Origin of the sequence: Aeromonas sp. BIGb0405 (assembly GCF_024807335.1) — a bacterium.
GTDB classification, from domain to species: Bacteria; Pseudomonadota; Gammaproteobacteria; order Enterobacterales; family Aeromonadaceae; genus Aeromonas; species Aeromonas rivuli.
This window is the reverse complement of sequence record NZ_JANUEP010000002.1, coordinates 633,743-691,413: the sequence shown is the minus strand read 5'-3', so window position 1 is coordinate 691,413 and position 57,671 is coordinate 633,743. Positions and strand designations below refer to the sequence as shown.

The following is a 57,671-nucleotide window of genomic DNA, read 5'->3' as shown; positions in this document are numbered from 1 at the left end:
TATGCGGCGCTGGGTGTCAGCTCCGCGGTACTTTGATGGCGCGCAGCATCAGCCACGCCGCGGCTCATCATGGCCTGGCAGTCACAACACCTTGGGAGCAGGATTTCAAGGAAGAGAGGGACGAGGCGTCATCGCAAACGCGAGCAGATGACGACAAGATACCGCAGCATGCATTTCCATCCACGACCGCCCATGACAAGGGGATGATGATGAGCCCAAGGGCCACTCGGTCGCCTGAATGGTCAAAATGCCTGCTGTTCTCCCTGATACCGGCACCTAACCGATATAACAGAAATCCAATCCCTGCAGTGTCTGTCGTGTCTGCATGCCTCGCCCTATAGGCGGTCGAACGCAAGGGGGATGGGCGGCCTCGCCTGCCCGGGGTTACCCCTTGGATCGGCGCGGAGTTTACACACTTCTGCGCCGGGCTGACAATAAAAAACCTTGTTAAATTTTCGCTTTTTTGGAGTGAGCCCAATCTCGCTGCCAGCCAAGCCAGCTCTGGGGTTGGCCTCTGTTGCCCTCCCCCCGTGGCCTGGGGCTTTTTCAACCCGCCACCCCAGGCACTTCTCCCCCTTTTTTTGCCGCCCCGCTCGCAGGCTGTGTCGCACGACAACCCCTGACCCCATTCTCGATGGTCAAGGGCCCGTGACGAGGTTAGTCGCCAAAAAACTGCGCTGACGCAAGGCGAGGCGCAAAGGGCCGGCAGACAATGGCGGCTCATCCCTTGTCGAGGCCGTCCGATGGACCAGCTGCTTTCCCGCTTTCTGCACTATCTGAGCTTTCATACCCGATCCAACCCCAACAACCCCCTCTGCCCGAGCAGCCCGGGCCAGCGCCAATTCGCCCAGGCCCTTCAGGGTGAGCTGCACGCCATGGGCCTGAGCCAGGTGATCCTGGATGACAATGGCTATCTCACCGCCTGCCTGCCCGGCAACCAACCCAGTGCCCCCGCCATCGGCCTTATCGCCCACCTGGACACCGCCGATTACGAGGCCGAGCGGGTCAATCCCCAGCTCATCGAACACTATCAGGGGGGCGATATCTGTCTCGGCAAGGGGGACGAGGTGTTGAGCATTCGCGAGCACCCCTGCCTCAGGCACTATCTGGGCCAGGATCTCATCACCACGGATGGCACTACCCTGCTGGGGGCCGATGACAAGGCCGGCATCGCCGAGATCATCACGGCGGTGGCCCGGTTGCAGGCCGAGCCCACGTTGCCCAGGAGCGATCTCTGGCTCGGATTCACCCCGGATGAAGAGATAGGCCGCGGCGCCGATCTGTTCCCCCTTGATCGCTTCCCGGCTCGCTGGGCCTATACCGTCGATGGCGGTGAACTGGGGGAGCTGGAGTATGAAAACTTCAACGCCGCCAGCGCCACTGTGCGCATCACAGGCAACAACGTGCACCCCGGCACCGCCAAGGGCAGCATGATCAACAGCCAGACCCTGGCCGCGCGCTTTCACGCCGCCATGCCCGCCGAGCAGACGCCGGAGGCCACCGACGGCTATCAGGGCTTCTTCCACCTGGCGCAGATGCAGGGCTCGGTGGAGCAGAGCGAATTGCACTATCTCATTCGCGACTTTGATGATGAGGGCTTTGCCGCTCGCAAGGCCCTGCTCGCCGAGCGGGTCGCCGCCCTGCAAGCCGATGCGGCGGGGGCGCGCATCGAACTCGCTATCCGGGACAGCTATCGCAACATGAAGCGGCAGATAGCCCCGCACATGCACATCATCGCGCTGGCCGAGGCGGCCATGGTGGCCGTGGGCGTCACCCCCAGGATAAAGCCCATTCGCGGTGGCACCGACGGCGCCCGCCTCTCCTTCATGGGCTTGCCCTGCCCCAATATTTTCACCGGTGGCCACAACTTCCACGGCAAGCATGAGTTCATCCCGCTGCAATCCATGGAGAAAGCGGTGCAGACCCTGGTCGCCCTGGTGCACCTGAGCGCCCAGTACCAGGAGTGACGCCGCCGGGGTGGCCTGGTGCCGGAGTCTACCCAGCCGCCAGGCTCTCCCGCCGCCCCTTGCCATCAAACTGTCACGGGGCTGCCACGGGGCGGGAACAGAACGGCGCCATGCTGGGGGAAGAGCCACAGCCGGAGCCGCCCCATGTTCAGCGTCGATGCCATTCTCAGCCAGCACTACCCCCATCTCAATCTGCCGGGTCCGGCCCGCCGCCTCCTCAGATGGTTATTGCGCGAGCGCGACTTCCAGCACTTCGCCGCCCAGTATCCCCATCTCAAGGGGCTGGATTTCGTCGAACAGGCGCTCTGCCAGCTCGATTTCGACTATCACGTCAGCGATGCCCAGCTCGAGAATATCCCGGCCGAGGGGCGGGTCATACTGGTGGCCAATCACCCCATCGGATCCCTCGATGGTCTGGCGCTGTTGCGCCTGCTCGGTCGCATTCGTCCCGATGTGAAGATTGTCGCCAATCGGCTGCTGGCCGGTCTCACCCCCCTGCAATCCCTGCTGCTGCCGGTGGACAACCTGGGAGGCAAGACGGAACGCAGGGCCATCGTCGCCATGGGGGAGCATCTGGCCAAGGGCGGCGCCATCATCATATTCCCGGCCGGCGAGGTGTCACGCCTCGGTCTCAGGGGCATCAAGGATGGCCCCTGGCAGGGGGGATTTCTGAAATTGGCCAAGCGTACCCAGACCCCGCTGGTGCCAATCCACCTGGGGGCACGCAATGGCCTTGGCTTCTACCTTGGCTCCTGGCTCAACAAGTCCTGGGCAGGCCTGCTGCTGGCCGCCCAGCTGTTTCGCCAACAAGGGGGGCGCATGACCATTACCATAGGGCAGCGCATCCCGCCCCATGCCTTGGAGGCGCTGCCAGCCAAGCCTGGGGCCAAGCTGGTGCGCGAACATCTCTATCGCATCGGCCAAGGCAAAAAGGGCCGCCTCCCGACCGAATCCCCCATCGCACTGCCGGGCGACAGGGCCCGGCTCAAACAGGCGATCGAGGCTTGCGAGCCTCTCGGCCAGACCCCGGATGGTCAGCGGATCTACCTCTATCGCCGTCATGAGCAGAGCCACTCCGAGATACTGCGCGAGCTGGGCCGATTGCGGGAGATTGCCTTTCGGGCCGTGGGGGAAGGGTCGGGGCGACGCCGGGATCTGGACAGTTTTGATGATGAGTACCATCACCTCATTCTCTGGGATCCGACCCGGCTCGACATCATAGGTGCCTATCGCTTCGCCCCGGTGCGCGAGATCCTGGTCAGCAAGGGGCTGAGCGGCCTCTACAGCCACACGCTGTTTGGCTTCGAACCGGCGTTGCTGCCTCAACTGGATCAGGCCATTGAACTGGGGCGCAGCTTCATTCAGCCCGCCTATTGGGGCAAACGCGGGCTGGATTATCTCTGGTTCGGCATCGGCGCCTACCTGGCCCGCTACCCGGATTACCGCTACCTGTTTGGCCCCGTCTCTCTGTCCGGCAGCCTGCCACCCCAGGCGCGGGATCTGCTGGTGAGTTTCTATCGTCAGCACTTCGCCCCCCAAGGGCCTGCCGGACAAGGATCCCCGGCCCCTTCTCGTCACCCCTATCCCGCCACGGACACCCACTTCGCGGGTCTGGACTATGGCGATGCCCTGATAGCGCTCAAATCCCGACTCGGCAACCTGGGCTGCGCCATCCCCACCCTCTACAAGCAGTACTCAGAGCTGTGCGAGCCGGGAGGCGTGCAGTTTATGGATTTCGGCATAGACTCGGACTTCAACCACTGCATCGATGGCCTGGTCTGGGTCGATGTCAGCCGCATCAAACCCCACAAGCGGGCACGCTATATCGACAGCCAGTCCCTTGAAACCCCCTCCATTGAATACTTGCGTGCCATGCCCGCCACCACCACAACCAGCCCCTGATCACCAGTGCCGCCTACGAAGAGGGAGGCCATGGCCTCCCTCTTCGTATGTGCCCGCTATCCTCATTCGCTGGCGGGTTTGCGATCCGAGTGACCGAGGTCGCGCTCAGGGGCAATGAGGTCACGCACCCGCTGCTTGATCTCCTTGGCCTCGGGGAAGCCCTCATCCGCCACTCTGTCCCACACCAGCACCCCATCGACCAGGATACGAAACTCCCCCTTGCTGGCGGGCACCAGGGCCACCTCCCCCAAGTCGCTGTCGAAGGTGGAGAGCAGCTCCTGGGCCAGCCAGGCGGCCCGCAGCATCCAGCGGCACAGGGTGCAGTAGCGGATCTCAATCCGTGGTTTGGGCAAAGAAGACGATAACTCTGTCATTGGGTCACTCCCTGAGAATCGGTTAGCCCGTCGCGGCCATGGATCAGGTCTGGCCGTTGTCCGCGCTTAAAAAGAGGCCTATTGGCTGACCCCATGAAAATCGGCCAGCCAGTGGCGAGCGATATTGCGCATCAGATCCGGCGGCAGATCCCGCAACCCCGCCACCATGGGAAACTCCGCCAACAGCCGCACCCCCTCCATGATCTCCGCCAACACCAGGTAGACATAGCCTCCGATCACGGCGCCATGGACGAAGTTGACCGCCTCACCGCGATTGAGCAAAAAGATGACGCTGCCATCGGGACGGGTCAGCGCCAGCACATGGGGGCACACCTCCTCGCTCGGCCAGGGCAGTTGTGCCAGGCAGAACGCGAACTCGTCATCGGCCGAGGTGACCGAGGCCAGCATGGCGCCGGGACGCAGCGCCTCGAGATCGGCCAGATCGAGGGAGCCATTACCGGTGGAGCAGACCACCAGCTCGGCCCGGGACAGGGCTTGCTGCTTGTCTACCAGCCGAAAACCGTGGGAGAGCGCCTCCACCTGGCGCAGCTCATCGGTCTCCACCACCTCCAGATGCAGATTACGGCAGCGCAGCTCCCGGGCTATGCTGCGCCCCACCTTGCCATAACCAAACAGGGCGGCCTGGCAGACATTGAAGGTGCGATTGAGGGTGCGGGCCAGGGATTCGGCGGAATAGACCACGCTCAGGCCAATCTGGATATCCTCGGCCTGCTTGAGGGGGCTGCGCGCCACCGAGAGCACGGGGGCCGACAGCGGCTCCAGCTCATAGCGCTGATGACCATTCTCCGTCATCTCCACCACCCCCAGAAAACGGGGGCCGAAAAACGCGGCGATCTGAGCCTGGGTGCGGGCGAAATAGCCACCGATATCCAGGATGATCAATCGCTCATGAGCCGCCACCAGGGGGGCGAGCTGAGTGATCACCTCTTGGGGGCAGTTGCTCCACTGGCGGTTGAGATCCCGCACGGGAAAGTGCTGGCGGGCCCATCCCAGGGTGGCTTCATGAACGGATTTGGGTTTGGGCAAGATGGCGCCAATACGGCCAATCTGGGCCAATGCCTGGATGAAGTGGGGTCGATCGGGCAGCAAATGAGTTACCAGCACGATGCAGAGTCCCTCGATGGGGCCCTGCCTGGTAAAATGGCGAAAAAACAGATGCTCAGATCCTTGACTGCGCAACTGTGGCCTCCTTAGCACGCCGCAAACTGCAGGCAAACAGAAACCCGGCCTTGCCGGGTTTCTGAAAGTGTCCAAATTAGATATGCAGCCTTTTTAGCCCAAACGCGATTGAGGCTCAATCTTTATCGGACAAAACTATGCGCCAGATGGCAATAAGGTTGTTAATTGTCTGTTTTACAAACATTAACTGCCATTCTTAATCGCCAGAACTCAGTAGAGGGATGCCTGTGGCCAGACGAACCACAGGCTGAGCCCGGTGCCCATGGCGGCCGATGCGATGAGCACGGCCCAGCGCACCGGCAGGGAACGCGTTCTCAGCAACCACTCGAACAGCGGCAACAACCAGACTGGCAACAGGGCCAGCAGGGGTACTTCCACATACTGCCAGGCCAGCATCTGCATGAAGGCCAGTGCCAGCCCCAAAGGAGCCACAGCCCCCTTGAAGCCGGTCAGCGTGGTCAGCAGGGCCCGCAGTCCGGCAAAGGCGGCCAGAGCACCGGCGAGCTGGGCGATGAGCAGACTGCCATCAATACCGATGACCAGGGCCAGCCAGATGAAAGCCAGGGTAAATCCCAGCCCTTCACGACTATCCCCATGGCGATGAGTCCAGCCAAGCCAGAGTACGGCGGCCAGCACTGCCAGCCAGAGCTCGGGGGTGCCCTGGATCAGGCTGGCAAAGCCCAGCCACCAGATGAGGGCGCCCTGCAGGGCGAACAGGCCCAGACCGAGCCAGCGGTTGGGCAGTTGGCTGACGAGGGCCACCGCCGCCAGGGTCAGCGGCAACCACTGCCAGGCCTTGACGGGCAAGAGATAGGTGCCGCCCACCAGAGTGCCCACCAGCCAGAGCGCCAGGGCGCCCCACAGGTAGTCGAGTCTGGGCCAGCGCCAGGATAACAAAGCGGCTCCCAGAGGAGCCGCCAGTGTCTGCAGCAGGAGTGCAGCGCCCATTAGCGACGCACGCCTTCGACGAACAGTTTGATCTTCATCTCGTCAGGGATGTTCGGCAGCATGTAGTTCACCCCGAAATCGCTGCGCTTGATGGTGGTCGCTGCGTTGAAACCGCTGCGATAGCCGCCCCAGGGATCCTTGCCTTCACCGATCTTGACCAGATCGAAGGCCACTTCCTTGCTGACGCCGTGCAGGGTCAGGGTGCCCTTGAGCACGCCTTTATCCTTGGTGCCTTCATAGGCGGAGCTGACAAAGCTCAGCTTGGGGTACTGTTTGACATCCAGGAAGTCCGGGCTGCGCAGGTGCTTGTCACGGGCCTCGTGGTTGGAGTCCACGCTGGCGGCATCCACCTCGAAGCTCGCCTTGGCGGCAGCCGGGTTGGCATCGTCCATGGCAAAAGTGCCGCTGAAGGTATTGAAACGGCCAACCAGCTCGGAGAAACCGAGGTGTCCCACCTCAAATTGCACCGTAGTGTGCGCCGCATCCACGTCATACTCGGCGGCCATCAGTGGCGTCGCCATCAGCAGGCTGGAGGCCAGCAACATCTTGGTCATCTTCATGTCTCGTTCCTTCATGGGTGGATTCATTAGCATTTGCCAGATACTAACTCACCGTGAGAGAGTGATAATCAGCGATTTATTAAAATAATTATTTACCGAGAGTTAACAATGGACCAGATAGCCGCCATGCGCACCTTCATCAAGGTGGTGGAGTGCCAGAGTTTTACCAAGGCCGCCGCCCAGCTCGGCATCTCGGTCGCCATGACCTCCAAGTTGATGCAGCAGCTCGAGGAGTCCCTCGCCACCCGGCTGCTGTCGCGCACCACCAGACAGGTCAATCCGACCGAGGCGGGCCAGTTCTACTACCAGCGATCCCAGGCGCTGCTGGCCGAGCTGGAAGAGACCCACAGCCAGTTGACCCACAACAACCAGCAGCCCCAGGGCACCCTCAAGCTGTCGGTGCCCATGGATTTTGGTTACCTGCATCTGGCCCCCGCCCTGCCGCGATTTCGTGAACGCTTCCCCGAGCTCAAGCTGGAGATAGAGTACAGCGACAGGCGGGTGGCGCTGGTCGAGGAAGGCTTCGATCTGGCCCTGCGCATCGGCACTCTGCCTGACTCCTCCCTGGTCGCCCGGCCCCTGGCAAACATGCGTCTCGAGGTGTGTGCAAGCCCCGGCTACCTGGCCAGACACGGCACGCCCCGGCACCCGGAGGATCTCAAGGAGCATGACTGCCTCATCTATACCCTGACCCAGCCGGACTGGGTGATGCATCGGGGGGAGGAGCGCCAGAGCGTGCGTCCTCAGGGGCCGCTCAGAGCCAACAATGGGGTGGCCCTGACCCGGGCAGCCTGTGATGATCAGGGCATCATATTGCAGCCGACCTTCATCGTCGGTGAGGCGCTGCGCGAGGGGAAACTGGTGTCACTGCTGCCCGAATGGGACAAGGGAGAGGTGGGATTGTATGCCCTCTATCCGCACCGGCGCTTCGTGTCGGCCAAGGTGCGTTGTTTCATCGAGTTCGTGCAGGAGCGCTATCTGGCCCCCCATTACTGGGATAATGTCACGCCCTGAGTCCCGCGGCACAGGGGGAGTGGCGACGGTCTTTGCCTGCGCTCAGACAACCTCAGCCGCCAACCTGGCCTGCAATTGCTCCCCGTCGCAGTCGATCTGCCAGCGCGGCAGTCGGGTGCGGATCTGGGCCAGCTGATCGGCCTTGAGCACATAGGGCAAGGCCACCGTCAGGGCGCGGCAATCATGGAGTGCCGCGATTTGCAGCAGCAGAATGAGGTTCGCCTCGTCACGGCGATTGCGGTTGATGCGCCGCGCGACCTCATCACGAAAGTGCTGCTCGGGATCCCCCGTCATCGCCTGCCAGCCGAATCCGAACATCGGCATGACGGCACTGATGATGCCAAGGGCGGTCAGGGGCCGCTTGGGCGGGTGATAGAGGCCATTGAGATCGAAGGCGACCGGCTCCTGCATGGGCACGCGATCCCGGGATAAAATATTATTACTCATTGGCCTGACCTCTTGGTTCCTCTAGACTCCCTGACATAGTCGAACTCCTATGCCAACGAGGTGCTGATGCTAAGCGATATCGAGATCTCCCGCCAGTCCCCCCGCCTGCCTGTGACCCTCCTCGCCGAACGCCTCGGCATCGATCCCGCCCATCTCTCGCCGCAGGGCCACCACATGGCCAAGCTGGACCCGGCCTTGCTGAGTCAGGGCCAGCCGCGTGCCGGCAAGCTGGTGCTGGTCAGCGCCATCACCCCGACCCCCCTTGGCGAGGGCAAGACGGTGACCACGGTCGGGCTCGCCATGGGACTCAACAAACTGGGCGAATCTTGCATCGCCACCCTGCGCCAGCCGAGCCTGGGCCCGGTATTCGGGGTCAAGGGGGGCGCCGCCGGAGGCGGTTTTGCACAGGTGGTGCCGATGGAGGCGATGAACCTGCACCTGACCGGCGACTTTCATGCCATCAGTGCCGCCCATAACCTGGCCGCCGCCGCCCTGGATGCCCGCCTGTTCCATGAGCGCAGACTCGGCGACCAGTTCACTGCCACGACGGGTCTGGCACGGCTCGAGATTGATCCGGCCAGGATCCTGTGGCCCCGCACCCTGGATATCAATGACAGGGCCCTGCGTCACATAGAGGTCGGCCTCGGCGGCGAACAGGATGGGGTGCCCCGCTCCGACAGCTTCGTCATTACCGCCGCCTCCGAGCTGATGGCCATCCTGGCCCTGGCTCGGGATTTGCGGGATCTGCGCGCCCGCATCGGCCGCATCCAGCTCGCCCTCAATGACCAGGGCCAGCCCATCACCGCCGAGCAACTCGAGGTGGCCGGGGCCATGACGGTGCTGCTCAAGGAGGCGCTCAAGCCCACCCTGATGCAGACCACTGAGCAGACCCCGGTACTGGTCCATGCCGGTCCCTTTGCCAATATCGCCCACGGCAACTCGTCAGTGATAGCCGACCGCCTCGCCCTGCATCTGGCCGACTATGTGGTGACCGAGGCCGGTTTTGGCTCCGACATGGGGTTGGAGAAGTTCTTCAACATCAAGTGCCGTCAATCCGGACTTGTTGCCGATGCCGTGGTGCTGGTCGCCACCGTCCGTGGCCTCAAGGCCAACAGTGGTGAGGTCAATCTCGTCCCGGGCCAGCCGCTGCCCGCCAGCTTGCAGCAAGAGGATCTGCCCACCTTGCAACTGGGTTGCGCCAACCTGGTCTGGCACATCCACAATGCTCGCCGCTACGGGGTGCCCGTGGTGGTGGCCCTCAACCGCTTCCCCAGCGACAGCGAGGCTGAACTCGAGATGGTGCTCGCCGCCGCCAGAGCCGCGGGGGCAGAGGCTGCCCTCTCCCAGGCTTTCACCCAGGGCGGCGCCGGGGCCACCGAGCTTGCCAGGGCCGTGGTGAACGCCTGCCATCAGACCAGGTTACCCACGAGCGAGTCCCAGCGCCTCTATCCTGACAGTCTGCCGCTGGCCGCCAAGCTCGCCACCCTGGTCGAGTGCGGCTATGGCGGACGCGGCATCCAACTGTCCGAACAGGCCAAGGCCCAGCTCGCGGCCCTGTCGGCGGCAGGCTGGGATCATCTGCCGGTCTGCATCGCCAAGACGCCGCTCTCCCTCAGCCATGACCCGGCCCTCAAGGGGGTGCCCACCGACTTCGAACTGCCCATCCGCTCGCTGACCCTGTGTGCGGGCGCCGGTTTCGTCTATGCCCTGGCGGGCCCGGTCATGACGATGCCGGGGCTCGGCACCTTGCCGGCCTATCGACACATAGATATCGATGAGAGGGGTGACATTGTGGGATTGAGTTGATGACGCAAGCCCCGGCCCCACTATCGACACATCGATATCGATGAGAGGGGTGACATTGTGGGATTGAGTTGATGACGCAAGCCCCGGCCCCACTATCGACACATCGACACATCGACAGCGTTGCAAAGGGTGACATCGTCGGATCAAGCGGATTACCCCCCACATGAAAGACCCCGCCAATGGGCGGGGTCTTTCACTGGCGTCAGGGCCATCCATCAGTAGTGGAAGCGCCCCAGCTTGGTCATCACCGCCTCGGTCAGGCCGTGCATCTGCCGACTCTGGGCGTCCTGCTCCCTGGCCACCTGGGCCCCGGCCGTCGCCACCTCATGAATGCTGCTGACATTGAGGCTTATCTCCTCGCTCACCTTGGACTGCTGCTCGGCGGCGCTGGCTATCTGGGCCGCCATGTCCTGGATCCGGTCCGCCGCCACCACTATGGTCGCCAGCTCCTGCACCGCCTGTTCGGCATCTTGCAAGGCCAGCGTGCTCAGATTACGCCCCTCGGCCATGGTGCCAACGGCCGCACTGGTGGTCTCCCGCAGGCTGTTGATCATCTGCTGGATCTCCTGGGTCGAGGCTTGCGTCCTGGATGCCAGACTGCGCACCTCGTCGGCCACCACCGCAAAGCCACGGCCTTGTTCACCGGCCCGGGCCGCTTCGATGGCCGCATTGAGCGCCAGCAGGTTGGTCTGCTCGGAGATGTTGCGGATCACATCCAAAATAGTGCCGATCTGTACCCCCTGTTGCTGCAAGGCGGTGATCTTCTCCGACACCTCCTCCACCTGCCCGCTCAGCTGACGAATGCCGTTGGCCGAGGCACTCACCACCTGCTGACCCTTGTGCACGGCCTGACGGGTCTCATCCACCGCCTGGGCCGTGATCTGGGCGCTGCTGGCGACCGAATCCGCCGTGGAGGACATCTCGTGGATGGCGGCAGCCACCCATTCCACCTGCTCCAGCTGATGATGACTGTTGCTCAGCCCCTGTTGAGCCTGGCGAGCCGAGCCCGCGGTCGCCTGTTGCAGCTCCCTCACGCTGGCGGCGGTATCGGTCACTATGCCTTGCACCGTGGCGACAAACTGGTTGATCCCCTTGGCCAGGGCCCCCGTCTCATCGGGCCGGTTCTGGCTCAGACGCTGGGTCAAGTCGCCCCCGGCGCTGGAGAGACGCGCCACCATGCGCGCCGTCTCCTGCACCGGCCGCGAGATGGAGCCCGCCGCGAAGGCGAGGCAGACTAATCCCGCCCCCGCCACCAGCATGCCTACCATCAGCTGGGTCCAGATCCCTTTGCCAAACGCCTGGGCTCGCGCCTGCGCCGTCAGTTCATACTCGGCATAAAGCGCGCTATTGGGCACCTCGATGGCAATCCCCCAGGCCTGTTTGACCTTGTTGAGACGGATGGGCGCGAAGACGCTCAACTGGTCATCACTCTCCTCGCTGCCTGCCTGGCCTCGTTGCTGCTGGGCCAGCAACAGGGGATCTTGCAGGCGGCGACCGATGCCGCTCTCGTCGCCAGAGTCCGCGGCAAGGATGCCCATGGGGCTGATGATGCGCACCCTCCCCTGACCATCGAATACCCGCTGGCTGATGTTGAGGGCGATCTGCTGCAGATAGTTGAGCGAGTAATCGACCCCCACCATGCCGAGGTATTGATCGCCATCGAGCACGGGGACCACGAAGGAGGTGAGCAGCGTCGGTTGACCATTGACCTGATAGACCGAGGGATCGACCGCGCAGGTCGCCTTGCTCTGCTGCGGGCACAGATACCATTCGGAGGCGCGGATCCCGGTCTCGCTCGGTGTCTGGCTATAGAAGTCACCGAGGGGCTTCAAGCTGAAACCGGCCGGGCCGCGGCTCCAGTAGGGCGCGAAGTTGCCCGATCCCTGGCTATGCTGGCCATTGCCGGTATGAGCCAGATCCTCGCCATCGAAGCTGTTGGCCTCCCAGCCGCTGTAGATGCTGAGAAAGTCCGGGTTGCGATCGCCGATGTCCCTGAGCAGGGCCGTAACCTCGTCCCGGTTCAGGGGCTCACGCTGATGGACATTGCCCGCCAGCAGCGCCGCCAGGGTCTCACCGGCATCGAGCGCCAGCTCGAAGGAGCGCGCCACTTCGCTCGCCTGACCATCCGCCAGGGTCAGTAGCCACTGCCTGGCCTGCTGCCGGGCACTGGCATGACTCTCCTGCTGGATCTTCTCCTGCAAGCTGGCCAGGGAGAGATAACCGTAACCCACCACGCTGAGGACGGTGGCCAGCAGGATGCAACCCGCAAAAAACATGACCTGGTATTTGATGGAACGAAACATAACGAACGTGGCGCCTCCTGGGCCAAAATTTCAGGGATCATAAGGGGTTGAGGCAGTAACAGGAACTGGGGCAGCTGAAATTAATCACCGTTTTGTGAGCGTATTCGAACATTTCCGACAATCCGCTGACAACGCTGCCGCCGTGGCCCCCCCCTTGCCGGGGAAACCCTGGGTATTTGCGCGTCCAACGCCCGATCAGGCTACCAGCCAGGCCAAGGGGAAGCGCTGCTTTCAAGCCCTCAGCAACGACCAGGCCCCGCCGATGGGCGGGGCCTGGTTATCCAGCAGATGCCCGCAATCAGAGGGTGAAGCGCTGGGTCATATGGTGCAAGGAGGTGGCCAGCTTGCTCAGCTCGACACAGGCCTGGGCGGTCTGCTGCGCCCCCTGGGCGTTCTCGTCGGCGGCATTGTGGATGTTCACTATGCTGCGGTTGAGCTCCTCGGTCACCGCATTTTGCTGCTCGGTCGCGGTGGCGATCAGGGTATTCATGTCGCTGATTTGGGTGACGGCGCCGTTGATGCTGTCGATGCTGCCCCCCGCTTCCCGTGCCAGCCCGACGCTCGACTGCATCTGATGACGGCTCAATTGCATGGCATTGCCCGCCTCGGCGGCGCGGCTCTGCAGCAGCTCGATCATCTTGCTTATCTCGGCGGTGGAGTCCTGGGTACGCTGGGCCAGGGAGCGCACTTCATCGGCCACCACCGCAAAGCCACGGCCCTGTTCACCGGCCCGGGCCGCCTCGATGGCCGCGTTGAGCGCCAGCAGATTGGTTTGACCGGCGATGTCGCGGATCACGTCCAGCACCATGCTGATGTTGGCGCTGTCCGCCTCCAGCTGCGCCACCACGGCGCCCGCCTGCTCTATCTGCACTGACACCTCTTCGATGCTGCCGATGGCGCTGCGCACCACCTGGTTGCCCTGGGTCGAGGTGCGGGAGGCATCCTTGGCCGCGCCCATGGCATCCGTGGTGTTGCGGGCCACTTCATTGACCGTGGACTGCATCTCGTTCATGGCGGTGGCGACCTGGGAGACTTCGCTCTGTTGGCGAGCCATGCCGCTGGCGGACTGCTCGGAGATGGCGCTCACCTCCTCCACCGCGCTGCTCAGCTGGCTCACCGAGCCGGATATCTCACTCACCAGGTCGGCCAGGGCCCCCTGCATCTTGTGGATGCCGGCACCAAGCTGACCCAGTTCATCCCGGTTGAAGCGATGCTCCTGGATCCAGCTCTGCAACTCGCCCTTGCCCAGATCGCCGCCCGCGATGCGCTGGGTCTGGCGGGCCAGCATGATGAGGGGATCGCGGATCTGGCGGGTCAGCACCACAGAGAGCGCGATCACCAGCGCCAGACCGACCAGCAGGGCCAGGGTGACGCTCAGTTTGGCGGAGTCATACGCCCCCACTACTACCTTGCGGGAGGCGTCGGCATAGCCATGGTTGATGCGTACCAGATCGCCAACCGACTTGGCCAGGTTGGTGTAGAGGGTGATCCCCTCCCCCATGAAGAGGTGCTGGGCCTCGGTCATCTGACCGGCGTCCTGCATCTGCCTGATGCGCTGGTGCAGGCCGAGGTATTTCTCCCAGTCCGCCTTGACGATGTCGAAGGTGCGGCGCTCCTCCACATCCTCCGCCCAGATGGTGGCATCGTGGGCCGCTATCTGCTGCCCGGCCTCCCTCAGGCTCTTCTCGCTCTCATTGCGGTAATGGGCCTGCTGCTGGGGATCGTCCGCCACCAGAAAGACATCCAGCTCATAGCGGCGCACCGCATTGATGGTCTCCCCCAGGGTGCTGGTGCGCACCACGGCGGGCAGTATGCTGTCGGTGAACCCGGTGGCGGCCCGGTTCATGGTGCTGAATTCAAACAGTGAAAAACCGCCGATAAAGGCCATCATCAGGCCGAGTACGGCAAAGCCGGCGGTGAGTTTCTTGCCTATCGTCATGGTGTTCATGGCATGTCCTGCATATGGGTCATCAAGTGGCATTCGTCGGCGCTGGCCCCAAAAGGCGCGAGCGCGCTAGCTGCCATCCATAGCAGTCATTCAAATCTCATCCGTATCGGCACGGACGAGGGGGCCAAACGGGTGTCAAACAGACCATCTCGCGGCACGGTGAGCTGTATCGGCGCACGCGGGCATCCCTTTAGGATTTTTTCAAAAAATAAACCGGGGTGGGCAGACGGGAGAGAAAAAAAAAAAAAGAAGAAGAAGAAGAAGAAGAAGAAGAAGAAGAAGAAGAAGTCGGGGCATGTCGGTGGGACATGCCCCAGGGTGACTAGCCTTTCAGGCCACCGAGAAACTCGGCGCGGGTATCGGGCTGGGTCTTGAAGACCCCGCCCAGGGAGGTGGTGGTGGTGTAGGAGGTCGAATCCATCACGCCACGGGCCTTCACGCAGTAGTGGGTAGCGGCGATGCTGATGGCCACATCCTTGGTACCGAGCAGGGTCTGCAACGCCAGCAATATTTGCTGGGTCAGCCGCTCTTGTACCTGAGGGCGGCGGGCGAAGAACTGGACGATACGGTTGATCTTCGACAGGCCGATCACCTTGCCACGGGGGATATAGGCCACGTGGGCCAGTCCGTCGATGGTGACGAAGTGATGCTCGCAGGTGCTGGTCAGGCTGATGTCCTTGACCATGATCATCTCGTCCACCTTCATCTTGTTCTCGATGACGGTCACCTTGGGGAAGCTGGCGTAGTCGAGGCCGGAGAAGATCTCGTTCACATACATCTTGGCGATGCGATGGGGAGTCTCGGCCAGGCTATCGTCGGCCAGATCCAGGCCGAGCGTCTCCATGATGGCACGCATGTGGCCCTCGATATTTTCCTTTTTTTGCTGGTTGTTCAGGGAATTGGAGACCAAGGGGGTCTCCAGTCCTTCGGCCTCGAGGGCCGCTCTGACCAGCAGGGCTTCCTGGCTTAAGCTCATCATCTTGTCTCTCTCCCACACAGAGGGAATATTATGGCCCACAGGGTTTGTGGCGGCATAGTAAACGGCGATTGGCCTCATAATTCAAGTCACCCGCACGCCCATGCCCTGACTTTATGTTAATACGAGGGGTTTTACTGCCCTAATCGCCTGCCCATTCGGGGGGGATTTTGGGATAATCCCCCCATAACCCAGTTTCCCTTACCAAGAGGTCATGACAATGGGATTTGATACCGCAGCCCTACTCCCCTTAAGCGATGCCCTGGCGAGCATGCTAAAACGACTCGATTGCAGCTGCGACGCCGAGTCCGTTGCCCTGCCCCAGGCGCTAGGTCGGATATTGGCCGACGACATTCTCTCTCCCCTGTCTGTGCCTCCCTTCGATAACGCCGCCATGGACGGCTACGCCGTGCGCCTGACCGATCTCGCCGCCGGCACCCCGCTCAAGGTGGCTGGCAAGGCGTTCGCCGGCCAACCCTATCAGGGCGAGTGGCCCGCGGGCCACTGTATCCGCATCATGACGGGGGCACCTGTCCCCTTGGGCACCGAGGCGGTGGTGATGCAGGAAGAGACCACGGCCGAGGGGGACAAGGTCCTCTTCCTGAGTCAGCCGGTTGTGGGCCAGAATGTTCGCCGCCGCGGCGAAGACATCCGCGAGGGCGCAAGCGTACTGGGGGCCGGCACCCGGCTCAGTCCACGGGAGTTGCCGCTGCTGGCCTCGCTGGGCATCGCCACCCTCAGGGTGCGCCGTCCGCTCAAGGTCGCCATCTTCAGCACCGGTGACGAACTCAAGCCGGTGGGCGCCCCCCTTGCCCATGGCGACATCTATGACTCCAACCGCTACGGGGTCAGGGCCATGCTGGCACGCATGGGGGTAGATTGCCTGGATCTGGGTATCATCCCCGATGACCCTGCCGCCTTGCGCGCCGCCTTCCTCAAGGCAGACAGTGAAGCCGATGCCCTGATCACCACCGGCGGCGTCTCGGTCGGCGAGGCGGATTTCACCAAGCAACTGCTGGAAGAGCTCGGCGAGATCGGTTTCTGGAAACTCGCCATCAAGCCGGGCAAGCCCTTTGCCTTCGGCCGCCTGCCCCATACCTGGTTCTTCGGCCTGCCGGGCAATCCGGTCTCCGCCATGGTCACCTTCGATCAGCTGGTGCAACCGGCACTGGCCAGGTTGGCCGGGCAGCGCTGGACCCCACCCCTGCGCATCGAAGCCATTGCCAGCGAGCCCCTGAAAAAATCACCGGGACGACTGGACTTCCAACGCGGCATCCTGAGCCAGGGCCCAGACGGCCTGACAGTGCGCAGCACCGGCTCCCAGGACTCCGGCGTGTTCAGTTCCCTGGCCAAGGCCAACTGCTACATAGTGCTGGAGCAGGCACGGGGCAAGGTTGCCACCGGGGAGACCGTCACCGTCGAGCCGTTCGGGAGCCTGCTGTCGTGAGCGAGATCCTCAGCGACGCCGAGCTGCTGCGCTATAACCGCCAGATAGTCCTCAAGGCCTTCGATTTCGAGGGACAGGAGGCGCTCAAACAGGCCAAGGTGCTGGTGATAGGCGCCGGGGGTCTGGGCTGCGCCGCCGCCCAGTATCTGGCGGTGGCCGGGGTGGGCCAGCTCACCCTGGTGGATTTTGACAAGGTGGAGCTCTCCAACCTGCAACGCCAGGTGCTGCACAACGACGCCCGCATCGGTCAGTACAAGGTCGCCTCGGCGGCGCTGAGCCTGCGCGCCCTCAACCCTTGGCTCAAGGTCGAGACCCATGCAGCCCTGGCCGACGAGGCACTGCTCGATGCCCTGCTGCCGAGCCACCAGCTGGTGCTCGATTGCACCGACAACGTCACCATCCGCAATCTGCTCAACCAGCGGGCCCGCCAGCATCGGGTGCCCCTGGTCTCCGGCGCCGCCATCCGACTGGAGGGGCAGGTGATCAGCTTCAGCTGGCAAACGGATGAGCCCTGCTACGCCTGCCTCAGCGGCCTGTTTGGCGAACAGTCGCTGACCTGCGTCGAGGCGGGGGTGCTGGCCCCCATGGTCGGCCTGGTGGGCAGCCTGCAGGCCCTCGAAGCCATCAAGCTGCTCGCCGGCATGGGCCAGAGCCTGAGCGGCCGCCTGCTGATGATCGATGGCCTGTCCGGTGGTTTTCGCGAGATGAAGCTGCCCAAGCGCCCCGACTGCCCGGTCTGCTCACTCCTGAGCACGGCATCCTCATCATCTCTGCGGTCACGCTCCCCATAAAAAATCCCGGCCAGGGCCGGGATCTTTTAGTTGCTATCTACAACAGGTTTACTTAGCGGCTCGCACTATGGCTGGCGGCGCCCAGCTGGCGTTCACCAGCTCAGGTTTGGGTCCATAGGCACGCAGCGTCATGGCAAACTCCCCTGCCGGGGCAGGTAACCAGTTGTCCAACTTGTCTGCGCTGGGCTGCTCATGCTGAACATAGAGGGTCAGGGAACCATCGGTATTGTACTTGAGCGACTTGTTCTTGGTCCCCGTCGAGTAACGTTTGAGGGCATTGGTGGCAAAGAAGTGGTACTTGTCATACATGGTCAGCGACCAGAAACCGGTCACCGGTGGCGTCTGCCCCTTGGCAAAGGTCAGGCTGTACTGATGGGCCCCGCTCAAGCGCTGACCCGCACCATCATGCTCGGCAAAAATGTAGCTGGTCTCATCGACGCCATTTTCGAAGATATTGGACTTGGCCACCGCCAAACGGGTCAGGTAATCCGTGCCCCACTTGGCGTTGTTGAGGGGGCGGGTCCAACCATGGGCCAGCCTGACCCCATTGTTGTTGAGCAAGAAGAGTGGATCCACTATCTGCTGCTCGGCCCGCTCAGCCACCTCGGCCAGGACCCTGGCGATGGCAGGATCCTGCTCGCCTGCCGCTATCAATGCCTTGAATTGGCCATACAGCGCCTCTTCCCCCGGCAAAGGCGGCACTTCCGCCAGCACCGCGTTCAAATCGCTGAAGAAACGCTTGGGCGTAACCCAGCTCAGTTCCCCCTTGCTATCCCCTTCTGTTTTGGGCAAGGGCAGCGCCTGTAACTTGCTCCAATCGGTGCGCTGCATGGTGCCATCGAAACGTGACAACGGGTACATCATCACCTCAGACAGCACCGGCTGAATGGCCGCCCTGTCCGTCGCAGTATCCGCCATGAAGGCTCTGGGGATCACCACGCCAGTGTGAGTCGGAGAGCGGAATACACCGCTGATCCCCTTGGGGGTCTCTCCTTGCCAGTTCGGCCCCACCAGCAAATAGAAACCGGGTTTGGTACCATGCACAGTACCTAACCTAGCGAAGCTGTCGGTGCGCTGATCCGCCACCTGATAGAGCCAGAAGCGATCGCCGAAGTCAGGCACCTGGATCACCACCGGCTCCTTGTCCAGCGCCAGGGCACCAAAGCCATAGACCACATCCTGATTGGGATGGGCCACTATCTTGACGTTGGGGTCGATATAGTCGTTGAGCATGGCAAGCTCATTGAGGGGCGCCACCGGCGTCGGGCCCAGCAACGCTATCTGGGGCACCTGGCTATACACGGCCCTGCGGTTGTGCATATTGACCAAGGGCCAGCCCCACGCATAGGCGAGCTGCCCTACCGCCTCGGCATAGCCTGGGGTCATCACAGTACCGGCCACAGGACCTGGCACTGTGGCCGCAGGCTGAATCGCCTCTGCCGACACAGTGACCGAGCAGAAGGACCCGCACACGGCCGCACCCAGCAAGATTCTGGAAATAGTAGCCATCTGGCCTCCTTAGAAGCGGTAGTCGTAGTTCACGGTCATGAAATAGAGCGCCATGTTCTGGTACTCCCCTGAGAGCCCCCCTCCCTGCACCTGGGCATTTCCCAGGTTGAGGTACTCAAGCGCAGTGCCCACACTCTGGTTTGCACTGAGCCGATAACGGGCCCCTGCGCCAAGGCGCCAGGCGCGATCGGATGGCAGGGTCAAAGAGGCATCGGACTGGCTCTGGTAAAAACTGGAGTCGTAGGCAATGCCCGTGCTGAGCAGCCACTCGGGCGAGAGTTGATACTGAGTGCCCAACGCCAGATGCCAGGTATCTTGTAATCGGTGCTTGCTCGGCACTTGATTACCAGCTGCCTCAATACTGCCATCATCAAATTCACTCCAGTTCTGCCAGCCAATATTGCCCAACAAGGCCCAGCGTGCGTCGAGGCGCTGATAACCGCTCAGCATCAACTGACTGGGGGAGGACGTGCTGGCATCGATGGGGATATTGAAGGTGAGCGTCTGGGGCGGCAGCGGCCCGGGCGGATCGATGGCCTTGCTGACCTGGGTCTCGATATCGTAATTGAAATGGGTGCGGCTGCTATACGCCAGACCAATGCGGCTGTTCTCGCTCCATTCATAAAGCAGACCCAATCTGGCATTCAAGGCCCAGTCATGGTCCTTGAGATCCTGCTCCCCGGTCTGGCTGTCTCGACTCAGGAAGAACATGCCGTAGTTGATGCCAAGCCCCCCACCGACGGAGAGTCGAGGTGAGAGCCGCACTGCCACCGTAGGTTGCAGTGTCAGTGCCATGAGAGAACTCTCTCGTACCAAGCCACTGCCTGCCCAATCCCCAAAGTCGAGACCCAGACCGAAGTTGCCATAAAAACCCACCCCAATCTTGACGTCCTGATTGATGCTATGGCTATAAAACAGACTCCCCTGAGGGGAGAACCCCACCACATTGCCCGGGCTCTTGCCAGGCCCATCCAGTTCATAGGAGGCATCGCCATAGAGCCCTTGCAGGCCGCCGCTGACCTGATCCCCGTCCAGTCTGGTCATACCCGCCGGGTTACCAAAGATGGTACTCGCATCCTGGGCCCTCGCCGCCATGCCAGCACCGGCCAGCCCAACATCATCGGTGGCTATCTCATAGAGGTAGAGGCCCCCGGCCAGACTCTGACCGGAATAAAATGCGGCCAACATGACCACTCCGAGCGGTAGATAGCGCATAGGATGTCCTCTCATTGTGGTGTCATGACCTCGACTTGGGGCAGTTCATATTCACCAGACAGCACACTCTCTTGCGGCTGATAGAGGCGCAGCAACAAATAGAAGGGGCCTGCGGGGGTGGGCAGCCAATTGGCCTGCTTGTCACCCTTGGGTACCTCGCGCTGCAGATAGAGATCGAATGAACCGTTTTCTGCCATTTTAAGCCCCTGGGTATCGCTGCCCAGCTTGTAACGTGCTATCTCGTTGTGCACCAACATTTTGTCCACGGCGTTATACACGGTCAACGACCAGAAGGCGTTGGTGGGCGGCGCCTTCTTGAAGTGCAGAACATAGGCTTTATCGCCGCTGAGTTGCTCACCTTTGGCGTCGGTGGAGCGCAGCGGATACATGGCTTCTTTCTCTCCCTGGCCACCCAGATAGGGGCCAGACACCAGGGCCCGCAGCGGATAATCGGTACCGAAATGATCCAGACCACTGGCCCAGGCCCAACCGTTTCGTTGCACGGCAGAGGTTGCCAGCGCCGAGACGGCCACCTTGGGGCCATCAGTCAGGGCCTTGAGCAACCCTTGACGCTGAGGCTCAACAAGTCGGCTGGCATCGAATCCTTGCTCCGTCAGCCCAAAGCGGCCGAACTGAGCGAATAGTGACGTATCACGCGCTGGCACCCCATTATCTTTGAGTACGGCGCCCAGTTGACGATAGAAGCCCAGGCCATCCTCCCCCATCTCGGGTAGCGCTGGCAGCACCTGGTCAGGGGCTGTGTATTGCTTGTTGTTCATCTGGGAGAGCGGCCGCAGTGTGAAGCCTTTTTGCAGCAGAGCCACAGGAGCCATATCCTCACCCTGTTTCACGCGAAGTCGCCCCCACAACCAGACTTTTCTGGTCGTCACGTCGAGTCGAGTGACCCCTGTAGGCAGAGTGCCCTGCCAGCCCGGCGGTACCAGGGCAAAATCTCCCGCTTTGGTGCCTGTGGTACGACGCCCGACATAGTGTTCAAGCTCCTGCCACATATTGAACACATCCACCACGTAGTAACGATCATGGGTGTCGGGCACGTGCAGTATGTAAGGCTCATCGAGCTTGACGATGGCGCTCAGATAAAGGGTGTCATTGTTGGCGGTGGGCATGTCTTTGGCATCAGGGGTCGCCAGCTCCCTTGCCCAGCCCAACTGATTGAGGGGGGCCCGGTAGCTGGTTGCAGCCTGGGAGGCGGACACCTGAGTGTATTCACGGGCAATACGCTCCATGCGCACCAGAGGATAACCCCAGACATAGGCATTGACGCCGTTGGCATAGGCATCTGCTGCGAGCCCTCCGGCGATGTTCTCTGTACTGGTGGGCATGGTCAGCAAGACATCCGTCTCTGTTTGCTGGGCATGGACGCCAGGCACCAGCAGTAGCGTCGTGCCCATGCCTGCCAGCAACAGGGCTCGACATATTGACGTCAATTTCATAGGAGAACCTCTAAATTGGATACGGCGGCACCATGGCGCCGCCGTCAAGGCTTCATCAATTGGCATGTTTTTTAGCACTTTCCAACTGATTCAGGGCCGATGCTACCCCGATGCCACTGGAGCCTTTTTGCGCAGGCGGATACTCTTTCATGCTCTGCATAAAGGCTTTCACCGGCGGCATGATCTTGGGCAGCAACCAACTCTTCTCTTTCATCCACAGTAAATGACCACCGGTCTCTGGGCTGCGCTCGTAAGGGTCCAGCTTGATATCGATCATCAAACCACCCGGGATCTTGCGCGTGTCGTCCAACCACTTCTCCTTCACCGCCAAGTGGATCTTCCACTGCTCGACACGGATGGCGTTGAGATGAGTCTCACCAAAGTAGAAGAACTCATGGCGTTGGGATTTGCCATCGGACTTGGTCAACATGTCTATCTGGTTGTAACCATCGAGATGGTTCTTGTAGACCTTGTCACCCACTTTCAGTCCCTTGAGCAGATCCTGTTTGACATCAGGTTCACCGACAGCCGCCATCAGAGTGGGGACCCAATCTTCCGAAGTCATGAAACCGCTATTCCAGGTGTTGGCCTTGATGTGACCTGGCCAGCGCACCAACATGGGCACCCGGAACCCCCCTTCCCAAGTCAGCCCTTTCTCTCCCCGGAAAGAGGCGCTACCGGCCATGGGCCAGTGAGCCAGATTGACCCCGTTATCCGAGGTAAACATGACGATGGTGTTCTCGCTCAGCCCCTCTTTGTCCAGGGTATCGAGCAGTTTGCCGACCAGATGGTCGAGCTGCAAAATCGCATCGGCGTACTCGGTATGGCCACTCTTGCCGAGCCACTCCGGACTGACGTGGATCTGCTGATGCATGCGCGACGGGTTGTACCAGAGGAAGAAGGGACTATCTGCCGCTTTCTGCTTCTTGACCCAATCGATGGAAAGATCGGTGAAAGTATCATCCACCGATTCCATCAGCTTGCTGGTCAAGGGCCCCTTGTCTTCAATGGTCTGTTTGCCTACCCGTCCCCAACGAGGATCCACGGTCGGATCATCCTTGTCGGACGCCAAGGCATGGATCATGTTGCGTGGACGGCCAACAAAATTGGGATCCTTGGGAAAATCCGGCTGCTCCGGCATCTCCATCATGTTCAGGTGGTAGAGAAAACCATAAAACTCATCGAAACCATGCAAGGTTGGCAGGTACTCATTGCGATCGCCGACGTGGGATTTGCCAAACTGAGCCGTGGCATAGCCCTTGTCTTTCAGCAGTTGCGCCAGAGTGACGTCACTGTCTTGCAGACCAATTTTATCTCCGGGTTGCCCAACGGCAGTCAACCCCGTGCGAATAGGATACTGGCCGGTGAGAAAGGCGGCGCGCCCCGCCGTCGAGCTTGGCTGGGCATAATAGTCGGAGATCATCATCCCCTCGGCTGCCAGGCGATCGATGTTGGGGGTATCGACGGCCCCAATCCCTCGGTGATAGGCAGAGATATCCATGGGCGCCATGTCATCGACCATGATCATCACTATGTTGGGTTTGCTAGTATCAGCTGCCATGGCAAGTGACAAAGGAGACGTCATCGCCCCCAGTACCAGACTGGCCAATAAGGTTTTTTTCATGGTTTTCATCCTTTTTTACTTGATGACCCCGGGACTTAAAACAAACCGAGACGGCGCAGCAGCGGCACCATGTCGCTATCTATGTGGCGATAGAACTGCATAAAACCGCCGCATAAGTAGTTGAGCCCCCTTTGTCCTTCCTGGGTGCGGAGCAATCTGTCTTTCGGACATCCCCCCCAGCACAGCGCCAGGTAATCACAACGACGGCACTGATCAGGCAGCGTCAGATGCTTGGCCTGTCCAAAGGCAATCTGTTGATTGCCAAAAGCGAGATCGCCCAAATGCTGCTCGGCTATGTTGCCTATCCGATGTTCCGGGTAGACGAAGTGATCGCAGCTATACACCTCCCCGTCGTGCTCAAGGGCAAGCGCCTTGCCACAGAAAGGAGCCTGGGTGCACATCTGGGCAGGCATGCCTGCCGATTGCACCACGGCGGTTTCGAACAGGTTGACATGAACTCGCCCCACCCCTTCAGCCAACCAGACATCCCAGACATCACAGAGGAATTGGCCGTAGTCGGCGGCGGCTACGCTCCAATCGGTAACGATGGACATGGGGTGGCCGGGCTCGGCCTCGGGACTGCCCTGCCATGGCAAGGCTTCGGTGGCTAGCGTCGTCACCGAGCCCTGGCGAAAGATCCTGGGCTCCACCACTGGGGTGAACTGGATACGGGTGCAACCTAGCTCCTCGGCGAGGAAGCGATAAACTCGCTCCCCTTGCTTGGCGTTATTGCGATTGACGACACAAAGCGCAGCAAACGGCACCTCTGCGCCGCGCAGCAACTCGACCGCTGTCATGACGCCATCGAAGGTCGGTCGGCCAGCCCGGTTCTTGCGGTGAATATCGTGCAGGTCACGGGGGCCATCAATGGAGAGGCCAACCAGAAAACCATGTCGTTTGAGAAAAGCGACCCAAGCCTCATTGAGCAAGATGCCATTGGTTTGCAGATCGTTCTCGATCCGCTGCCCGGCCTTGCGATACTTGGCCTGCAGTGCCACCACTTTTTCGAAGAAAGGCAACCCGAGCAGAGTTGGCTCCCCCCCTGCCAGGAGAAGACCACCTCATCCCCTGTCTGGGCTTCTATATATTGGCGGATATGCTGTTCGAGCAGTTCGTCCGAAAGCCGAGGGGCGGCATCATGTTGGAACAGATCCCCCTTATGCAGATAGAAGCAATAGTCACAATCGATATTGCAGCGGGATCCACCGGGTTTGACCATGGTATGGAAGCGGTAATGCTGCCCCTTCGGAAGAGGGGGTAAATGGCTGTGGGGTAAATGCAACGATAACACCTCTCAAATCCATTGAATGCAGATGCGACAGGCTCCCAGTCTCGGCGTTATTCTTGCTGATGCATAGGAAGCAGCTAACTATAGCTTTTGGCTGGCGTAGCCGGATATGTATGCCCATATTCAGCAAAATAATTTCTTGCGAAATAAAGTGACCTTGACGGTAGAATCAACAATCTACTATGGCTTTGCTTCAGACAAGTTAATCACCACCGAAAAAACCATCAAAAAAATAAATGTAATTAAATGATTTTAATGGAAAAAATAAAAAAACACGCCACACTCCTGTTTTCTTCGTCCCCGAATGTCGCCGGCCAGAAAGTACACCACCCAAATACGCAAGCAATTTCACATTAAATCAATGCAATCTTCTACCCACACAGACTCATAGCGAGAGTTCAATTCATAAAGCCGCCGATATATCACCAGAAATAGACAGATATAAAAAAACCGAACCCCAAGGGTTCGGCTTTTTTATTGGCGGATCGCTACATGAGCACCATGGGTCGGCCCTTAGAAGAGGCCCCTGGCTTTCACCTTCTTCATGTTGGCGACCTGGCTCGAGAGATCCTCGATCAATGGCTCGGCCGTCCGCTTATCCAGATGCACGGATCGGCCCGGCTGACTGGCCAGTCGCTGGATCAAGCTGTGTTGCTCGCGAATAAGCCGGGATTGCTCTTCCAGCTGACGGGAGAGCTGCAAGATGCTGCTGGCAAGGGGCGCCAGGTCCGGCTCGGCCGCCGCCGGCAGCCTGCCGGCGATGGCGTCTGCCAGCTGCTCAGGGTCCAGCGAACCCGGCAGCCCTTGCCGGATCTCGTCCCACCACTCGGTGGGTTGCTGCTCCCCGAGACGACTGACTATCTCATCGACCAGCTTGCCCTGATCCGGCATAGCCGCCTGCTGACCGAGACGATTGACTATCTCATCGACTAAATTACCCTGATCCGGCATAGCCGCCTGCTGGCCGAGGCGATTGACTATCTCATCGACTAAATAATCCTGATCCGGCGTAGCAGCTTGCTGACCGAGGCGATTGACTATCTCATCGACTAAATAATCCTGATCCGGCGTAGCGGCTTGCTGGCCGAGGCGATTGACTATCTCATCGACTAAATTACCCTGATCCGGCGTAGCAGCCTGCTGGCCGAGGCGATTGACTATCTCATCAACTAAATAATCCTGATCCGGCGTAGCGGCTTGCTGGCCGAGACGACTGACTATCTCATCGACCAGCGCCCCGCTGTTTCCCTGCCCCAACCGGGGGCCCAGCCGTGCCACTATCTGATCGACCATGGCATCGGCCGCAGAAGGGGACGCCTCGCTCCCCTCCCCCAGGGTGAAGCCACAACTGGCAAAGGCGTGACGCAAGGTCATCAGGCTGACTTGTTCGGGCCCGAGCGCGTTGGCAACGGCCTTGCACAGGTTCGGTGCCAGCACGTACATGAACATCCCCGACAGGTAGATGTCCTTGTGGAAACGGCTCTTGGAGAAGTCGAACTCCTCCGCCCCATCCTGGATCTTGCGAGCCCGCTGGTACCAGTTCTGCAACACTCCGACCGCGTAGCGATCAGACTCCAGCGCACCCGGATCCATGTAAATGGAGAAGGTCATGCGCTTGAGCTGACTACTCATCAGCCACCTCGGCCATCACGGCCGCTTCCCGGTACACTTCCTCTTCTTCCGTGGTGTAGAGGCAGATCTCCCGGGCCAGGGCAGACTGTGCATCGTCCAGCAATTCAACTCTGTCGCCCAGGGTAGGATAAGCCTGTTTGATCGCCTCGTGGATGAGGGGAGCACCACCACCGACCAGATAGACCCGGTTCGGGTTCTTGGCGAATTTCTTCGCCTCGTGGGCGACCTGGCTGCCCAGCTCGTCTATCTTGTTCTGCATTTTTTCCAGGATCTTGGGGATCTGGGCCTCGTCGTTGACCACGTCACGCACGAAGCTGGCGTCACCACGACGCTTGATAAACTCGTTGGCCACCAGATAGCTGGAGTCGCTGTCGGCGGCGGCCAGGGCCTTGCGTACCGCATCCGTCACCATGGAGACACCTATCTCGTTGTTGCCATAGACGTCGGACACATCGTCGAACTCGCCGACGATGATGCCCATATCCAGGGTGGTGCCACCGCAGTCGATCACCAGGGTCTTGGTGAACTCGTTGCAGCCCGAGCCAATCAGGCGGGAGAGGGCGGCAGGCAGGCTCTCCGGCATCACTTCCACACTGACGATATTGAACAGCTCCCCCTTGTTGAGCGAGATGGTACGAAGCAAGTTGCGCCGCTTCTTCTCAATTTTCTCTTCGTTGCGCTGGCAGTCATCCGGCTGGTAGAACTCCGTAATGGGCAGCGTCACTGTGATCGCCACATCGCACGGCGCCATGCCGGTCTGCAGCAGGGCGTGGTGCACGGAGAGCAGGTTCAGGTCGTCGTACTGATACTCCACATGGGTGGTGGCCAGTGACTTGTCCGAGGTGGCGTCATAGGTGTACTTGGTGTTGCCTATCTCGTAGTTGTAGATCTTCTTGTCTTTGCGCAATGCGGCGCTCTTCCAATCCTTGCGAAACGAGTTGGGGGAGATGATGGTCTTGAGCGCCTTGTTATCGATCCAGCTGACCTTGACGTTGGTCGAGCCATCATCGATGGCCATCTTCATTACTTCAGACATATGGGGAATACCTATGGGGGAGCAGACAACATGGTCCGATTGCCTTGCACTCTGGCAAGCCAAGGCGATCGAACCACTACATACACGGTTTATGAAGGCGACAAGTCTAATGTCTTTCTAAAATCCGTTGAAGCAAATGATTGAATCCGGAGGGATCTTCCGCAGGCCAGGCGTGGTGGCCACGGGGATTATGCACCGTTGCGTTGGGCAGGGCGGCAAACTGCTCCACCCGTTTGGCAAGCGGCAGGTAATCATGTGTCGTGGAGATGATGGCGACCGGCTGCCAGATGGCGCCGAGCCGGGCACGGGCCGACCAGCCGGGCAAGGCGTCCAGCAGGGCCTTGTAGACCTTCTTGCGATTACGGCAGAAGCGTTGCCGGAAGGTACGACGCATCTGGGCAAGTTCAGGGCCGGGAAAGAGCTCCCGACCCAGCCACCAGGCCAGCGGCCGCATGCCAAACCAGCGCAGCCACTTGAGGCGCTGGGCGTAACGCTCCTGCTCCCTGGGGTTCTCCAGCAGACACTCGCTCACCCCGTTGACCAGCACCAGACCGCGGATCTTGCCTGGCAGTTGCAAGGCCAGCTCCAGCGCAACCATGGCCCCCAGTGAGAGCCCCACCACCCAGGCAGGCTCTGGCTGTTCATCGAGCCAGCGCACCACGTCCGCCGCCAGGGTCCCGACATCGAAGGGCCCCTCTTGCAGGCTTTGGCCATGACCACGCAAGTCGATGGCCACCACCCGATAGTCGTCGGAAAAATGTTCGAGCTGGGCCTGCCAGTCCAGGCTGGATGACCCCAGGCCATGGAGCAGCAACAACAAGGGGCCCTCCCCGGCACTGCGCCAGGCCAGTCCCTGAGACTTCATGATTTGATTGCGACGCATCCATTTTCCTCAAACACGCGTGCCAGGCCCCCGAGCCCTCTGCCGATGGCAGAAGGCGTCGAGCAGCCCAAGGTCGCCATAGCGCAGCTCATTGCCTCGAACGGCAATCGAGGATCCGCCGCTCACCCTGCCACTCTCTAGCAAAACAGTGGAGGATAAGGGGTGATGGCAACGCCAGTGAGCGCTCCCGGGCGGTGGCCAGCACCATGGCGGCCCAAGCGCCCTTATCCCTCCCCGACCAGACTCACCGCCTTGACATAGGCATGAATCTGCTGACCCTCAGCCAGACCCAAGCGCAGGGCTGAACGGCTGGTGATCCGGGCCAGCAGTATCTGCTCACCCAGCGCCAACTGCAACAGCGTCTGACCCGGGCGCACCTCACGCATCGCCAGCAGGCGGGTACTGAGGCAGTTGGAGAGACTGGAGTGCGCGATGGGGGCGGTCGCTATCACCAGATCCCGCCCCGCCACCTTGATCTGCAAGGGGCCACTCTCGTCGGGGGCATGCTCCATGGTAACCATCAGGCTCTGATCCCCGAGTTGCAGGGTCGCCATCTGTTCGGTGGCCTCGTAATGGGTCAGGATCGCCGTCAGCATGACCCCCACATCATCCCGACTGGCGAGGGAGAGGTCGGTGCGGGCGAAGATCTCACTCGGCCTGCCTTGCGCCTCGACCTGCCCCTCGGCAAGCAATACCAGCTGATCGCACAGCAAGCTCACCTCCTCCATGGCGTGGCTGACGAAGACCATGGGAATGCCGCTCTCTTGCTGCAATCCCTTGAGCACATGGGCCTGATGGATGCGGCTGCGGCTGTCCAGCGCCGAGAAGGGTTCATCGAGCAGCAGCAGGTCGGGCTCCGCCAGCAGGGCCCGCCCCAGCGCCACCCGCTGGCGCTGGCCGCCGGAGAGCCCGTGGGCAGGCTGGCCGAGCAGATCGGCAAAGCCGAGCCGCATCGCCAACGCCTCGGGCTGCCAGCGCCCCCTGCCCTTGCGGGCCGCCAGCTGCAGGTTGGCCAGCACCGTCATGTGGGGGAAGAGGCGGGAGTCCTGGAACACCAGCCCGATGCGGCGCGCCTCCGGCAGCAGGGCCGCCAGATCCCGCCCCTGCCAGCGCAGGGCGTCCGAGGGGGCGCGGTCCAGCCCGGCGATGATGCGCAGCAGGGTGCTTTTGCCACAGCCTGAGGGGCCAAAGAGGCCGAGAATGCCGCCGAGGGGGAGAGTGAGATCGCAATCGAGCTCGAAGCCGCCAAACCGGCGGCTCGCCTTGAGGTGCAGGCTCATCCGAACAACCTCCGCTGCCGACGTTGTAGCACGCCATAGACTAGCACCAGCATGATGAGGGAGAAGCCCATCAGGCCGCCTGCCAGGTAGTGAGCATTCTGGTAATCCATGGTTTCCACGTGGTCGAACAGGGCGATGGAGAGCACCTGGGTCTCCCCCGGGATGTTGCCGCCGATCATCAGCACCACCCCAAACTCCCCCAGGGTGTGGGCAAAGCCCAGCGCCGCCGCCATCACGAAGCTCGGCAGCGTCATCGGCAAGATGATATGAAAGAAGCGCTCGAGGGGCCCCAGCCCCAGGGTGGCGGCCGCCTCAAGTTCTTTGCTGCCCATGTTGACGAAGGCGGAGGTGAGGGGCTGCACCACGAAGGGCAGCGAATAGAGGATGGAGGCGAACAGCAGGCCGAGGAAGCTGAAGGCCAGGGTTGTCCCGAAGGTGTCGCGCCACCAGGCGCCGAGGCCATACTCCGGTGAGAAGGCGAGCAGCAGATAGAAGCCAAGCACGGTCGGCGGCAGCACCAGGGGCAGCGCCACCAGCGCCTCCACCAGCGGCCGCAGCCGATGCTGGCTGCGGGAGAGCCACCAGGCGAGCGGGGGGGATAACAGCAGCAGGATACCGGTGGTACTGGCCGCCAGCTTCAGGGTCAACCAGACCGCGAGCAGATCCCCTTCACTCATGGCGCATCCTCGCTAGTGTGAATGACAAACACGGAACCCGAGGTAGCATGCCGCAACTCAGGGGCAAGCGAGATGTCGCAAGCAGCTCCCCTTCATGGCAGGAGTCCCGGCTGGATTCAGACAACAGCATGATTTGCATCCTTATGGTAAAAACTGGCCGGCCCAGGGGCCGGCCAGTCATCATGCAGGGTCAGCACTCATGCCGTCACTGCGGCAGGGCATAACCCGCGGCCTTGATCTGCTCCTGACCCGGGCCCTTCAGCCAGGCCACCAGGGCTTCGACCGCCTCGCCCTTCTTCAGGACCAGGCCCTGCTGCTCGATGGCCGGGTAGAACGCATTTGGCACGGCCCAGGCTTCGTCAGTCTTGCCCGCTTCCACCAGGTTGGCCCAGGCGACAAAGCCCAGCTCGGCGTTGCCGGTATCCACGAACTGCCAGGTCTGGCTGATGTTGGTACCGGTCAGCAGACGGTACTGCTTGGGATCGATCTTGAGGTGTGCCAGGGTCGCCATGGCGGCGGTGCCATAAGGCGCGGTTTTCGGGTTGGCGATGGCGAGGTTGCCCTGCCAGCTGCGCAGAGTGGTCTCATCAGGGGCCGGGCCGCCCTTCTTCCACAGGCCCAGCTGGCCGATGGCATAGGTGAAGCGACCGCTACCCCTGCCCTCTTTCTCCAGCTTTTGCGGGGTGGCCACGTCGGCGGAGAGGAAGAGGTCAAACGGAGCACCGTGGGTTATCTGGGTGTAGAGCACCCCGGTGGCGGCCGAGCTGATGACGACGCTGTGACCGGTCTTGGCGGTGAACGCCTTGCCGATACGCTCTATGGTACCCTTGAAGTTGGCGGCCACGGCGACCTTGACCTCATCGGCCTGCACGGCGGTGGTGTGCAGCGCCGCGGCGCAGACGCCTGCAATGACAACAGATAACAGCGGTTTCATTCCCTTACTCCTGGTTGCGGATCCTTCGTGACCAGATCCTGTTATGGGGTCTATTCCCCTGATTGCCAGCGGGAAGCGGCGGCGTTGTCGCTCTGCTTCGCCTCGACCCAGCGTTGTATCCCCTCGGCGGTCAGCTCTTTTTTCCAGAACGGTGCCCGGGTCTTGAGAAAATCCATGATGAAGTGGCAGGCATCGAAGGCCGCATCCCTGTGGGCACTGCTCACCGCTACCAGCACAATCTGATCGCCGAGCAGCAGCTCGCCGATACGGTGAATGAGGGTACACTCCTGCAGCGGCCAGCGGGTGCGGGCCTGGATGACGATATCGGCCAGCGCCTTCTCGGTCATGCCGGGATAGTGCTCGAGCGCCAGTCCCAAGACCTGCTCCCCCTGATTGAAGTCGCGCACCTTGCCGACGAAGGTGACGATGGCCCCGCTGTCGTGACGGGCGGCGAGGCGTTCGTACTCCTCCCCGAGGGAGAAGTCGGCTCGCTGCACCAGGATGCGATCGGTGATGGCTGCGTCGCTCATGGCATCAGCCTCCGGTCGTTACTGGAAAGAGAGGGAAGAAGGCCACTTCATCGCCACCGCACAGCTCAGTGGTGCGATCCACGGTCGTTATCTCGCTCATGGTCAGCCTCCGGTCACAGGGGGGAAGAAGGCCACTTCATCGCCATCATTAAGCGGCGTCTCGAGCGGCACCAGGGTCTGGTTAATCGCCACCAGCAACTTGCCGGACTCGAGTGCCAGGGCCCACTTGTCACCGCGTTCGCACAGAGCTGCTCTCAGCTGTTCGGCATCCAGGTAGTCACACGGCAGGCTGAGCTCGTCGCAGCCGACCAGCTCCCGCACTTGGGCAAAAAACAGTACCTTGATCATGACGGCTCTCCCGCATTCTGCTGTGCACCGCCATCGGCAGCCGGGGCCAGGAAGTGGCCGGACTTGCCGCCTTTCTTCTCCACCAGCCTGACTTGCTCGATCACCATGTCCTTTTGCACCGCCTTGCACATGTCGTAGATGGTGAGCGCCGCCACGGACGCCGCGGTGAGCGCTTCCATCTCCACCCCGGTCTTGCCGGAGAGCTTGCAGAGGGTGCGAATATGGACCCTATTGTGCTCGGGTTGGGGCTCAATCTCTACCTCCACCCGGGTCAGGGCCAGCGGATGGCAGAGGGGAATGAGGTCGGCGGTCTTCTTGGCCGCCATGATGCCGGCGATGCGGGCGGTGGCGAACACGTCGCCCTTGTGGTGCTGACCGCCGAGGATCAGCGCCAGGGTCGCGGGGGCCATGGCCACGAAGGCCTCGGCGCGGGCCTCGCGCTCGGTAACCTGCTTGTCGGTGACGTCCACCATGTGGGCCTCGCCGCTCTGGTTTAGATGGGTCAAACTCATTGGCTGTTACTCGTCACTGATGGCGCGGTATGCCGCCCCGAAAAGGAAAGGATGGCGCGGATCATCTGATCAGCTGGGTCGCGAAGTTGCATGGCCGGGTGCGGAGATCGAGCTGATCCCGGATCAGCTTCTCCCACCCCAGTTGGCAGGCCCCCGTGGATCCGGGCAAACAGCAGATAAGGGTGCGGTTGGCGAGCCCGGCCAGGGCGCGGCTCTGCATGGCCGAGCCCTTGATCTCGGCAAACGAGAGCTGACGGAACATCTCGCCAAAGCCCTGCACGGTGCGTTCGAACAGCACACCCACCGCCTCCGGAACCCGGTTTTGCTCATTGAAGCCGGTGCCGCCATTGATCAGCACCACCTGCACACTCTCATCAACGATCCACTGGCTGACCTGAGCCCGTACCCGGAACAGGTTGTCGGCGCACAACGCTCTATCCGTCAGCTGATGTCCCGCCTCGGTCAGGGCCGATGCCAGGTAATCCCCCGAGCTGTCGTCGGCGGCGCCCCGGCTGTCAGAGACCGTCAGAACGGCAATGTTGAGGGGGGTGAATTCGCTGATGTCTGCTGCCATTGAACAATTCCTGTAAATCATCGAGCACGAGGCGAAGAGGGGGTAGGATGCTTGCGGTACGCCAGCCAGGGGCGAGGCCAGCCAATTGGATCTGATTGGCAATATCCTTGCTGGGGATGGATTCTACCAAAAGTTGTCGGGGAGTGGGGTGAATAGGCTCATTAATCTGCTCGCAGCGCCCAGTCAGGCTCATAGCAACAGGCCGGGCTAACCCGGCCTGTCTTGCAAAGGTACTCCGATCAGAATCCCTTGACCCCTGTCATGTCAGGCAGCTGGTGCGCAATCCCCTTGTGGCAATCGACGCAGGTATTCTCGCCACTGGCCAGGTTGGTGGCGTGCATCTGAGCGGCGCGCCGTCCTTGCAAGGAGAAGTCCATGTACTCGAAGTTGTGACAGTTGCGGCACTCCCTCGAGTCCGTGTCTTTCATCCGCTGCCACTCTCGCTCCGCCATCTCCCGGCGGTGAGACTCGAACTTCTCGCGGGTATCCACCTTGCCGGTTAACATGCCCCACAGCTCCTTGGAAGCCTGCACCTTGCGAATGATCTTGTAGGTCCACTCGTGGGGCACATGGCAATCGGGGCAGCTGGCCCGCACCCCGGAACGGTTGGCATAGTGGATGGTGTCGCGATACTCGACGAAGACGTTGTCTTTCATCTCGTGACAGCCGGTGCAGAACTTCTCGGTGTTGGAGGCTTCCATGGCGGTGTTGAAACCGCCCCAGAAGATGACGCCGCCAAAGAAGCCCATCATCAGCAGCACCCAGAGCGCCGCCTTGGAGGGCGACTTGAAGGTGGTCCAGATCCGCTGCACAAAACCGGGTAATTTCATCTAATGACTCCTTAGTTCAGCGCATCGACCGGTTTGAACGTATTGTCCACCAGCGGCTTGGCATCGGTCTGCGGCACATGACACTGCAAGCAGAAGTAGCGGCGCGGCGAGACTTCGCCCAGGGTCAGGCCATCTCGCGACTCGAAATGGGTCGGGCTTATCTTGGGCGCCTTCATGGCGGTGGCATTCTTGAAGCTATGACAGGCCAGGCACTTGTTGACCTTCTTGTCTATCTCATAGTTGCGAATGTCATGGGGGATCAGCGGTGGCTGATGCATGTATTGGCGGGTATAGAGATCGCCATCCTTGCGAAAGTTCTTCATCTGGGCCGCGGGTGCCTCGACGGCAAGATCCGCACTGTTGCGCAGGGACTTGACGCCGCCGCTCTCGGTGGTGACCTGTGGTGCCTCGGCAGCCATCAGACTCCCCGCCATCAGGCAGGCCAACATTGCTCCAATCAGCTTCTTCATTATTTGTTCTCCGAACATGTTATCCGCAAGGGCCCGCGCCGGGCAGGCCCCTGGGTAGCAAGCGAGCGTCGCCCGGCGGCCGGGCGCTCATCAATGCCTGTTGCCTCAGGCCTTGGCGACCTTGACCGCACACTTCTTGTAATCCGTCTCTTTGGAGAGCGGATCCGTGGCATCCAGGGTCAACTTGTTGACCAGCTGGCTCGCATCGAAGAAGGGCATGAACACCAGGCCTCTGGGCGGCTTGTTGCGGCCACGGGTCTCGACCCGGGTCTTCACCTCGCCCCGGCGGGAGGAGACGATCACCTCCTCACCACGGCGCACGCCGCGAGCCTTGGCATCTTCCGGGTGCATGAACAGCACCGCATCCGGGAAGGCGCGGTAGAGCTCGGGCACCCGACGGGTCATGGTGCCGGTGTGCCAGTGCTCCAGCACGCGGCCGGTAGAGAGCCAGAGATCGAACTCCTGGTCCGGGGACTCGGCGGCCGCCTCATAAGGCAGCGCGAAAATGACCGCACGGCCATCGGGTTTGCCGTAGAAGTTCACCCCCTCCCCCGCCTTCACATAAGGGTCGAACCCTTCGCGATAGCGCCACAGGGTCTCCTTGCCATCGACCACGGGCCAGCGCAGGCCGCGCTCTTCGTGGTAACGATCGAAGGGTGCCAGGTCATGACCATGACCGCGACCGAAGGAGGCGTACTCCTCAAACAGGCCTTTTTGCACATAGAAGCCAAAGTGCTCGGCCTCGTCGTTGAGCTCGCCTTTGCTCTGCGCTTTGGGGAACTGATCGACCTGACCGTTGCGATAGAGCACCTCATAGAGGGTCTTGCCTTTCACTTCCGGCATCTTGGCGATAAGTTCCGCCGGCCACACCTCTTCCACGGTGAAGCGCTTGGCAAACTCCATCAGCTGCCACAAGTCGGACTTGGCCCCTTCCGGCGCCTTGACCTGCTGGTGCCAGAACTGGGTGCGGCGCTCGGCGTTACCATAGGCGCCCTCTTTCTCCACCCACATGGCGGTGGGCAAGATGAGATCGGCCGCCTGGGCGGTCACGGTCGGGTACGGGTCGGAGACCACGATGAAGTTGGCCGGGTTGCGATAACCGGGCAGCCCCTCCTCGTTCATGTTCGGGCCGGCCTGCATGTTGTTGTTGCACATCACCCAGTAGGCATTGAGCTTGCCATCCTTGAGCATGCGGCTCTGCAGCACGGCGTGATAACCCACCTTGTCCGGGATGGTGCCTTCAGGCAGTTTCCAGATCTTCTCGGCGATGGCGCGGTGCTTGGGGTCAGTGACCACCATGTCGGCGGGCAGGCGGTGGGCGAAGGTGCCCACTTCCCGGGCGGTGCCACAGGCGGAAGGCTGGCCGGTCAGGGAGAAGGGACCGCTGCCCGGGGTGGAGATCTTGCCGGTCAGCAGGTGGATGTTGTAGCAGAGGTTGTTGGCCCAGACGCCGCGGGTGTGCTGGTTGAAGCCCATGGTCCAGTAGGAGACCACTTTTTTGCTTGGGTCGGCATAGATCTGCGCCAATTTTTCCAGCTTCTCTTTGGGCACACCGGAGAGCTTGGCCACCGAGTCCACATCGTAATCGGCCACGAACTTGGCGAAGTCGTCGAAACTCATCGGGGTGGAGTCGCCGCTGTCCGGGTTCTTGGCTTTCTGCTGGGTCGGGTGAGTCGGACGCAGGCCGTAGCCGATGTCGGTGACCCCCTTGCGGAACTGGGTGTGCTTGTTGACGAACTCCCAGTTCACCTTGTCGTTCTGGATGATGTAGTTGGCGATGTAGTTGAGGATCGCCAAGTCGGTCTGGGGCGTGAACACCATGCCGTTGTCGGCCAGCTCGAAGCTGCGATGCTCGAAGGTGGAGAGTACATGTACCTGCACCTCTTGATGGGAGAGGCGGCGATCCGAGATCCGTGACCAGAGGATGGGGTGCATCTCGGCCATGTTGGAGCCCCACAACACGAAGGCGTCCGCCTGTTCGATGTCATCGTAGCAGCCCATGGGTTCGTCCATGCCGAAGGTGCGCATGAAGCCGACTACGGCCGAGGCCATGCAGTGACGGGCGTTGGGATCCAGGTTATTGGAGCGGAAACCCGCCTTCATCAGCTTGGAGGCGGCGTAGCCTTCCCACACTGTCCACTGGCCGGAGCCGAACATGCCAACCGCGGTCGGGCCCTTCTCTTTGAGGGTGGCCTTGAACTTCTCGGCCATGATGTCGAACGCCTGATCCCAGCTGATGGGGGCGAAGTCGCCATTTTTGTCGAACTTGCCATTGGTCATGCGCAGCAGAGGCTGGGTCAGGCGATCCTCGCCATACATGATTTTCGACAGGAAATAGCCCTTGATGCAGTTCAGACCACGGTTGACCGGGGCCTCCGGATCGCCCTGGGTCGCCACCACGCGCCCGGCCTGGGAACCCACCAGCACGGAGCAGCCGGTACCGCAGAAGCGGCAGGGTGCCTTGTCCCATTTGATGGCAGTCTTGTCAGTACTGGTGATCAGGTTGGCCGCCAGGGCGGGAGCACTGACACCGGCCACGGCCGCCGCGGCTGCGACCGCGTTGGCCTTCATAAAGTCGCGTCGACTCAGCTTCATGACATTTCCTCACATTGCTTATCGTTATTATCGAACTGATGGTAGATGAGACCGGCAGACAGTACCTCCGGCATCCCGTTGATGGCATTGATGGCATCAATGGCCATCATGGTGAGCCACGCTGACTCAGCGCCATGGCGTGTTATTCCTTGCATTGGACATCGCGCTCATCGAACTGGTGGTAGATAAGACCGGCGGAGAGCACGCCCGGCATGGCATTGATCGCATCGATGGCCGCCATGATGGGGCGCTGACTCGGCCCCTCCAGGGTGACAACCAACTTGCCCTCCTCACTGACCACATGCACCTCGGCCCCTTCGAGGGCGCCAATCTGCTCGGCAAGCCGATGGCGCAAGGGGGGCTGGGTCAATACCACCAGGCTGGATACGTGGTATTCCTGCTCAAGCTGGACATCGGCTGGCTGCGGTTTCATTCATGCTCCTTCGCGGCCGGGCTGGCCACCTTGATACTGTCAACCGGGCAATCTGCGACACAGGCGCCACACCCGGTGCACAGGGCGGCATCCACGCTTGGGGTTGGCACCCGACCGAGTATGGGGATAAAGCGGATTGCCCTCGCCTCGCAGCTATCCTGGCAGCGCTGGCAATAGACCTGGCCGTTGGCCAGGCAGCTTTCGGCTATGTGGGCGATATAGTCCCAGGGGGATTGTTCAGTCGGGCGAAACAGCGGCTCGCTGCAAGCGCTCGCACAATCGCCACAGAAGCTGCACTCACCCCGGCTGAAGTCAAGTTCAGGAAAGCCGCCATCCCCTTTGATGATGATCTGTTCGGGGCAGGCGGTGAGGCAATCACCACAGCGGCTGCAATCGGCGACAAACGCGGGCCAGGGCAGTGACCAGGGCAACTGGGCAGCAGGTGTCACAGCCTTGAAACGGCCGCGCAGCAGGTGCCGGCGTGACAGCTTGACCCCATCGGACATATCCACTCCTTGTGAACCCCGAAAAACCTGGCCTGAACAGGCGAAATAAGAATGGCATCTGTAATACCTATTCTAATAGTGGGCCTATTTTGCGGACTCAACAAGGTAAGGGATATACCACCAGGGGGATAAACAGGGGGATTATTGCGCTGGATCAATCCCTTGGCGCAAAAAATCGTAGGGGATATCCGTCAAGATACCCCCTAATAGGCAAACCGGCAGGAAGGAGAGGCTTGTTTGAGGCTTATCCGCCGATCGAAGCGAGATGAGGGGTCATGCCCGCATTCCCTTCGTGGAGGTGATGGGTCGCGGCCTTGCCGAGCAGGGCGACTCGAATGCGCTGGATCAGCTCATCCTGTTGCTGGTCGGCACTCAGCAGATCCCTGAGCTCGACGCCACTCTCCCCAAACAGGCACAGATGCAGCTTGCCGACGGAAGAGACCCGCAGCCGGTTGCAACCGGCGCAGAAATCCTTGCTGTAAGGCATGATGAGGCCAATGCTGCCGCGCGAGCCCGAGTGCTGGAACACTTGCGCCGGGCCATCATCCACCCCTCGCAACTGCTGCAGCCAGCCCTGCTCAAGCAAGTGCGCCTTGATGGTCTCGCCGCTGACGTGATGATCGCGAAACAGCGTGTCCATCTCCCCCGTCTGCATCAACTCGATGAAGCGCAGCTCGATGGGCTTGTCCCGGATCCAGGCCAAGAACTCGGCAAGCTGGCCATCATTGAGCCCCCTGAGCAGCACGGCATTGACTTTGACCGAGGGAAAACCGGCATTGAGTGCCGCCTCTATCCCATCCATGATCTCGGCCAGCTTGTTTTCACCGGTGATCTGGTGGAACTGGCGCGGGTCCAGGCTGTCGACACTGACATTGAGCGCGGTCAGCCCGGCGGCTCGCCATTCGGCGGCCCGCTCCTTGAGTCGATAACCATTGGTGGTCATGGCTATCTTGTCGATGCCAGGAGTCGCCGCCACCGTCTCGATGATCTCGGTGAAATCACGGCGCAGGGAGGGTTCACCACCGGTCAGGCGCACCTTGCGGGTGCCCATGGCAGCAAAACCGGACACTACCCGGCGGATCTCATCGACAGAGAGGAAGGACTTGCGCCCCTCGGGGCGATAACCGTCCGGCAGGCAATAGGTACAACGAAAATTGCACACATCGGTGATCGACAGGCGCAAATAGTAAAAACGACGGGAAAAACCATCTTCAAGTGGCAACATAAACACCTTTCCAAATACGGGAGGCCAGGGCATTTCTTTCCTGACCCTTACAGCGCGCATGTCGGCTGTCGGCAATCTTCCCCTTATCCAAAGACTTAGGCGAAAATGCTCGGAGTTCATCTAGTTTTTCGATGCTAGCACAAGTTGGAGTACACTCCCACGCAACTTATGGGGTATTTCAGCGGCGCAGAGGCTACATGGGGCAATGGTTCAGGGTTCATTCGGTCAGTAGCGCCATCGGTCGCTCCATGATGCTGATCCTGTTTATGGCGAGCCTGATCGCCCTGGTGGCCATGGTCACCCTCTTCTACTCGGTGCCCGATGCCAAGGCCATCAATCTGTCCGGATCCTTGCGGATGCAGGCCTATCGCATGGCCTATGAGATTGGTCAGGGACAGCCTGCCCTCAAGCGGCTGGGTCAATTCGAGCAGACGCTCAATGCCAAGGAGCTGCAAGAGACCCAGCGCTGGATAACCCCGGCGGCCCTGCGCCTTACCTATGGCGAAGTGCTGCGCCAGTGGCAGTTGATGCGCAGCCACATAGAGCAGGCGACCCCCCAGCGCTACATAGACAACACGGAGCAGTTCGTCGCCGCCATCGATGACTTCGTCAACCAGATGCAGTACCACGTCGAATTCAAGGTGCGCATGCTGGCGCTGGCCGAGGGGTTGGGGCTCATCTCCATCATCACCATCGCCTGGTTCACGGTGCGCTTCACTCGCCAGCAGGTAGTGGCCCCCCTCAACCAGCTGGTCTATTGCGCCCGCCAGGTCCAGCGGCGTGAATTTGACCTCACTCTGCCCCCCCACTGCGACAACGAATTGGGGGAGCTGTCCGACGCCTTTGGCACCATGGCCACCGAACTGGGCAAGCTCTATCGGGACTTGGAGAGCAAGGTCGAAGAGAAGACCGCCAAGCTGCAGCAGGCCAATGATACCCTCTCCTTCCTCTACACCACGGCCCAGAAGCTGCACGCCGCCCCCTTAAGCGGCCACACCCTGCAAAAGCTGCTCGACCGGGCCGCCGCTCATCAGCAGATAGCGCATATACGGCTGACCCGTTTCGAACACAATGCCATGCCGGTCTACCTCACCGGGCGCAGTGGCTGGCCTGGGGAACTCGAAGCGGTGGTGAGCTTCTATTTGCAGATGGATGACAGGGAGTTTGGCCGTCTCGACATCATCAGCCCTCACCCCATCGACGAGCGGCTGATGAAGAACTTTTCCATGCTGCTGGCCCAGGTCCTGCACAAGGATCAGACGCTCTTGCAGCAACAGCGCTTGTTGTTGATGGAGGAGCGGGCCGTCATCGCCCGCGAGTTGCACGACTCCCTGGCCCAGGCCCTCTCTTACTTGAAAATCCAATCCACCCTGCTCAAACGCGCCTTCAACAAGGGGGACAGCAGCAAGACCCAGGCGGCCATGGAGCAGATAGACGAGGGGCTCAGTAATGCTTACACCCAACTGCGTGAGCTGCTGGGCACTTTCAGACTCAGCATCGGAGATGCCAATCTGGGGGAGGCAATCCACATCATGATAGAGCAGCTCAAGCCCCAGACTCAGGCCCAGATCAGGCTCCATTACGGTCTGTCCGATACGGATCTGGAAGCGGGCCAGCACATTCACATACTGCAACTCATCCGTGAGGCCGTCCTCAATGCCATCAAACATGCCAGTGCGCAACTGATTGATGTTAGCTGTGAGACCCTTGCCGATGGTAACATTCAGGTGCAAATCACCGATGACGGTGTCGGTATCGGCCATGCCCGTTCAGCCATCAACCACTATGGCCTCAGCATCATGGACGAGCGGGCCAGCAAGCTGCATGGGGTCCTGGCGATCAGCGAGATCCACCCCAAGGGCACCCGAGTGCACCTGACCTTTCCCACCAGCCTAACAAGAGATGCCTGATGGACGAGATAAAATACACAGTTCTGGTGGTCGATGATCACCCCCTGATGCGCAAGGGGATAGTGCAACTCCTGGCGTTGGAAGAGAACCTAGAAGTATGCGGCGAAGCATCCAACGGCAGTGACGCCATCGCCATGGCCAAGGCGGCCGAACCCGATCTGATCCTGCTCGACCTCAATATGAAAGGTCTCTCCGGTCTGGATACCCTCAAGGCACTGCGCGCCGAGGAGATCACCTCCCGGGTGGTGATCCTGACCGTGTCCGATGCCCGCCAGGATGTGGTCGCCCTGCTCAAGGCAGGCGCCGACGGCTACCTGCTCAAGGACACTGAGCCCGACACCCTCTTGGCCCAGCTCGGCGACGTGATGACGGGACAGCAGATCCTGAGCGAGCCGCTGCGCCCTTATCTGGAGAACATCTACGAGCTGGATCACTTGCAGCAGAAACTCGAGAGCCTGACGCGTCGCGAAATGCAAATCCTGCGCGAAATTGCAAAGGGCCTCTCCAACAAGCAGGTGGCCTCGGTGCTCCATATCTCAGAGGGGACCGTCAAGGTACACGTCAAGAGCCTGCTCAAGAAGCTCGAGGCCCAGAGCCGGGTCGAGGCCGCTGTCATGTATCTGGAACAGCGCCACTGAGCACAATGAAGCCACCCCAGGGTGGCTTTAAAAATTTAGCTAAGTAGATGAAGCAAAAGGATTTGTTTCAGTCAATGTCCACACGTTGACCACATCGAGAGTTATTATGCCAAAGCCGCGCCATGCGGGGCTTTGTTATATCCGGGTATCCCCTGCCGCACTTCGCTTGCCACCCTACCTAATGAGCAAGACGGAACCCAATGCCTTACTCATCAGGCAGGGCATATAGAGACACAATCCATCACGATTCAATATTATCCGAATGAAATAGTTTTATTATTTTCCACGCTTCATGCTATTTTCCCCGAAAATATCTCTTTGCTAAACATCGTCAATGGGGACGCTATGAACGAATTTTTGAAAACACTCATGAATGTCCGTAGCCTGCGCGCTGCTCTGCGCGAGCTGTCATTCGAACAACTGCAAGATGCGAAAGAGAAGTTTGATGCCATCTATATAGAGCGCCGTGACTCAACCGAGAAAGAACGCGCCGAGCAGGCAGAGCATCAACGTAAACTGGCAGAGTTTACTGAAATGCTGAAAGAGGCGGGAATCGATCCGCGCGACTTAGTAAACAATGCCGCGCCAGCAGCCAATGCTGAAAAGAGTAAGAACAAACGCACTCCCCGCCCCCCAAAGTATAAGTATCAGGAAGATGGGCAGGAAAAGACCTGGACGGGTCAGGGCCGCATGCCTAAGGCGATAGCCGAGCAGATAGCACAAGGCAAAAGCCTCGAACAGTTTGCAATATGAAAGAGGCCGCCGAAAGGCGGTTTTTTTCTACCTTTTTCCTCGGTATCTATAATATAGCGTCACTAATAATATTGATAGAATCATGCAAGATGGCGCTAGGCAGTAGAGAACGAAGTCGAAGAAGTACGCTGCATAGGTCTCACCAACATAGTTTCCAGCCAAGACATACTCTGAATAGATTGAAAATAATGGCTTTGCAACTGTGACCATCGCTAACGCAAGCACCATACAGAACAGGGCAAAGGTGATCAGTTCACGAGTCATTATTATGTATCCCGAGTTTGAGTTCACAGCCGCTTAGATAGCAGCCAGTTCACCACTATTGAGGCAGCAAGGCTAATGGGGGCCATAACATATCCAATCACTTTCAATACTTCGTGAAACACTTCATCACCAATGTAAGTGGAGCCTAGGACACTCTGGGAATATATAAAGTAAACGGGTTTGGCAAGTAATGACATAGGTATAAGAATAAGCACAAACAAGCCAATTACAGAAAGTGTGAAAACAGTATATCTGATCATAAATCCTTTCCAGAACATAGCCATGACAGTGTGCTATATAGAGTTCACTTAACTCATCATCCGCCGACAAAGAGCTCAATTGACCCCTATCAGTTAGATACTACCTCTATCCACATGAGCTTTTCAATTTTACACTTTTTCATTTAGCTTTGGCTGGCTACAACACATTGAAAAATAAATGAAATTTCGGTTTCATGGACTCATTACCCAAGCACATCACCACAGTGAAACCCTCACAGAAAACTGATAAAAGTCTTTTAAAACAATACATTGAAGATTTGACACTGTTCGATGTGGGTATCTGGAAACTGTAATGCAGTGAAAAAATGTTCACTCTTTTCAGTTTGGATTTTAACTGTAAGGCCCAGAGCTGGCGGGCTCTGGGCCTATGGTTTTGCCGTAATCCATTTTTGCAAAATTTTTTTCCCACGGGGTGCGCAGGCGGGAGCGGATGAGCGCAGATTCCGTGGTGCAGCTCCGTCCGTGGTTCTTTCTCCTGGCCTAAAGGCTTGCTCACAACGATGAACATAGAAATACTCTGAGCCATAATGAATATCCTTGTATTGCTAATGCACCAACGCCGAGCGCGGCCACTCCTGAGTGGCTTGCCTGTCATTCAGTCGTCAGCCAAAACAGTGCTCAGCTTGATGGAGGCACAGTAGTGCCCCTGTTTATGACTCCCCATTCACTCGATACCGTCATAAATTGCTCGTGTGATTTCGTCGCGACTTAACGCCGAATTAAGGTGTGAGCAACGCAGCCACCTAACCTAAAATTGCACCGTACACACGAGAAAAACCTTGAAATGAAAATACCAAACACTAGGAATCACTCTTAAACATCTGTTATATGCCTAGCCACAGTTAGCCACCACATGATCAATTTTCTTAATCACCCTGGCCCACTGAGGCGACAAAAAATCTTGCTCTTCCAGCTCACTGAGAAACTCCTCAAACTCTTTTTCCAACTGATTTAGAAACTTAGTTGCGTGAATTACTTTCGTATCAGCGCAAACAATTGGTAGAGAGAAATCTCTACGAATTCGCCAACCACCAGTTGTTTCCGCTTGGTGCAGAATACCGCAACGAATATGTTCATAAAAGTCCGCACCAAGTCCAGTAAAGTCAGTCAAATGGTGGGATGTAGAAAAGAACTCTTCGAAAATTACTCTTCCTGCCCCATTGGTTTTCCTCCAGCCACGTTTTAATGAGATTAAAGACTCAATCACTAGGCATGAAACTGCCATCATACTAAAACCATGCTTCATCTCATTTTTCTTGAATGGTTCAAAATACCGCTCTGAATAGCGATGGCGTAAAACAGTAATAATTTGTGTTTTATCTTGGCTATCTTTTAGCTCTTGCCAGCCCTCTGATGAAAAGGACGACGACAATTCAACTGACATAAGAACCCCCATAGTGACAATGCCATATAACGCGACAATAAACGGTGTGGAAGGTGTCGATGCTTTTGCTAACTTTTTATTTTAGCAAAAGCAGCAACAGTAGTAATATGTAAGGCTTAACTTCCTTGTTACACGAGTTATTTACGCAACTTTTTAATCGCATTTATTGACTCACCATCTCCGATTATTGATGAGTATTTAAAAATTAACTCTTCTAACAATTCCTTCTCAATACTTTCATAATTACTTGAGGATACAAGCGCTGATTTCATTAGCCTTTGTACTTTCGAACCTGACTCAGCACTCGTGTCGCGCCCTGCGTCTTCCATAAAGCGATCCAAACCATAGATACGATATGTAAGCTTCCCTTTTGTAGTTTTCCATTCATACAACTTACCTTCTACTAATACGGTCAAATGCTCTTCATACTTATCAAAGTGCGGATGCACTATTTTATAAGCAGTAGAGACAACTGGAAATCTGACTCTATTTTCTCTATCTAAAATTCCCTTATATCGTTTTTCATTATTGCAATCTGGACAGCTAGCACATAAATTCTTAGGCTCAAACATAAAAGCAGGATGGGTGGACTTTGGGATTATATGCTCAACATCCCAAGCCCTATTGCTTTTAACAACAATACGTTGTTTGCAAAAACAACATGTATAGTCCTGCTCTTTGAGGTAATGGTCTTTAATTGTTTTTCTAACATTTGAATATTTTTCATCCTCCCATTTGCTAGACGATTTATCCTGTAGGCTGTTAAATTCAGCAACTAACGCCATATCCTTTCCTAAATATTTAACCTCATTCATGCATTAACACCGCTAAAGCTTTTTTTAGAGTCGAGAGCAGATTTTTAACAGGATCATTATCAGGGACTATAAGGTCAAACTCTATTAGGTTATTTATTTTATCAATGAACGCATCATCTAGCTTTTTACCTTCACTCAGCTCTGATAAAACTTCAACCAATTGGCTAATTAAATATTCATTTTTGAATCCAGGAGACCTAAATGTATAAGCAAGTTGGTAATCAGATGAATGCAATGCCAATTTTTCTCCAGCAATAACCTTTGCAGGACTGCACTCTAAGTTTACAACATAAGAGTTAGATTGTGGAATTGAGGAAACAACATGAGGTGAATGCGTTGCAATAACGAAATGGCATCTTTTATATTTTGAAAAAACTTTTGCCAATAAAGGCAAAAAATCTCGCTGCCATTCAGGGTGTAAACTCAACTCTGGTTCATCCAGTAATATGACTGAGTCATCTTTAATTGATCCGGCGATTGAAATCATATTAAACAATATACATAGCTCGCCTGAGCTTGCGTCTGTAATAAAGAATTCTCTACCATCACTTACTTTTATAAACTTAATATTATCTATCTCTACTAGATCATACTCCGCAAGAACAGAAAACTCTTTAAGGTATTCTGGTTTTTTAAAATCAAGGCTATCTATAATATCAAGATTTATAGGAATCACCTGATTTCGTAAAAAAACACCATCACTGTTAGATTCTGAAAACAAACCATTATAAAGCGATTTTACACTGCTATAAATTCTTTCCACATCTTCATCCGTCAGGCTATCACTATAATCCCTCTTCCCCTTAAAAAACCTTACACTATTAACCATCTCAAGTGGCCCGCGGCCCCCTTTATTAAGCATATCATGAAATGAAAAGTGATCAGCAAACTTCAAAAAAACTGTAAATTTAGTTTCTATTCCCAAATAACTAAATAAAGGTAATATTTCATTTGTTCTGTTCTCTGGCTTCAAGAAAAACTCTATAAATGACGCCCCAAGCTGATCAAATTTTGATCTCATATAGCTTTTACTAGAACTATTTTTTGTTCTAGCGCCTCGATATATGTAATTATTATTCAAGTTGTTCAAAGAACCATGCAGTCTTCTTTCATCAAGCATTGGAAATTTATCAAATGGACTTGAGGATACCGCTATAATTCTTGGGAAATTATTCGTCCTTTCCTGCTGGATACCATCTACAGTATACCTAATAAAAATGTCTTGTCTTTCATAAAACTGAATTTGATTTTTAATTATCAAGGCATGAAAATGTTCAGGTATTTCACTTAGATCTACATTCGGGAAAATAAGTCTTGATTTTTCAATAGAAATTTCATTTTGCTCATTCTGAGCTATATAAGTTAAAACCCCAGTTTCATCAAGCGTTCTAACTCCTCCATTTTCAAAATAATCAATAAGATCTTGAATTCTTTGGTTTGAACCATTCAGAACTAGTAGTGAAGAAACCCCGATTTGGCATATTTTCTGAAGAAGAGCACTTTTACCATAACCATTGCGCCCAATTATTAAAGTAAAAACGTTACTTTCTCTATCTACATCATTAGAGCAGAGCTCAATTGTTCGTTCTTCAAATCTGACTTTAGTAACTATCATTCAATCCATCCATTAAAACTATTGATGCAGAGGCTAATTAGATGGAAGTCGGTATTAATCCGATAATAGAGCCTTCCGTATAACTCCGCCCCCCTTCATAACTCACACTAAAATATTTCTTTCAGATAATCATATTACCAGCCCATCTCCACTGTCTAGACATATTCGCTTGACCCCCATTTTGGGACTACTGCTTCTACTGTGCGAAAACACAGCAAAGAAGCTGCAATGGAAAACGCCATTAGGTCTCACCTTCCTAAACACATCGGGACAGAGAGCGAGACGCACCCTAATTACATGGTGTAGCTGGCTAAGATGTAGTACGGCGGAACGAGAGCGAGGGGATTAACCCCATTGCGATTACCTGACTCACAAATGCCTCTGAGTCCGGCTGCGTACAGTTACTGCCAGAGCTCCAAGGAGCGCAGCTGGCGCCGCTCAATGGCACCTCGCTACGCTCGCCAAACCCTGCTTCGCTTTGCTCGCTCAACACCTCCTCGGCGCGCTCTGCGGGCTCGTCGGTCAACTTTCGGCGTAGCACCCAGCCATCAAGGCGGGTGCGCTTAACGGCGCTGCCAGCGGCCACCCCCACAAGCCGAGTCACATCCTCCCCGTACTTATTCTTGGCAAGGTCTATCAGGTGATGCAGCCGCACCGGGCGCGCATCCCGGGGGCACACAGGCCCGCCCATGGAATAGGTAAACTCCTTCCAGTTCGCCGTATCGGCATAGCGGCGGCACTCCTCCATTATCTCGCTCGGCAACGGGGCTACCGTGCGCCCTTCCTTCTCTTGCACTTGTCCAGGCAAACGCCGCAGCTCACGCCACACGCTCACAGAGGGGCCACCCAGTTGTTGAAACTGGCGCAGGCCCCAGAGTGACGCCCACGCCCTGACCCGCCTTGCCCCTTCACTGGCGGCGGTTTCGGCCTCTAAGTCGCCTTCGTCCCCTATCTGGTGGCCGTCGATATTCTTGGCGATGTACTTGACGATGTACCCCACGGCCCCGCCTTTGGCCGGATCCATTGCCTTCCAGTCAAAGCGCGGGGTGATGTCGCTATAGGGGCGTTTGCTTAACGGGTGGCGCTTGCGCTCAAGGTCGCCCCTGTCGTGGCTCAGGGCGTAGCGTTGCATGATGCCTATCAGATCATGCTGTTGGGCGGGGTTCACGAACAGCAGCAAGTGCCAGTGCGGGGTGCCATCGTGGTGAGGCTCGACCACCCGAAAGCCGAAATACTCGATACCCCGGCGAGCCAGCGCGGCGCGGCAGCGCTTCCAGAGGGTGCCTAGGTAGGTGTTGGTGTCGCGGGGTGTATGGCCCTGATACTTGGGGTTTTCCGTGGTGCGGGCAGGTTGGCCATGACCTTGGGGGATTGTCTTCCATGGGTGATATTGGCTCGGCGCTGTCCAGGTGAAGAACAGGCCCACATAGCCCATTTCGTCGGCGGCATCGGAGAAGCCCCGCGCCCTGACCACCAGTTCATCCCGGCGGTTGGACGGGTTAGCCATGGAGCTGGCGACCGCATCGGCCAGTGAGATGGTGATGCCGTGCGTCTCGTTGTGCGCCTCCATGCTCTTGAGCCACTGCTCGGCGGCCAGCTGGCGCGCGTTGAAGGCCCGCAAGGCGTAGCTGGACACGTAGGGCGAGACACCCCGGCGCACCTTGCCCAGCAAGATGGCGCTGTGCTCTCGATATTGCTCCCAGAGCTTGCGCAATTTGCGCGCCCACCATTGCGGGTCGAGCCAGCGGATGAGGTGGGCGGCAATGAAGGTATCGCGGGTGTCAGTGCTCTTGAAGCTGGGGAGTAATGGCAGGAAGCCCCAAGGCTTGAGGGGCTGGCCGCAGACCCGCCAGAGGTAGGTCGCAGGCACGGCGTTGGTGTGGCCGTTGGTGGCGGCATCCAGCAGACGCTGGACGCGCTCCACGTAATCCACCGCCAGCTTTTCGCGGCGGTCTTTGTGCTGCAACTGCTCAAGCGGCTCGGGCAGGTCGGCTTGTACTTGCCGCAATACCCTCACCCGGTCAGATAGCCAGAGGCGAGCCTCCTTGCAGGCGACCTCTTTGAGGATGGCAGGCACCCGCCGCACACAGTAGCCCGTGAACAGCTCACCGATAAGCGCATCGGCCAGCTGCCCAGAGCCACGCTCACCCCGATTGACCGGGAACATCAGCAGGTCGAGCGCCCAATCAAGGTCGTAAGCGCCCGGGATGCCAATGAAGTAAGAGCGAATGGCCTCTTCGCTGGCAGGGGTGTTGTGGTTGCGTTGCCGTGGGGGCTTGCGGGCCTCATCAAACGGGTAGAGCGGTTGCAGGCTGATTTGCAGGATATGCACCATGCGGGCAATGCGGGCCCGCAACACGGCGGCGGATGGAGTACGGCGCGGACGACCTTTCTCGCTAAAGATGCTGAGGGGGGTATTCATGCCTGACCCCCTACGCTTGCGCGCTGTGCTTTGGCGTGGGCGGTGGCCTTGCTGCGGGCTTGGCGCAAGGTGAGTCGGGCCAACTTGCACATGTGCAGCAAGGCCCGAGTTTGGGCCCTGTCACGAATGCCCCTGACCCGCCGCCGAATGCGCAAGATGGCAAGGCGCGATTGCAGGGAGTAGAGCCGCTGATGGTCTTGGCGCAGGGACTCACCCCAGAATGCGGGTAAAACGTCCCCCTCCCCTTGAAGGGGCATATTGAATCTGCTAGTGTTCATGGGTCTTCTCTATTCTTGCTTGGATGGACTGACATTGAGGGGAGCCTGGCCGGGCTCCCTTCGTCATTTCTGGCGTTTAGCGCTGTTGCCTTCCCGGCCCTCCTTGGCCGTCTTGCCTCTCCCTCTGTTTTCCCGAATGGACTTTCTTACTCGTCGAGTTCCCGCAAGAGGCATTGGCGCTTGCCCGGGCTGTCACACAGCGCGATAAGGTCAGGGCACTTCGAGCGCGTCGGCGTTGCCAGCACGGCCCGGGCGGCAGGCTTGTCCCCATCCAGCTCGACTTGCTCACCGACCATGGCCCCCTTGAGGGCGCGGGCCAGCTCATTTTGAGCCCAGCGCAGCGCCCCCTCGTTGCCCATGATGCTGGCCTTGGCATGGGTCAAGGCCGCCAGTGGCGCCAGCTGCTTACCCAGCGCATTGAGGGTGCCGGGCATCACCTTGTGGTCGAGGTAGCTTTCATAACTCCCGGCAACCATGCTCACGGCGCTATTGAGGGCCACCTGGGTGCGCTGGAGTGGGATGGCCAGTCGCTTCTCTTGGCGCTCGGACAGGCGCTGCGCTTCGCTGGCATCCTCAACCAGCTCACACAGCTCCCGGTACTCCCGGGCCAGCTCCAGCGACACCGCGCCGCCAAGCAGTTGGTTAATGCGCCCTTGGCGCAGCTCCTCCAGCCGCGCCTTGGCGGGCGGAATGCGCTCTAGCAACACCTTGCGCTGGGCGCGCAGGGTCATCACCTCGCTATCGAGTTCATTGAGACAGGCCAGCTCGCTGTGAAATTGGGCGATGTACTCATCCAGACGCTGAACACGGGGGGATGCGGTGGCAGTGGCGGCAGGTACAACGTGCAGAGTGGGTTGTTGCATGAGGATTTCCTTACTTGGCGAGGGTGATGGCATCAAAAGCGGCGTAGGCGGTCGGGACGCCCAAGGCGTAGGACTGGACACGGTTGTAACGAATGCCCCAACTGGCGAGGTCGTCAATGTTCCCCGCGCTCAGGCGGTGGCTGTGATTGAGAGTGAGCACTTGCAGGTTCTCGACCAGAGTCACGGCCAGATAGGTGCTGGCCATGTGCTGATGCGAGATATAGGAGAGGTCGGCAATCTTCATGCGCTGCTGCTTGTCGCGCACTTGACCGGGAGCGAGGTGCGCTTGCTGGTGCGCTCGCAACAGGTCGCCACCGACCATCACCACCAAGCGCGGGTCGTTGCGGCACTCCTCCGGCAGCTTGGCAATCAGCGCATACACCATGGCATCCAGGTCGGCATAATGGCCGTTGCCGCTGGTGTCGAACGTCACGGCATCGCGCAGCACCCGCGCCCCCTCGGGGTCAGCCGCCCTTGCCAAGGCAGGCCAACCCACCATCACATCCTCCCCATTAGGGTTGGCAGCGGGGTCGGTGTTAGTGGCCGCTGACTCTCCCCGAAAGCCAACCCGTATCAGGTCATCCCCAAAGGCGGCCAAGGCCAAGTCTTCGAGCAGGTTGTTAGCTTGGCGCTGGTCGAGCCCTGCCAGCATTTGGGCCAGCTGCTGCCACGTCCAGATGGCACTGCTGTCCAGCTCTTCGTATTCGTGCTCGCGCTTGCCCGGTTGCGCCGGGACAAGGAAACGCCCTTGCGCCTTGCGACCACTGCGCAGCCCTGGCTTAAGGGGGTCAAAGCGGGGCGAGGTGGCGTCGTCCACACCCACAATAGAGACCATCCACAGAAACGGAACGGCCTGCACCAGCGCGGCATTCAGGGCAAGGCTGCCCAACGTGTCGAGATTGCCAAAGCTGGGTTGCGGCGCAGCGATAAAGCTCATGCGCATGTCATGCAGCAGGTCAGAGAGGCTCATCAAACGGGTTCCTTAGTAGATGTTGTGGGCAGGGGCATCACGGTCGTCAGTGGTGCGGGCAGGCAGCGGGCCGGGGCGGTATGGCGTGAAGCGCTCCAGCGTTTGGCTAAGCTGGGTCAGCCCGTCAGACAGAGCATTGAGCTTGCTAAACATCTGCTCAGGTTTTGATGCTCGGAAGGCAGAATTGAGGGGCGCTTGCTTGGTTGGCGCAGAAGTGGGCACCAACAAAGGGCGCGCAGGTGCCCGGGCGCTGAACTGCAACTGGGTCAATCCTGTTAGCATCGGCTGGTCAGTGACGGTGACCCCGGACAGATACCATTTACCTGTGCCCGCAAAATTCTCGCTGGCCTCTATGGTACAAAAGGCATGGGTGCCGCTGATGTTGAGGTCAATCAGCTCAAGGGTCGGGCACAGCACCGCCAGCAACATGAGCTGGCCGCCCTGCTCTTGCACCTTCACCGCGTCCACATGCCCGAGCGGGCGAGCGCGCACCCCTTCTGGCCATAAGTTGGCGGTGTAGAAACCCGGGTCGTAGGTCTCCGCCATCTGGCGCAAACTCTCGGCACTCACTTCGCGTCCATCCAGAGTCGGTCCCGCGCTGGCGATACATATCCAGCCTGTTTTTACCTGACTGCTCATACTGCCCTCCGCAGTGTCACTGTGGGTTTTTCCCGCTCTTGCGCGGCCAGTACATCCAGCTGCTTTTGCCGCTCGTTGACACTCTCACACAGCGAACCGTGCGCAGATGGCGATAAGCCCCGCGCCAAGCTCATGGCCATGTCAGTCGCTCGTTTTGCCGAGGGGCTCAATGTGTGGCTATATGCCAGCGTGGACACCCAACAGTGACCGCACTCGGCATCCGTGCATTGGCAATAGAGGTTGGCGACCCCCGCAGTCATGCGGTTGGTCTTGGTGATGCGGCCAAGCTGGCCACACTCGTTGCACATTACTCGCATAGGTTCCCCCGAAGTGGATTGACGGGTTGGGGCAGGCGCTGCCACAGAGCCCCCCATGCCAAAGCATCGGGGCGCTCAACAGCGGCAAGGTAGTCAGGTAGGTGAATGAAGCGCTGGCAGGCAGACCCCGCCAGCTTGCGGCGTTGCAGCCGCAGGTTGCGCAAAGCGCAGGGGATGGATAACATGATCATCAAATCAAGCCCTCATAAGCTGATTTGGAAACCCCGCTTGGTGTTACAGCACCGTTAAGCGGGGTTTTTCTTTGCCCGTCATTCAGAGTGCGCAGTGCAGCCAGCTTGCGGCCCAGTTGCTGGGCCTTACGAGTTGCGTCTGCCGCCTGTTCGCGCTGCTTTACCTGCTCTACCGTCTCACGCAGCAGCAGCGCCCCAGCCATATTCAAAGCGCCTTGCATTGACCATTTTTGGCTCATAGCGGGCTCCTCAGTCCCAGCCAGGACAACCAGCCATCCCTGATCTCACGGGGGCGACTCTCAAAGGCGAGCTTCATGCCCTTATTCCAGGCAGGCAGATAAATCCAATACTCTGCGGGAGCGGTAGGATTCAGGGGGTTACGCATTGGCACCACGGGCACCTTGCCCTTCTCAATCATTCCCCGTACCGCGCCCTTGGTCTTGCCTATCATCTTGGCGAACACTTCAATCGGCACGGCATCGGACGCATTGATGATGGGTTCGAGCACGAGCGAAACCCTCGGGTCTGCATCCACTTGGTTTGGGGTTGCTGCTGCCATCTGATATTCTCCTTTGTTAGCTATCAATGGGCCATAGTTGGCGATAGTGATTCACAATGGAGTAATAATTACTCCGATTGGGTAAATTCTTTATCTAAGGGGAGATTATGTCAATAGAAACTGCTGAAAAATTGAAGCTGATGAGGGAGTCAGAGCGACTAAACAGAAGGCAACTATCTGAATTAACAGAGATTCCTTATAGCTCTTTATCGAGTTACGAGGGGGGCACAAAGGAGATCAGCATGAAAGCGGTTAAAAAGCTCTTTTCTCTCCCTCAGTTCAGCAAATACATGATGTGGTTCTTAACAGACAAGATTGCACCTGAAGCCGGGCAGATAGCGCCGGTTCTCGCACACTTTGGGCAAGGAAACGAGGACTCATCCCACTCCGCCCAGAAAATTGGTTAACCCTGCATGAGGCGCTTTGTGCCGAAATAGAATCATCATGTTTGGGATACATTGGAGAGCTTCGCTATGTCGATTAAGAAGCTCGATGATGGTCGTTATGAAGTGGACGTTAGACCGCAGGGGCGTTATGGAAAACGTATCCGGCGGAAGTTTGATAGAAAACACGAAGCCACCGCTTTTGAGCGGTATGTGCTGGCGAATCAGCATGACAAAGCCTGGGTAGATAAACCAAAAGACGCTCGCCCGCTGAGTGAGCTGATCCAACTCTGGTGGCTCTACAATGGGCAGAATATGAAATGGGGCACACCAACACTCAAAGCTTTGCAACTGGTGGATCGGGGCATGGGTAATCCATACGCCTGCCAGATTGATAACCATATGCTGACAGTGTTTAGGTCGCAGTCTCTTAGCCAAGGGATAAAAGCATCCACCATAAACAGACGCCTTATGTCACTCAGTGGCATGTTCAGTTTTCTGATTGATGCAGGCATGTATCACGCACCCCATCCGCTAAAGGGATGCAAGAAACTCAAAGCACTGCCAACAGCCATGAGCTTTTTATCGCAGGCTGAGATCAAAGCTCTGCTAGAGAGGCTAGACGGGGATAATCGAAATGTGGCCGTGTTGTGTTTGAGCACGGGGGCTCGCTGGAGTGAAGCCACTGAGCTGATGGCTGAGCACGTCATTAATCGGCGAGTGATGTTTGTAGCAACCAAGAATGGCAAAACACGGGCAGTACCCATTTCAGCTGAGGTATCAATGCAAATGGTTGATGGTAAGTCTGGGAAGCTGTTTCCAAATGCGGACTACTTGGGGATGCGGCAGGTGCTGCGAGAGGTGAAACCTGATTTGCCTCATGGCCAAGCCTCCCATGTATTGCGCCACACTTTCGCCACGCACTTCATGGCGAATGGAGGCAATATCATCACGCTCCAACGAGTGTTAGGGCATAGCACTATTCAGCAAACTATGGCCTATGCGCATTTTGCGCCGGACTATTTGCAAGATGCGATCAACTTTAACCCGTTGCGCGGTGAGGCAGGGATCTGATGACCACATAGTGTCCACGCTAAGGCTAATTTCGTAGGTTAGAGATCAGCCAGAGTAAACGATAAGCTGTTGATTCCCCATGTAGACAGACCTACATGGGGATGAAATCACCACCCCAGGGTGGCTTTTTTCATGGTCTGGCACGGTCGCTGCATTACTCCCTCCAAGCATGAATCAACGGAGGAAGGAACATGAATAACACCACGCTGGCACTGTTCCCCTTACCGTCCCACATACTGCCGGGCGGCAAGTTGCCACTGCGACTGTTTGAGCCGCGCCACCTGCAGATGCTCAAGGAGTCTTTCGAACAGGACAAGGGCTTTGGCATCGTCATGGAGGAGTCCACCCCCTCTGGCTCCGCCGGGCGCATCCTGCCGGTAGGTACCCGGGTCAGAGTCACCGACTTCTATACCCTCAATGACGGTCTGCTCGGCGTCACCGTGCTCGGCCTGGATCGCTTCTGCATTCACAGCATGACGACGGATGAGCTGGGAGTGCGCCGTGCCGAGGTAGAGTCGCTGCCCAACTGGCCCAGCATCCACTCCGACTTCAGCGACGATCTGCTGGCCAACCGGCTGCGGGAAGTGTTCGATCAGTACCCCGAACTCGATGAGCTCTATCCCGACAAACAGTTCGAGGATGCCACCTGGCTGTGTCAGCGCTGGTTGGAAATACTGCCCATGCCCATCTACGAGAAGCAAATGCTGATTGCCAAGCAGAACAGTGAAGCGGCCCGCCAATTCCTGCGTCGGCTGATTGCCCGCTAACCTAGAGGGTTCCGAGCCCAGGCGCCGCCAAGGTGGAAAGAGAGGAGTCTCGCGAGGCTCCCCCCTTGGCATCAAGCTGACCAAATAGTACAAGCAGAGAGACCGCAGAGAAGCAGGGCAAGGGCTCCCGCTTGAGCGTACAGCCCCTTGCCAGATGTTTGCAAAATGCGAAAAGTCTCAATATGAGATGTCAATATTCGCAATTTGCAAAAAAATATATTCATTAGACACCAGATTTGCACCACATCGGCCTGAATTAGCGGGTCGGTGAAGATTTAAAAAGTTGGCACGTATCTTTCATATAGCTCTATACAACCCGATTTATCCCGTGCTCTCTTCAGTATTTGCTGAAGAACTGGTCAACTACCTAGTTGACCATTTTTTTTGCCTGCACTTTTTTGCCTGCACTTTTTTGCCTGCACTTTTTTTGCCTGCACTTTCGCACGAAAAGCTCGACTGGATCTCAGTGTGCCGTCACAGCCTGTCCCACGCTCCCATGGCAGTCTGCCCCCTCTCTGTGACAGAGCCATGACACTCAGCAGTGACGCGTCAGGCACTCGCGCAGCCGCGCCAGACTGATGGGTTTGGCCAGGAAGTCCGTCATGCCAGCGGCCAGGCAGCGCGCCCGGTCTTCGGCCATGGCATTGGCGGTCAGCGCCACTATCGGCATCTGATAACCCAGCTCGCGCAGCAACCGGGTCGCCTCCAACCCGTCCATCTGCGGCATGCGCATGTCCATCAAGATGAGATCCGGCGCCTGCTCCGTCACCTGGGCAATAGCCTCAAGACCATTGCCCGCGAGACGGACCCGGCTCACCAGTTTCTGCAGCATGAGCGAGACCACAAGCTGATTGACCGGGCTGTCTTCCACCACCAGCACCTCCAGAGGCCGCAGCATCAGTGTCGGCTGACTGGGGCGCGTCTCACTCTCGCAGGGCACGCTGAGCCCGGGCAGACTGAACCAGAAGCGACTCCCCTCCCCCAGCCGGCTCTCCAGGCAAAGCTCGCCCCCCATCAGGGCGACCAGTCGCTTGCTGATGCTCAAGCCCAGCCCTGTCCCCGCGCAGTGGCGAGTGGCCGAGCTGTCGACCTGGGTAAAGGGTTCAAACAGGCGTCCCTGATCCCCTTCGCTGATGCCGATACCACTGTCTTGCACCTCGATGCGCAGCCGCACACCGTCCCAGCCCATCCTGAGCACCACCCAGCCCCGCTCGGTGAACTTGACCGCATTGCCAAGCAGGTTGTTGACTATCTGGGACACCCGGACCGGATCCCCGAACAGAACCTCGGGCACGGCCTCCTCCAGCTCGCATCGCAAGCTGAGCCCCTTGCTCCTCACCATGGCCTGCAGCGGCTCCATGATCGACTGGCAGAGGTGCCGGGGGGAGAAACGCTCGCAGTGCAGCTCCAGGCTGTGGGCCTCAATCTTGGAAAAATCGAGCACGTCATCGATGATGGTCTGCAGCAGCCGCGCCGAGTGCGCCGCATGACCCAACAGCGATTGCTGGGCGGGCGCCAGGGCCTCGTGCAGCAATAGATCCAGCATGCCCATCACGGCATTCATGGGGGAGCGTATCTCATGGGTCATCATGGCCAGGAACTGGGACTTGGCACGATTGGCGGCTTCGGCCTGATCCCGGGCCTGGGCCAGTTGCTGCTCTCGGTGGATCTGGGGGCCAATGTCGCGGGCCGTGCCGCTATAGCCGCTGAATCCCCCTTGCGGATCGAAACCGGGCTCGGCGCTCACCTCCATCCAGCGCACGACTTCGCCGGTGTTGATACGCACCCGCTCCGCCCGAATGGCCTGACGCCCCTCCACCAGATGACGAAACTTGTCCCAAGGCTCTCCCTCCCGCTCGTGGGCAACCTCATAGAGGCTGCGCCCCGTCTCCATGGTCATGACCCCACCCTGATAGCCGGGAGCCGAGACATAGCGGAGCCTGTGGTCGGCATCCGTCTCCCAGAACCAGTCCGAGGCCATGGCGGCGAAGCGACGAAAACGGCGCTCGCTCACCTGCAGCTCCCGGGTTTTGAGCGCCACCTGCTGCTGCAACCGGGCCCGATAAGCAATGTTGACCAGCGCTTGGGAAATGAGTGGGCGACAGCGCTCCAGCGCCGCCTTGCTTTGCAGATCCAGCCCCCCTCGAACCGAGTGCCGACACAGCAAGATGCCGACAAAGCCCGGGGCGTGCAGGCCGGTCAGCATCAGGCTGGCCCAGCCAGCCTTGCCTGCCATGGCCGCAAACTCGGGCAGTTGGCCCGGGTCATAGATAACCAGGGTCTCCCCCGCCAGGGCGCGAGCGAACAAGG

Annotated in this window: 53 protein-coding genes and 1 riboswitch (1 of these 54 cut by a window edge); of the genes, 12 read left to right on the top strand and 41 right to left on the bottom strand. The window is 58.8% G+C overall.

Features of this window, described 5'->3' with window-relative positions; all coding sequences use genetic code 11:
• The first annotated feature begins 743 nt into the window (after positions 1-743).
• Positions 744-1,967, top strand: a complete 1,224-nt coding sequence (gene pepT / locus M2366_RS07965) for a peptidase T (RefSeq protein ID WP_259269383.1) — start codon at positions 744-746, stop codon at positions 1,965-1,967.
• A gap of 144 nt (positions 1,968-2,111) precedes the next feature.
• Positions 2,112-3,869: a lysophospholipid acyltransferase family protein gene (locus tag M2366_RS07960; protein ID WP_259269382.1), complete on the top strand. Its 1,758-nt coding sequence runs from the start codon at positions 2,112-2,114 to the stop codon at positions 3,867-3,869.
• A gap of 62 nt (positions 3,870-3,931) precedes the next feature.
• Here the strand turns inward: M2366_RS07960 and M2366_RS07955 are convergent, their stop codons facing one another.
• The 4 genes from M2366_RS07955 to M2366_RS07940 all read right to left on the bottom strand — a co-directional run bounded on the left by M2366_RS07955 (position 3,932) and on the right by M2366_RS07940 (position 6,951).
• On the bottom strand, positions 3,932-4,243 hold the full coding sequence (locus M2366_RS07955; RefSeq protein ID WP_042043396.1) for a SelT/SelW/SelH family protein: 312 nt from the start codon (positions 4,241-4,243) through the stop codon (positions 3,932-3,934).
• Positions 4,244-4,321: 78 nt separating this feature from the next.
• Positions 4,322-5,443 (bottom strand): adenosylhomocysteinase, encoded by a 1,122-nt coding sequence (locus M2366_RS07950; RefSeq protein WP_042043395.1) that lies wholly within the window; start codon positions 5,441-5,443, stop codon positions 4,322-4,324.
• A 210-nt stretch (positions 5,444-5,653) separates the two neighbouring features.
• Positions 5,654-6,391, bottom strand: coding sequence for a hypothetical protein (locus M2366_RS07945; RefSeq protein ID WP_259269381.1), 738 nt, complete (start codon positions 6,389-6,391; stop codon positions 5,654-5,656).
• A complete protein-coding gene (locus M2366_RS07940) occupies positions 6,391-6,951 on the bottom strand; it encodes a YceI family protein (protein ID WP_224430785.1) in 561 nt (186 codons plus the stop codon). Before M2366_RS07940 ends, M2366_RS07945 begins: the two co-directional genes overlap by 1 nt.
• Before the next feature lie 108 nt (positions 6,952-7,059).
• On the opposite strand from M2366_RS07940, the gene M2366_RS07935 reads away from it, so the two are divergent.
• Positions 7,060-7,965, top strand: a complete 906-nt coding sequence (locus M2366_RS07935) for a LysR family transcriptional regulator (RefSeq protein WP_042043391.1) — start codon at positions 7,060-7,062, stop codon at positions 7,963-7,965.
• A 42-nt stretch (positions 7,966-8,007) separates the two neighbouring features.
• On the opposite strand, the gene M2366_RS07930 is transcribed toward M2366_RS07935, so the two are convergent.
• Positions 8,008-8,412 (bottom strand): hypothetical protein, encoded by a 405-nt coding sequence (locus M2366_RS07930; protein WP_259269380.1) that lies wholly within the window; start codon positions 8,410-8,412, stop codon positions 8,008-8,010.
• Between the two features lie 66 nt (positions 8,413-8,478).
• On the opposite strand from M2366_RS07930, the gene M2366_RS07925 reads away from it, so the two are divergent.
• Positions 8,479-10,218 carry a formate--tetrahydrofolate ligase gene (locus M2366_RS07925; RefSeq protein WP_259269379.1) on the top strand — a complete coding sequence of 580 codons (1,740 nt, stop codon included), beginning with the start codon at positions 8,479-8,481 and terminating at the stop codon, positions 10,216-10,218.
• A gap of 215 nt (positions 10,219-10,433) precedes the next feature.
• Here M2366_RS07925 and M2366_RS07920 read toward each other — a convergent pair whose 3' ends face one another.
• The 3 genes from M2366_RS07920 to folE form a co-directional block, all read right to left on the bottom strand.
• On the bottom strand, positions 10,434-12,521 hold the full coding sequence (locus tag M2366_RS07920; protein ID WP_259235736.1) for a methyl-accepting chemotaxis protein: 2,088 nt from the start codon (positions 12,519-12,521) through the stop codon (positions 10,434-10,436).
• Positions 12,522-12,819: 298 nt separating this feature from the next.
• Positions 12,820-14,469, bottom strand: coding sequence for a methyl-accepting chemotaxis protein (locus M2366_RS07915; protein WP_259235735.1), 1,650 nt, complete (start codon positions 14,467-14,469; stop codon positions 12,820-12,822).
• 322 nt (positions 14,470-14,791) lie between these two features.
• A complete protein-coding gene (gene folE, locus M2366_RS07910) occupies positions 14,792-15,448 on the bottom strand; it encodes a GTP cyclohydrolase I FolE (protein WP_042043384.1) in 657 nt (218 codons plus the stop codon).
• A 217-nt stretch (positions 15,449-15,665) separates the two neighbouring features.
• Between folE and moeA the strand changes: the two genes are divergently transcribed.
• Positions 15,666-16,892: a molybdopterin molybdotransferase MoeA gene (moeA, locus tag M2366_RS07905; protein ID WP_310504051.1), complete on the top strand. Its 1,227-nt coding sequence runs from the start codon at positions 15,666-15,668 to the stop codon at positions 16,890-16,892.
• On the top strand, positions 16,889-17,683 hold the full coding sequence (moeB, locus tag M2366_RS07900) for a molybdopterin-synthase adenylyltransferase MoeB (RefSeq protein WP_259235733.1): 795 nt from the start codon (positions 16,889-16,891) through the stop codon (positions 17,681-17,683). The genes moeA and moeB overlap by 4 nt, the downstream gene beginning before the upstream one ends.
• Before the next feature lie 48 nt (positions 17,684-17,731).
• Here the strand turns inward: moeB and M2366_RS07895 are convergent, their stop codons facing one another.
• From M2366_RS07895 to moaA, 21 genes are all read right to left on the bottom strand, one after another.
• Positions 17,732-19,192, bottom strand: coding sequence for a DUF1254 domain-containing protein (locus tag M2366_RS07895; RefSeq protein ID WP_259269378.1), 1,461 nt, complete (start codon positions 19,190-19,192; stop codon positions 17,732-17,734).
• Positions 19,193-19,201: 9 nt separating this feature from the next.
• Positions 19,202-20,380 carry an OmpP1/FadL family transporter gene (locus M2366_RS07890; RefSeq protein WP_259269377.1) on the bottom strand — a complete coding sequence of 393 codons (1,179 nt, stop codon included), beginning with the start codon at positions 20,378-20,380 and terminating at the stop codon, positions 19,202-19,204.
• Positions 20,381-20,418: 38 nt separating this feature from the next.
• Positions 20,419-21,861, bottom strand: a complete 1,443-nt coding sequence (locus tag M2366_RS07885) for a DUF1254 domain-containing protein (RefSeq protein ID WP_259269376.1) — start codon at positions 21,859-21,861, stop codon at positions 20,419-20,421.
• Between the two features lie 55 nt (positions 21,862-21,916).
• Entirely contained in the window at positions 21,917-23,485 is a 1,569-nt protein-coding gene (locus M2366_RS07880; protein ID WP_259269375.1) for an arylsulfatase, read from the bottom strand.
• A gap of 35 nt (positions 23,486-23,520) precedes the next feature.
• A complete protein-coding gene (locus M2366_RS07875; RefSeq protein WP_259269457.1) occupies positions 23,521-24,534 on the bottom strand; it encodes an anaerobic sulfatase maturase in 1,014 nt (337 codons plus the stop codon).
• A gap of 752 nt (positions 24,535-25,286) precedes the next feature.
• Complete coding sequence (locus M2366_RS07870) at positions 25,287-26,405, bottom strand: hypothetical protein (protein WP_259269374.1); 1,119 nt, start codon at positions 26,403-26,405, stop codon at positions 25,287-25,289.
• Positions 26,398-27,441 (bottom strand): plasmid segregation protein ParM, encoded by a 1,044-nt coding sequence (locus M2366_RS07865; RefSeq protein WP_259269373.1) that lies wholly within the window; start codon positions 27,439-27,441, stop codon positions 26,398-26,400. Before M2366_RS07865 ends, M2366_RS07870 begins: the two co-directional genes overlap by 8 nt.
• Positions 27,442-27,547: 106 nt before the next feature.
• A complete protein-coding gene (locus tag M2366_RS07860; RefSeq protein WP_259269372.1) occupies positions 27,548-28,324 on the bottom strand; it encodes an alpha/beta fold hydrolase in 777 nt (258 codons plus the stop codon).
• Positions 28,325-28,548: 224 nt separating this feature from the next.
• A complete protein-coding gene (modC, locus tag M2366_RS07855) occupies positions 28,549-29,604 on the bottom strand; it encodes a molybdenum ABC transporter ATP-binding protein (protein WP_259269371.1) in 1,056 nt (351 codons plus the stop codon).
• Positions 29,601-30,281: a molybdate ABC transporter permease subunit gene (gene modB, locus M2366_RS07850; protein ID WP_224430800.1), complete on the bottom strand. Its 681-nt coding sequence runs from the start codon at positions 30,279-30,281 to the stop codon at positions 29,601-29,603. Before modB ends, modC begins: the two co-directional genes overlap by 4 nt.
• A gap of 205 nt (positions 30,282-30,486) precedes the next feature.
• Entirely contained in the window at positions 30,487-31,215 is a 729-nt protein-coding gene (gene modA / locus M2366_RS07845; protein ID WP_259269370.1) for a molybdate ABC transporter substrate-binding protein, read from the bottom strand.
• Positions 31,216-31,265: 50 nt separating this feature from the next.
• The gene (gene moaE / locus M2366_RS07840; RefSeq protein ID WP_259269369.1) at positions 31,266-31,745 is read right to left on the bottom strand and encodes a molybdopterin synthase catalytic subunit MoaE; all 480 of its coding nucleotides are present in this window, start codon (positions 31,743-31,745) and stop codon (positions 31,266-31,268) included.
• 102 nt (positions 31,746-31,847) lie between these two features.
• Entirely contained in the window at positions 31,848-32,093 is a 246-nt protein-coding gene (gene moaD / locus M2366_RS07835; RefSeq protein WP_259269368.1) for a molybdopterin synthase sulfur carrier subunit, read from the bottom strand.
• Positions 32,090-32,605 carry a cyclic pyranopterin monophosphate synthase MoaC gene (gene moaC, locus M2366_RS07830; protein ID WP_259269367.1) on the bottom strand — a complete coding sequence of 172 codons (516 nt, stop codon included), beginning with the start codon at positions 32,603-32,605 and terminating at the stop codon, positions 32,090-32,092. The genes moaD and moaC overlap by 4 nt, the downstream gene beginning before the upstream one ends.
• Before the next feature lie 61 nt (positions 32,606-32,666).
• Complete coding sequence (gene moaB / locus M2366_RS07825; RefSeq protein ID WP_259269366.1) at positions 32,667-33,179, bottom strand: molybdenum cofactor biosynthesis protein B; 513 nt, start codon at positions 33,177-33,179, stop codon at positions 32,667-32,669.
• Positions 33,180-33,418: 239 nt separating this feature from the next.
• The gene (locus M2366_RS07820) at positions 33,419-34,009 is read right to left on the bottom strand and encodes a cytochrome c3 family protein (protein ID WP_042043366.1); all 591 of its coding nucleotides are present in this window, start codon (positions 34,007-34,009) and stop codon (positions 33,419-33,421) included.
• Positions 34,010-34,020: 11 nt separating this feature from the next.
• Entirely contained in the window at positions 34,021-34,479 is a 459-nt protein-coding gene (locus tag M2366_RS07815) for a nitrate reductase cytochrome c-type subunit (protein ID WP_224430806.1), read from the bottom strand.
• Between the two features lie 105 nt (positions 34,480-34,584).
• Positions 34,585-37,074: a nitrate reductase catalytic subunit NapA gene (napA, locus tag M2366_RS07810; RefSeq protein WP_259269365.1), complete on the bottom strand. Its 2,490-nt coding sequence runs from the start codon at positions 37,072-37,074 to the stop codon at positions 34,585-34,587.
• Positions 37,075-37,216: 142 nt separating this feature from the next.
• Entirely contained in the window at positions 37,217-37,507 is a 291-nt protein-coding gene (locus M2366_RS07800; RefSeq protein ID WP_259235717.1) for a chaperone NapD, read from the bottom strand.
• A complete protein-coding gene (napF, locus tag M2366_RS07795) occupies positions 37,504-38,013 on the bottom strand; it encodes a ferredoxin-type protein NapF (protein ID WP_224430808.1) in 510 nt (169 codons plus the stop codon). Before napF ends, M2366_RS07800 begins: the two co-directional genes overlap by 4 nt.
• A 244-nt stretch (positions 38,014-38,257) precedes the next feature.
• Positions 38,258-39,238 (bottom strand): GTP 3',8-cyclase MoaA, encoded by a 981-nt coding sequence (moaA, locus tag M2366_RS07790; RefSeq protein WP_224430809.1) that lies wholly within the window; start codon positions 39,236-39,238, stop codon positions 38,258-38,260.
• Positions 39,226-39,365: riboswitch (molybdenum cofactor riboswitch) on the bottom strand. Its footprint overlaps the gene before it by 13 nt.
• 70 nt (positions 39,366-39,435) lie before the next feature.
• Between moaA and narQ the strand changes: the two genes are divergently transcribed.
• From narQ to M2366_RS07775, 3 genes are all read left to right on the top strand, one after another.
• Complete coding sequence (narQ, locus tag M2366_RS07785) at positions 39,436-41,148, top strand: nitrate/nitrite two-component system sensor histidine kinase NarQ (RefSeq protein WP_259269364.1); 1,713 nt, start codon at positions 39,436-39,438, stop codon at positions 41,146-41,148.
• On the top strand, positions 41,148-41,786 hold the full coding sequence (gene narL, locus M2366_RS07780) for a two-component system response regulator NarL (protein WP_042043357.1): 639 nt from the start codon (positions 41,148-41,150) through the stop codon (positions 41,784-41,786). The genes narQ and narL overlap by 1 nt, the downstream gene beginning before the upstream one ends.
• 345 nt (positions 41,787-42,131) lie before the next feature.
• Positions 42,132-42,539, top strand: coding sequence for an H-NS family nucleoid-associated regulatory protein (locus M2366_RS07775; protein ID WP_259269363.1), 408 nt, complete (start codon positions 42,132-42,134; stop codon positions 42,537-42,539).
• 1,377 nt (positions 42,540-43,916) lie between these two features.
• On the opposite strand, the gene M2366_RS07770 is transcribed toward M2366_RS07775, so the two are convergent.
• From M2366_RS07770 to M2366_RS07720, 11 genes are all read right to left on the bottom strand, one after another.
• Positions 43,917-44,468, bottom strand: a complete 552-nt coding sequence (locus M2366_RS07770; RefSeq protein WP_259269362.1) for a hypothetical protein — start codon at positions 44,466-44,468, stop codon at positions 43,917-43,919.
• Positions 44,469-44,605: 137 nt separating this feature from the next.
• Positions 44,606-45,283, bottom strand: a complete 678-nt coding sequence (locus M2366_RS07765) for an HNH endonuclease (protein ID WP_259269361.1) — start codon at positions 45,281-45,283, stop codon at positions 44,606-44,608.
• Complete coding sequence (locus tag M2366_RS07760; protein WP_259269360.1) at positions 45,276-46,898, bottom strand: ATP-binding protein; 1,623 nt, start codon at positions 46,896-46,898, stop codon at positions 45,276-45,278. The genes M2366_RS07765 and M2366_RS07760 overlap by 8 nt, the downstream gene beginning before the upstream one ends.
• Before the next feature lie 310 nt (positions 46,899-47,208).
• On the bottom strand, positions 47,209-49,320 hold the full coding sequence (locus M2366_RS07755; RefSeq protein WP_259269359.1) for a replication endonuclease: 2,112 nt from the start codon (positions 49,318-49,320) through the stop codon (positions 47,209-47,211).
• On the bottom strand, positions 49,317-49,598 hold the full coding sequence (locus tag M2366_RS07750; RefSeq protein WP_259269358.1) for a hypothetical protein: 282 nt from the start codon (positions 49,596-49,598) through the stop codon (positions 49,317-49,319). Before M2366_RS07750 ends, M2366_RS07755 begins: the two co-directional genes overlap by 4 nt.
• Positions 49,599-49,744: 146 nt before the next feature.
• On the bottom strand, positions 49,745-50,461 hold the full coding sequence (locus M2366_RS07745) for a hypothetical protein (RefSeq protein ID WP_259269357.1): 717 nt from the start codon (positions 50,459-50,461) through the stop codon (positions 49,745-49,747).
• Between the two features lie 10 nt (positions 50,462-50,471).
• Positions 50,472-51,431, bottom strand: coding sequence for a phage major capsid protein, P2 family (locus M2366_RS07740; RefSeq protein ID WP_259269356.1), 960 nt, complete (start codon positions 51,429-51,431; stop codon positions 50,472-50,474).
• A 12-nt stretch (positions 51,432-51,443) separates the two neighbouring features.
• Positions 51,444-52,070 (bottom strand): GPO family capsid scaffolding protein, encoded by a 627-nt coding sequence (locus tag M2366_RS07735; RefSeq protein WP_259269355.1) that lies wholly within the window; start codon positions 52,068-52,070, stop codon positions 51,444-51,446.
• Entirely contained in the window at positions 52,067-52,330 is a 264-nt protein-coding gene (locus M2366_RS19895; RefSeq protein WP_404972791.1) for an ogr/Delta-like zinc finger family protein, read from the bottom strand. The genes M2366_RS07735 and M2366_RS19895 overlap by 4 nt, the downstream gene beginning before the upstream one ends.
• Before the next feature lie 247 nt (positions 52,331-52,577).
• On the bottom strand, positions 52,578-52,817 hold the full coding sequence (locus M2366_RS07725) for a hypothetical protein (protein WP_259269354.1): 240 nt from the start codon (positions 52,815-52,817) through the stop codon (positions 52,578-52,580).
• A complete protein-coding gene (locus M2366_RS07720; protein WP_259269353.1) occupies positions 52,814-53,137 on the bottom strand; it encodes a regulatory phage cox family protein in 324 nt (107 codons plus the stop codon). Before M2366_RS07720 ends, M2366_RS07725 begins: the two co-directional genes overlap by 4 nt.
• A gap of 107 nt (positions 53,138-53,244) precedes the next feature.
• Here M2366_RS07720 and M2366_RS07715 point away from each other — a divergent pair, with 107 nt between their 5' ends.
• From M2366_RS07715 to M2366_RS07705, 3 genes are all read left to right on the top strand, one after another.
• Positions 53,245-53,544: a helix-turn-helix transcriptional regulator gene (locus M2366_RS07715; RefSeq protein ID WP_259269352.1), complete on the top strand. Its 300-nt coding sequence runs from the start codon at positions 53,245-53,247 to the stop codon at positions 53,542-53,544.
• A gap of 66 nt (positions 53,545-53,610) precedes the next feature.
• Complete coding sequence (locus M2366_RS07710; protein WP_259269351.1) at positions 53,611-54,594, top strand: tyrosine-type recombinase/integrase; 984 nt, start codon at positions 53,611-53,613, stop codon at positions 54,592-54,594.
• A gap of 191 nt (positions 54,595-54,785) precedes the next feature.
• Positions 54,786-55,361, top strand: coding sequence for an LON peptidase substrate-binding domain-containing protein (locus M2366_RS07705; protein ID WP_042043356.1), 576 nt, complete (start codon positions 54,786-54,788; stop codon positions 55,359-55,361).
• A gap of 535 nt (positions 55,362-55,896) precedes the next feature.
• Here the strand turns inward: M2366_RS07705 and M2366_RS07700 are convergent.
• Positions 55,897-57,671 carry the 3' portion of a PAS domain-containing sensor histidine kinase gene (locus M2366_RS07700; protein ID WP_259269350.1) on the bottom strand. 313 nt of this gene lie beyond the right edge of the window, so only the last 1,775 of its 2,088 coding nucleotides appear in the window; its start codon lies off the right edge, out of view — the gene reads right to left on this strand; its stop codon occupies positions 55,897-55,899.

Coding starts and splice junctions, on each gene's coding strand:
- pepT (WP_259269383.1), top strand. CDS start 744: ATGGACCAGCTGCTTTCCCGCTTTCTGCACTATCTGAGCTTTCATACC.
- M2366_RS07915 (WP_259235735.1), bottom strand. CDS start 14,469: ATGAACACCATGACGATAGGCAAGAAACTCACCGCCGGCTTTGCCGTA.
- modC (WP_259269371.1), bottom strand. CDS start 29,604: ATGAGCCTGCACCTCAAGGCGAGCCGCCGGTTTGGCGGCTTCGAGCTC.
- napF (WP_224430808.1), bottom strand. CDS start 38,013: ATGTCCGATGGGGTCAAGCTGTCACGCCGGCACCTGCTGCGCGGCCGT.
- moaD (WP_259269368.1), bottom strand. CDS start 32,093: ATGATCAAGGTACTGTTTTTTGCCCAAGTGCGGGAGCTGGTCGGCTGC.
- moeA (WP_310504051.1), top strand. CDS start 15,666: ATGGGATTTGATACCGCAGCCCTACTCCCCTTAAGCGATGCCCTGGCG.
- M2366_RS07775 (WP_259269363.1), top strand. CDS start 42,132: ATGAACGAATTTTTGAAAACACTCATGAATGTCCGTAGCCTGCGCGCT.
- M2366_RS07705 (WP_042043356.1), top strand. CDS start 54,786: ATGAATAACACCACGCTGGCACTGTTCCCCTTACCGTCCCACATACTG.
- M2366_RS07720 (WP_259269353.1), bottom strand. CDS start 53,137: ATGGCAGCAGCAACCCCAAACCAAGTGGATGCAGACCCGAGGGTTTCG.
- M2366_RS07745 (WP_259269357.1), bottom strand. CDS start 50,461: ATGCAACAACCCACTCTGCACGTTGTACCTGCCGCCACTGCCACCGCA.
- narQ (WP_259269364.1), top strand. CDS start 39,436: ATGGGGCAATGGTTCAGGGTTCATTCGGTCAGTAGCGCCATCGGTCGC.
- M2366_RS07940 (WP_224430785.1), bottom strand. CDS start 6,951: ATGAAGATGACCAAGATGTTGCTGGCCTCCAGCCTGCTGATGGCGACG.
- M2366_RS07885 (WP_259269376.1), bottom strand. CDS start 21,861: ATGAAATTGACGTCAATATGTCGAGCCCTGTTGCTGGCAGGCATGGGC.
- M2366_RS07955 (WP_042043396.1), bottom strand. CDS start 4,243: ATGACAGAGTTATCGTCTTCTTTGCCCAAACCACGGATTGAGATCCGC.
- M2366_RS07945 (WP_259269381.1), bottom strand. CDS start 6,391: ATGGGCGCTGCACTCCTGCTGCAGACACTGGCGGCTCCTCTGGGAGCC.
- M2366_RS07715 (WP_259269352.1), top strand. CDS start 53,245: ATGTCAATAGAAACTGCTGAAAAATTGAAGCTGATGAGGGAGTCAGAG.
- M2366_RS07870 (WP_259269374.1), bottom strand. CDS start 26,405: ATGAGTAGTCAGCTCAAGCGCATGACCTTCTCCATTTACATGGATCCG.
- narL (WP_042043357.1), top strand. CDS start 41,148: ATGGACGAGATAAAATACACAGTTCTGGTGGTCGATGATCACCCCCTG.
- M2366_RS07735 (WP_259269355.1), bottom strand. CDS start 52,070: ATGAGCAGTCAGGTAAAAACAGGCTGGATATGTATCGCCAGCGCGGGA.
- M2366_RS07750 (WP_259269358.1), bottom strand. CDS start 49,598: ATGAACACTAGCAGATTCAATATGCCCCTTCAAGGGGAGGGGGACGTT.
- M2366_RS07770 (WP_259269362.1), bottom strand. CDS start 44,468: ATGTCAGTTGAATTGTCGTCGTCCTTTTCATCAGAGGGCTGGCAAGAG.
- M2366_RS07760 (WP_259269360.1), bottom strand. CDS start 46,898: ATGATAGTTACTAAAGTCAGATTTGAAGAACGAACAATTGAGCTCTGC.
- moaE (WP_259269369.1), bottom strand. CDS start 31,745: ATGAGCGACGCAGCCATCACCGATCGCATCCTGGTGCAGCGAGCCGAC.
- M2366_RS07755 (WP_259269359.1), bottom strand. CDS start 49,320: ATGAATACCCCCCTCAGCATCTTTAGCGAGAAAGGTCGTCCGCGCCGT.
- M2366_RS07890 (WP_259269377.1), bottom strand. CDS start 20,380: ATGTTGGCCGCATTTTATTCCGGTCAGAGTCTGGCCGGGGGCCTCTAC.
- M2366_RS07930 (WP_259269380.1), bottom strand. CDS start 8,412: ATGAGTAATAATATTTTATCCCGGGATCGCGTGCCCATGCAGGAGCCG.
- moaB (WP_259269366.1), bottom strand. CDS start 33,179: ATGGCAGCAGACATCAGCGAATTCACCCCCCTCAACATTGCCGTTCTG.
- M2366_RS07895 (WP_259269378.1), bottom strand. CDS start 19,192: ATGGCTACTATTTCCAGAATCTTGCTGGGTGCGGCCGTGTGCGGGTCC.
- M2366_RS07800 (WP_259235717.1), bottom strand. CDS start 37,507: ATGAAACCGCAGCCAGCCGATGTCCAGCTTGAGCAGGAATACCACGTA.
- M2366_RS07880 (WP_259269375.1), bottom strand. CDS start 23,485: ATGAAAAAAACCTTATTGGCCAGTCTGGTACTGGGGGCGATGACGTCT.
- M2366_RS07920 (WP_259235736.1), bottom strand. CDS start 12,521: ATGTTTCGTTCCATCAAATACCAGGTCATGTTTTTTGCGGGTTGCATC.
- modA (WP_259269370.1), bottom strand. CDS start 31,215: ATGAAACCGCTGTTATCTGTTGTCATTGCAGGCGTCTGCGCCGCGGCG.
- M2366_RS07725 (WP_259269354.1), bottom strand. CDS start 52,817: ATGAGCCAAAAATGGTCAATGCAAGGCGCTTTGAATATGGCTGGGGCG.
- M2366_RS07820 (WP_042043366.1), bottom strand. CDS start 34,009: ATGAAATTACCCGGTTTTGTGCAGCGGATCTGGACCACCTTCAAGTCG.
- moaC (WP_259269367.1), bottom strand. CDS start 32,605: ATGAGTTTGACCCATCTAAACCAGAGCGGCGAGGCCCACATGGTGGAC.
- M2366_RS19895 (WP_404972791.1), bottom strand. CDS start 52,330: ATGACTGCGGGGGTCGCCAACCTCTATTGCCAATGCACGGATGCCGAG.
- napA (WP_259269365.1), bottom strand. CDS start 37,074: ATGAAGCTGAGTCGACGCGACTTTATGAAGGCCAACGCGGTCGCAGCC.
- moaA (WP_224430809.1), bottom strand. CDS start 39,238: ATGTTGCCACTTGAAGATGGTTTTTCCCGTCGTTTTTACTATTTGCGC.
- M2366_RS07935 (WP_042043391.1), top strand. CDS start 7,060: ATGGACCAGATAGCCGCCATGCGCACCTTCATCAAGGTGGTGGAGTGC.
- M2366_RS07925 (WP_259269379.1), top strand. CDS start 8,479: ATGCTAAGCGATATCGAGATCTCCCGCCAGTCCCCCCGCCTGCCTGTG.
- M2366_RS07960 (WP_259269382.1), top strand. CDS start 2,112: ATGTTCAGCGTCGATGCCATTCTCAGCCAGCACTACCCCCATCTCAAT.
- M2366_RS07710 (WP_259269351.1), top strand. CDS start 53,611: ATGTCGATTAAGAAGCTCGATGATGGTCGTTATGAAGTGGACGTTAGA.
- M2366_RS07765 (WP_259269361.1), bottom strand. CDS start 45,283: ATGAATGAGGTTAAATATTTAGGAAAGGATATGGCGTTAGTTGCTGAA.
- M2366_RS07815 (WP_224430806.1), bottom strand. CDS start 34,479: ATGAAGAAGCTGATTGGAGCAATGTTGGCCTGCCTGATGGCGGGGAGT.
- M2366_RS07860 (WP_259269372.1), bottom strand. CDS start 28,324: ATGCGTCGCAATCAAATCATGAAGTCTCAGGGACTGGCCTGGCGCAGT.
- folE (WP_042043384.1), bottom strand. CDS start 15,448: ATGATGAGCTTAAGCCAGGAAGCCCTGCTGGTCAGAGCGGCCCTCGAG.
- modB (WP_224430800.1), bottom strand. CDS start 30,281: ATGAGTGAAGGGGATCTGCTCGCGGTCTGGTTGACCCTGAAGCTGGCG.
- M2366_RS07740 (WP_259269356.1), bottom strand. CDS start 51,431: ATGAGCCTCTCTGACCTGCTGCATGACATGCGCATGAGCTTTATCGCT.
- M2366_RS07865 (WP_259269373.1), bottom strand. CDS start 27,441: ATGTCTGAAGTAATGAAGATGGCCATCGATGATGGCTCGACCAACGTC.